This is a genomic window from Deltaproteobacteria bacterium (genome assembly GCA_016178705.1).
GTDB lineage: Bacteria > Desulfobacterota > Binatia > HRBIN30 > JACQVA1 > JACOST01.
Window position 1 is genome coordinate 1 of sequence record JACOST010000027.1, and the last position, 57,671, is coordinate 57,671.

The following is a 57,671-nucleotide window of genomic DNA, read 5'->3' on the forward strand; positions in this document are numbered from 1 at the left end:
ACCTGAGCAACGGCGGCCCAGAACAATTCTCGCAACCGGGCATCGTGAACACCAAGCAACGACCTGTCACACTGCGCCCGCAGACGTCGCTGCTCATTGTGCCCGCGCGTTCATTGGCCCACCAGAGCAGCGCCGCGCTGCGCGGCTTCTCGCAATGACAACTTCCGTTGCGCTCAAACTGAGACACTACCCCGCCGCAGGGCGGCTTGAACGCGGCGCCGAGCTGTGAGAAGTGAGAGCGCCTTGGCGACACGCTCGCCGCGATGCGTGCCCATTGAACGCGTTTGCGGGTGGCTGACGACGAGGAGTATCTATGGCGAATGCTGACATCGAATCCGTCTTGACCGAGCGCCGCGTGTTCCCGCCGGCCGCGGAGTTCAGCGCCAAGGCGCACGTGAGCGGGCTGGCTGAGTACGAACGGCTCGCGCGCGAGGCCGAGGCCGATCCGCAGGCGTTCTGGGCCGGCATCGCCGGCGAACTCGATTGGTTCTCGCCGTGGCGAACCATATTGGAATGGAAGCCGCCGTTCGCCAAGTGGTTCGTCGGCGGCACCACCAATCTCGCGCACAACTGCATCGACCGTCATCTCACCACCTGGCGCCGCAACAAGGCGGCCATCATCTGGGAAGGCGAGCCCGGCGACAGCCGCACGCTGACGTACCAAGATCTCCATCGTGAGGTGTGCACGTTCGCCAACGTGCTCAAGGGTCTTGGTGTGAAGAAGGGCGATCGCGTCGGTCTCTACCTGCCGCTCATTCCGGAGTTGGCGATCGCCATGCTCGCCTGCGCGCGCATCGGCGCAACCCACAGTGTGGTGTTCGGCGGCTTCAGCGCCGAAGCGCTGCGCGATCGTATGAACGACGCGCAAGCGAAGGTCGTCGTCACCTCTGACGGTGGCTATCGCCGTGGACAGGTGGTGCCGTTGAAGGCCAACGTCGACGACGCGCTCCGCGATGCCCCGTGCGTTGAGCACGTGGTGGTCGTTCGCCGCACCGGCGAGACCGTGCCGATGAAAGGCGGACGCGATCATTGGTGGCACGAGTTGATGGCGAAGGCGTCGGATGTATGTCCGGCCGAGCCGCTCGATGCCGAGCATCCGCTGTTCATCCTTTACACGAGCGGTACCACGGGCAAGCCGAAGGGGATCGTCCACACCACCGGCGGCTACATGGTGCAGACGTACATCTCTAGCAAGTGGGTCTTCGATCTCAAGGACGAAGACACGTACTGGTGCACCGCCGACATCGGCTGGGTGACCGGCCACAGCTACGTGGTCTACGGCATCCTCGCGAACGGCGCGACATCGGTGATGTTCGAGGGCGCGCCGAACTATCCCGAGCCCGACCGCCTCTGGCAGATCATCGACAAGTACGGCGTGACGATCTTCTACACCGCGCCCACTGCCATCCGCACCTTTGCCAAGTGGGGTCGCGAATGGCCGCGCAAGCATCGGCTCGACACGCTGCGACTACTCGGCACTGTTGGTGAGCCAATCAATCCGGAAGCCTGGATCTGGTACCACGAAGAGATCGGCAAGCAGCGTTGCCCGATCGTTGACACGTGGTGGCAGACTGAAACCGGCGCGATCATGATCACGCCGCTGGCGGGCGCGATTGCGACGAAACCCGGTTCGGCGACACGCCCGTTCCCAGGTATCCAGGTTGCGGTGGTGACGCGCGAGGGTGATCCGGTCGGTCCCAATCAAGGCGGCTACCTGGTCATCAAGCATCCGTGGCCGAGCATGCTCCGCACGATCTACGGCGATCCGGATCGCTACGTGCAAACGTATTGGAGCCAAGTCGCGGGCTGCTACTTCACCGGCGACGGCGCACGTTACGACGAGGACGGCTACTTCTGGATCATGGGGCGCGTTGACGACGTGGTAAACGTTGCCGGTCATCGTCTCGGTACGATGGAAGTGGAAAGCGCGTTGGTGAGTCACGAGGCGGTCGCCGAGGCCGCCGTCGTCGGGCGTCCCGATGCGATGAAGGGGCAAGCAATCGCGGCGTTCGTCACGTTGGCCGCTGGCCACAAGGCGACCGACCAGATGAAGCTGGCGTTGCGCGACCATGTCGCCAAAGAGATCGGCGCTTTCGCCAAGCCCGACGACATTCGCTTCACCGATTCCCTGCCAAAAACTCGCAGCGGCAAGATCATGCGCCGCCTGCTGCGCGACATCGCCGCCGGCAAAGATACCATCGGCGACACCAGTACGATCGAAGATCTCTCCGTGCTGGCCAAACTGCGCGAGGATGAGGAGTGAGCTGCGCGAATCGCCGATGGTGTATTGTGTATTGCCAGAGGGGCGAGTTTGTCCCATCCGGCGATCAGCCATAAGCGATCGGCCATCAGCCATATGCCATTCAGAATTCACAACACTCTCGCCGGCCGTTTGGAAGAATTCGTTCCGCTGGTGCCGGGCAAGGTCGGCATGTACGTCTGCGGCGTCACGGTCTACGACCGCTCGCACATCGGCCATGCGCGCGCGATGGTCGTCTTCGACGTTCTCTACCGCTACCTGCGCTTTGCCGGCTACGACGTGACCTTCATTCGCAACTTCACCGACGTCGACGACAAGATCATTGCCCGCGCCAATCACGCCGGCATCTCGACCGACAGTTTGGTCGACACCAACATCCGGGCGTTTGCCGAGGACATCGCCGTGCTCGGCTGCTTGCCGCCGACGCTCGAGCCCCGGGCGACTCAGCACATCCCCGAGATGATCGCGCTGATCGAGAAGCTGATCGCCAAAGGACTGGCGTATCCCGCCGACGGTGACGTCTACTTCGCGGTCGACAAGTTGCCCGGCTACGGCAAGCTATCCAAGCGCAACCTCGACGACATGCAAGCGGGGGCACGCATCGAAGTCGACGAGCGCAAGCATCACCCGATGGACTTCGCGCTGTGGAAGGCGAGTAAGCCGGGTGAGCCGTGGTGGGACAGTCCGTGGGGCAGGGGGCGGCCCGGCTGGCACATCGAGTGTTCGGTGATGGCGAGCAAGTACCTCGATCAGCCGTTCGACATTCACGGCGGCGGCAACGATCTGATTTTTCCGCACCACGAGAACGAGATCGCTCAGTCCGAGGGTGCGCATGAGCGCACCTTTGCGCGTTACTGGGTACACAACGGCATGGTGACCATCGACCGCGAGAAGATGTCGAAGTCGCTCGGCAACTTCATGACCGTGCAAGCGGCGTCGCAGCGCGTTGGCGGCGAAGCTGTGCGGCTGTTCGTGATCGGCACGCACTACCGCAGCCCGCTCGATTTCGCCGTCGAGCGGCTCGACGACGCTGCGGGCAACGTGACTCGGATCTACGAGACTCTCGCGCGCGCCGATGCCGCGCTCGGGAGCGAGGTGGTGCCGGCCGACGCGGCCGTCGTGGCCGAGTTTCGTGCGGCGATGGACAACGACCTCAACACCGCCGGTGCGCTCGGCGTCATCTTCGACACCCTGCGCGCTTTGAATCGCGCACTCGACCAGGACGATCTGCCGAAGGCGGCGCCGTTGCGCGTCGCGCTGCGCGAGATGTGTGGTGTCCTCGGTTTCGCGCAAGCCGACGCGAGCGCATGGCTGGAGCGCGCGCGCCGCGCCCATCTCGATGCGACCGACGTGAACAGCGCCGCCGTCGAGCGCCTCATCGCCGAGCGCAACGACGCCCGCAAAGCCCGCAACTTCAAACGCGCCGATGAAATTCGCGCGCAACTCAAAGAACAGGGCATCGTGCTCGAAGACACGCCGTCGGGAACGAAGTGGAAGGTTGAGAAGAGTTGAAAGCGAAAAGGTGAAAGTGGAAAGCCAGAGAGGCTGAGAAGAGTTGAAAGTGGAAAGCTGAAAGTGAAGAGCCAGACATCCATGCTGAGGTCGAGTCGCCAACGTGTCCTCTGGCTTTCCACTTTTCACTTTCAGCTTTCAGCTTCCCTTCCGCGTCCCCTCTGGCTTTCCACTTTTCGCTTTCAACTTTCCACCGCTTGTTCCGTAGCAGTTGAACGGAGGCGCGATATGTCGAAGCGTTTCGAGGAGTTGATTGTCTGGCAGAAGGCGCGGGAGCTGACCGGTGTGATTTACGAGCTGACCCGGGGTCGGGAGTTTGAGCGCGATTTCGGTCTGAGGGATCAGATTCGGCGGGCAGCGGTGTCCGTGATGTCCAACATCGCCGAGGGCTTTGAGCGCGGCAGCAACGCTGAGTTCGGTCGTTTTCTGGTGATCGCGAAAGGTTCGTGCGGAGAAGTGCGCTGCCAACTGTACGTGGCCGTCGATCAAGGCTATATCGATGCTGCGACGTTCAAGCGCACGTGCGAGCGCGCCGAGGAAGTATCGCGAATGTTGCAGGGGCTGAATCGGAAAGTGAGGATGAAGGCGAAGGTTGCAGGATGAGGGTTGAAAGCTGAAAGTTGAAAGCCAAAAGCTAGAAGGTGAAAGCCGCCCGGCCAAGACTGAAGGAAGAAAGCTGAAAGCCAAGAGCAGCCCGTCCCGGCTTTTCGCTTTCGGCTTTGAACTTTGAACTTCAGCCCGGTCCGGCTTTCCACTTTCGGCTTTGGACTTCGAACTTGGGCTCAGCCCGTTTTGCTTTCCACTTTCAGCTTTAGACTTTGAACTGCCGGACGGCTATCGTCCGGCATCCGCGCCCGTAGCTCAGGTGGACTAGAGCGGCTGGCTTCGAACCAGTAGGTCGGGAGTTCGAATCTCTCCGGGCGCGCTTTTTTTCTTCGGAATGTCTTGGGCGCGACCCCTGCGAGGGGTGTCGCTCCTTGCCACTCGCAATCAAGCGCGCCGCGGGCGGATTGGAGCTGCGCCCAACGTCGAAATTCTGTGACGAGTGTGGCGCGGCGATAGCAGGCAGACGGCAATAGGCAGTTCCCCTCCGCCCCTAACAACCAACAACCTAACAACGAACAACCTTCCCTCTCGCCATCCATTCTGTCGCTTTACTCTGGTCGGCTTGGTAGAAGCGCGGGCGACGACCGCGAGGGAGGGAATGCGATGGTACGCTATCTATGGCTGGGGCTTCTGCTGCTGATCGTGAGGGTCGGCGCCGTGAACGGGCAGACGACGGCGTTCACCTATCAAGGGCAACTGACGGACGGTGCTGCGCCCGCGAACGCGACCTACGACTTGCAGTTCAAGTTGTTCGACGCCGCGAGCAACGGAACACAAAAGGGCGGCACCAACACCAAGGACAACGTCAGCGTCGCCAACGGCTTGTTCACTGTGCAGCTCGACTTCGGCGCCGTGTTCGACGGCAACGCACGCTATCTCGAGCTCGGCGTACGCCCTGGGGCCAGCACGGGCGGGTATCAGATGTTGCTGCCGCGCCAGGCGCTCGCCCCGGCGCCGTATGCGCTGTTTTCTGCCGCGCCGTGGGTGACCAACGGCGGCAACGTCTCCTTCACCAACGGCAACGTCGGCATTGGGACAGCGAGCCCGCTAACGAGATTGCATGTTGCTTCGGGCGCCAGCGACATCCTCCCGCCGCGCATCGAGTCTTCGGGTACAACTGGCTTCGCAGCCGGCTGGGATTTCTATCAGGGGGCCGTGGGCAAAGGCTATGTGGGGGTGCCAGATTCCGCGGCGGATATAGGTGCTGGGGAGCTGGTGGTATTTGGAGGGGCGGGGACCAAGACGTCGCTTTGGGCCGGAAGAACTCGAAGCGTCACACTCGACATCGGCGGCAGGGTCGGCATTGGGACAGCATCCCCCACCGGAACGTTGACCGTCCGGGCACCCTCCCTAGCTGACAATATTTTTGAAGTCTACGACGCGACTGGTTTCTTTAAGTTTGTTGTAACTAGCGAGGGTTACGTGGCTCTCGCGACGCTTCGTCCTGAGGCTTCCACCAAACACATTTGCTTCAACAGCGGCTTCTTGTCTCAGTGCTCTTCCGCCGCCGAATACGTCCCCACCGTGGCAAGCGATTTGGGTGATCCAGAACCGGGAGACTTGGTCAGCATCGTCGGCGTCAATCCCTACGGCGATGAGCATGCCCCCTTTGCCGTGGGCAAATCCACCCAGGCATGTGACCAGAATCTCGTCGGCTTCCTGCTCAAACCCGAGCTCAGTGCCGACGGCAACAAACTCAACGACCATTATCTGCCACTCGCCATCTACGGCTACTTTCCTGCGAAGGTCACACTCGAGAACGGGCTGATCAAGCGCGGTGACCCGATCACGTCGAGCTCGAAGCCGGGCTATGGGATGAAAGCCATCAGCGCGTGCAAGATCATCGGCTATGCGTTGGAAGATGCGGACCGCGAAGGAACAATTCAGGTTTTCGCACAGCAGTCCGAAAGCGCCGCCCCAGAGGTCGCCGCGTTGCGGAGCCAGGTGCGCGCGCTGCGCCAGGAGAACGCGGTGCTCGCCGCGCGCCTCGAAGCGATGGCGGAGCCGAATCGCGCGCTCGAGGCGCGTCTCAGCGCGCTGGAGCAGGCGCTGGAGCGACACACTGAGGTTCGCCAAGCAGGCTTGTCCTCGTCGCTCGGTAACGGATTTTGAACGGATGAACGCAACCGCTACGAGCTCGATGCCGGGGTGATCGAGCGTGAACCGGACCGCGCGCGCCGCGCTAGCCTCTGGTGCCCTTCTCGCGTGTGCCGCCATGGTGGTTGCGCAAAGCGGCGGCGCGTACACGTTGTCATGGTTCACCGTGGACGCGGGGGGTGGCACGAGCAACGGAGGCAGTTATGCGGTCGGCGGCACCGTCGGGCAACATGATGCGGGACTACTGAGCGGCGGCACGTATGCCGTTGGCGGCGGCTTCTGGTTTGGCATCCCGACGGGTGCTGTCCCGACGCCAACCAATACCTTCACACACACCGCAACGGTTACGCGGACGCGCACGCGCACCGGTACGCCGACGGCGACATCGACGTACACACCGATATTCACGCCGACGCGCACTCACAGCGCGACGCGGACAGCGACGCGGACCAGGACGGCCACGGCAACCCTCGTTTCAACCAACACACCGACGAGCGCCGCGACCGCGACGTCAACTCGCACGCCGACCCATACGCAGACCCGAACCGTGAGGGAGACACAAACGGCTACGCTCACGCCAACCCGAACCAATGTGCCCACAGCACCACCAACCGTCGCGCCCAACACCCCGACACCGACGGCCACCGCGACCGCAACGGCGACCACGGTCCCCACCCATACGCCGACTGACACCGCACCCATCACGCCAACCGCAACGGCATCGGGTACCGCCACGCTGGTCGCCAGCGCTTCGCCCACCGCGGCGACACCGACCACACCCGCCACTCACACACCGATGCGAACCGCGACGGCGTCTCCCTCCGCGACCACCGAACCAACGCCATCGCCTACGCCGAGCGCCACGGCCACCATCGCGACTGTCCGCGGCGATGCCAACTGCGATGGTCGCGTCGGCGCGGCGGATCACACCGCGCTCCGCCTCCAGATCGTGAGCGGACAACGGGCCGTGTGCGGAGGCGATGACGTCAACGCTGACGGCGTCGTCGACAGCGCGGACATTGCGCCGCTCACCCAAGCGATATTCGCGGAGCGCTAGGAGTGCTACAGGGACTTCGCGAAGGAATGGCGGAAGCGGTCAGCTTGGGGCGCGCGCACGAGCGGCCCGTTTTCCGCCTCGGAGTCGCGGTTGCAAGGAAGTGGGCTGATGGCGTGCGCAGCCGGCTCGATATCTCGGCGGGGTGTCCCGCATCTCCGCGCGTGCGTTTGACAGGCGGGCAAAGGTCAAGATACTTCGCCGCGACGATGAATGAGTTCCTCCGATCCACGTTCCGTGACGTGCCCATCGCGGTTGCGCTTCTGGTCGTCATCGTCGCACCGCCAGCCGTGAACGCCGACGGCGCGCCAGAGTGCCCGCAGACGATCGACTGTGTTGCCGGAAACCCCTTCACCGAGTTGGGTGATTCCGATTGCAACTGGGTGCTGGACCTGCGGGACCTCACCCTGCTGTTGCGAGCGCCATTCTGCGACACGTGCAAGACCTGTATGTCGAAGGACGCCAATGCCGACGGGCGCGTATCGGTCGCCGACGTTACGGCGTTGATTCAGATCTTGGCGCGTCCGCGGACGTCCACGCCTACGCGGACCTTCATTCCTACGCCGACAACGACATCGACGCCAACCAGCGCGCCGGCCACGGCTACCCGCACGCCGACGGCGAATACTGCAAGGGATTACTCTTTCGCTTATGCCTTCGGCGGGCCCGGGTTCGTGATTACCCCATTGAGCCGACCGATTGGAACGGCGATCGATGCGAACGGTCATGTGTGGATCGCGGACGGCCACAATTACATACTCGAGTTCGATTCGACCGGCAGGTACGTGGACTACATCGGTGCGGGCGGCAGCAACCCAGGATATTTCGACACGCCGCGGGGGATTGCCTTTGATACCAACGGCAGTATCTACGTTGCCGACGCGGGGAACAACCGCATCCAGAAATTTACGTCGAGCGGACAGTTCCTCTTGCAGTGGGGGGCGACTGGGACCGCGCCGGAGAATCTCAGCCTGCCGTTCTGTGTCACCGTGCGAACCGGCGTCGTCTTCGTTTGCGATACCAATCGCAACAAAATGAAGCGATTCAGCACGAGCGGAGTATTCCAAGGGGAGTGGGGCGCCAGCGGCGATGGACCCGGAAAGTTCGATCAGCCGGTCGACATCGCCTTCGATTCTGACGGCTATGCCTACGTTGCCGACCTCGGCAACAACCGCGTGCAAAAGTTCGATGCGTCGTTCGAACACGTCCTCGATATCGGCACGACGGGCGCACCCAGCACGCAGCTCGATGGCCCAACGGGTGTCGCGTTTGGGCCCGACGGTCGCCTGTACGTCAGCGACTTCGGCGACACGATCAAGGTCTACGATACGGATGGCAGCTTCGTCGGTGCGGCCGGTGAACAAGGGAGTGGCCCGGGGCAGTTCAACGACCCGCGTGACGTGGCCCTCGATTCCGACGGCAACGTCTACGTCGCCGACACCAATAATAATCGCGTGCAGAAGCTCGATGCGGATCTGCGGCCGGTGTGGCAGCTCATCGATGCGTTGGTGGCGCGTTTCGCTTCTCCGGTCGCCATCGCGTATTCGGCGACGCAGGGGATACTCATCAGCGATACCGTCGGCGATCAGGCTCGCGTCGCATTCTTCCGCCCCAACGGCGAGTTCGATGGAGACATACGCATCGCAACGGGCGGTAGTGCCGGCTTGGCGCATGCCGGCGCGGGCATCGCCATCGCACCCAATGGCGACTTCTACCTTGCGGATTCGGCCAATCACAGCGTCGCGAAATTCAGTGCCGGACGGACGCTGCTCAAGTTTTTCGGCACGCCCGGTACCGGGCCTGGGCAATTCATGACCCCACGCGGCGTCGCGGTCGACGACATCGGCAATGTCTTCGTCGTCGATAGCGGCAACAATCGTGTGCAGAAATTCGATTCCAACGGAGTATTCCTGGACATCTGGGGAGGCTTCGGAACGGCCCCTGGTCAGTTCAATGCGCCACAATTCATCACCGTGTTCGGCGATCGAGTGTACGTCACCGACTCGGGCAACAATCGCGTCGAAGCGTTCAACCGCTCGGGCGACTTCCTGACGCAGTGGGGAGAAACGGGTGACGCGCCGCTGCAGTTCATGTCGCCGCGAGGTATCGCAGTCGATCGCGATGGCTATGTCTACGTGGTCGACTCGGGCAATGATCGAGCGCAGAAGTTCACGCCCAACGGCGGGTTCATCGTCAGCTTCGGCCATACCGCGCCCGGCCGTTATATCAATACGACCGGCGTCGCGGTTGCCGGCAACGGCGATGTGTTCGTGGTCAACAGCACAGAGAAGCGCGTTGTCGTGTGGCACGCGCCGCAGTGACGTGACGCGAGTGGATAGACTCTGGCCGCGACGCAGGTGACCGACCAGGCGAAGGCTAATCGCCTATGCACGGCTGGCGCCGCGCGTCAGAGGCCGAGAGCGCACCCCGCGGGCACGCAAGATCTGCTGCAGCGCTGACTTGTCGACCTTGCCCGTTAGTAGGTCGGGAGTTCGAATCTCTCCGGGCGCGCTTTCTTCTCTGGAAGGTCGATCACTTTGGCGGTAGTGCCAGCCGCAGCGTTTTTCGCGGCTAGCAAGCCCGGCGCCCGCCCGCGCTACACGAACCGGCGGCTTGCGCAGTAGGGCAGGGCGCGCGTAGAATCTCGACCGTGACAAACAGCCAACAAATCGGTGTCGAGTTTCGGTTGCCCGCCACGGTTCGGAAAAAGGGCAAGTGGTACGTGTCGTCATGCCAACCGCTCGACGTTCACTCGCAGGGACGCACGCGTGAAGAAGCTAGGAAGAACCTGGTCGACGCGCTGGTGTTCTTCCTAGAGAGCTGCTTCGAGCGTGGCACTCTCGCCGACGTGCTGCGCGACGCTGGCTTTGTGCGCGATGCTCGCAAGCCAGCACCGAGGGCGCGAGAGCCCAAGGCGACCGATGCGGTGACGGTTCCGTTGCGGCTCCGGATTCGTGGCCGGATATCATCTGCGTCTGCGAGTACCGGGGCAGCCGCGTGAGTCGGCTTCGGCCGGTCACGTGGAAGCAACTCCGCTGTGTCTTCGAAGGTGACGGTTTCAAGTTCAGCAAGCGCAGCCGCGGCGGCACAAGCCACTGGATTGGTGAGAAGCCAGGTGTGGCGCGTCCCATCGTCATCCCTGAGTATGACGAAGTAGGGCTCGACATCATCAAAGCAAACATGCGTACCGCCAGCATCTCGCGCGAGCGATTCTTGGACCTGCTCCGCCATTGTTGAATCATTGTTGTGATCCAGAGACCGCAGGGCCGGCCGCTCCGAGTCCGCAAGGAGCTTTTCAATCGTGATGAGCCGAAAGCGTAGCGCCCGGCTGAACAGCTGGATGGCCCCCAAGAAGCCAAGCCATGATATGGCGAAGAACCGTTCTCGTTTTGGGGGCCGGAGCGAGTGCAGAGTTTGGTTTCCCGTCCGGCTTCGAACTCCTTAGGCAACTCACATATCCATCACCCGACACCCGCAGCAATCCGGTCCTAACCCGATTGGCGGACTGCGGGTATGATCCTTCCACAATCACGCAATTTTCGATGGCGCTGGCGCATTCGGGCAAGACATCCGTTGATGCGTTTCTTGAGCATCGTCCCGACTTTCTCGAAGTTGGAAAGGCTGCAATCGCGTGTGCGCTCATCCCATGCGAGAGCGATGACCGTCTCTTCGATCGTTCGAAAGCTGCGCCGAGTTGGTATGACTACCTATACGACAAACTGAACGCCCCCCCGCAGAAGTTCGAAGGTAACCAACTCTCAGTGATCACCTTCAACTATTACAGGTCGCTCGAACACTACCTCACGACTGCCCTCGTGAATTCATATCGGATCTCTCGCGATGAGGCAGCAGATTTGGTGAGACGCTTTACACCAATTCTTCACGTTCACGGTGAACTTGCTCCTTACGCCCGACTGGACTCACCTGGCCGACCATACGACCCTTCCGCGAACGGTGCCACCGTCCGGTTGGCGGCCGAATCGATTCGCATCATTCACGAGACAGAGGCTGGGGACGCCTTTCGCGTAGCCATTGAGCGCCTCGGCGCTGCGGAACGAATCCTCTTTCTGGGCTTTGGGTACCACCCTACGAACCTGGCGCGGTTGAGAGTACGTGACCTTCCCCGGGTACCAGTCTGGGGCACGAGCCGTGGGCTGAGGAAGGCGGAATGGACTAGCGTCAAGGAGATGTTTGAGAACCACATCGAACTGGATCCCGGCGGTTGCGAGATTCTACCCTATCTCCCCGATACCGTGATGCTCGACAAATGACTCTCTACGCGGCCGATGCGCGGCCGAGCTTGACTCCGCGATTGGTGTCAGTACTGGTGTCAGCCGGTAACTGAGGACCGTGCGCAACGGTTAAAACGCCACGGATCGCCGTGTGCCATCAGTTCCAGGAGAGAACAAGAGTAGCGATGGCAGATCGTGACTTCACAGAGCAAGATCTCGTTCAGCTGGCGCGGCGTGGCGTGAAGATTGACGAAGCGCGACGGCAGCTCGAACTGTTGCGGCACCCTCCACCGTTCATACGTCTCGATCGGCCGTGTACCGCTGGCGACGGGATTCATGTGCTATCCGCTGCTGATGAGCAGGCTGCCGTGCGGCAGTACGCCGATGCCTGCGGCAGCGGGCGGGTCCTGAAATTCGTACCCGCATCGGGTGCGGCCAGCCGCATGTTCAGAACGCTGCTGTCGGCGCGCGATCGCGGCGGCGAGGTTCGCCGCGCTGAGACCGCGGCGCGGGCTGCGACGGGTGACGCTGCCGCGCAGGAGATGCTGGCCTTCATGGACGGCCTGACGCGTTTCGCATTTTGCGAGGACCTGCGCCGAGCGATGACGCGCGATGGGTTGGACCTCGACGCGCTCGATCGGGCCGGGTGGTTCGACGGGATTCTCGAGTATCTGCTGACACCAAAGGGCCTCGACTACGCGGCGCGACCGAAGGGCCTGCTGCAGTTCCACCGTTACGGGTCTGATAGTCGCACGCCGTTCGAAGAGCATCTGGTCGAGGCCGCGGCCTATGCTCGCGACCGTGACGGCCGTTGCCGGCTGCACTTTACCGTGTCACCTCAGCACCGCTCGGGATTCGTGCAACTGCTTGAACGCATCGCGCCGGTCTACGAGCGCGTCCATAACGCCCACTTCGAGGTCGACTTCTCAGCGCAGAAGGATTCCACCGATACGATCGCGGCGGAGATCGACGGCCGCCCATTTCGCACGATCGATGGTCAGCTCCTGTTTCGCCCGGGCGGTCATGGTGCACTGATCCAGAATCTCAACGACCTGCACGGCGATGTGATCTTCATCAAGAACATCGACAATGTCGTGCCCGATCACCTCAAGGCTGACACGATTCACTGGAAGCAAGTGCTCGGTGGCTACCTGGTGATGATGCAGCAGCGCATCTTCGCGCAGCGTGCCGCCTTGGCGGCCGACGCGAGGAAACCCGATGCGTTCGACGCCGCGATGCGTTTACTGAAGGAGCTGCACGTCTCGGTGCCGCCGACGCTCGCGGCTAGCGGTGGTGCGGCGTTGCGCGCCTTCCTGATTGAGCAACTCGACCGCCCGCTGCGGGTGTGCGGCATGGTGCGCAACACCGGCGAACCTGGCGGCGGCCCTTTTTGGGTGCGCGACCGGCGCGGGCAAGTCAGCGTGCAGATCGTCGAGAGCGCGCAGGTTGATCCCGACTCACTCGAACAACAGGCGATCTTCAGCGAGTCGACCTACTTCAACCCCGTCGACCTGGTGTGCGGCGTGCGCGACTGGCAGGGCCGGCCGTTCGACCTCACGCGTTGCGTCGACGCTGACGCGGTGTTCATCGCGCGCAAGTCGCAAGATGGCCGCGAGCTCAAGGCGTTGGAGCTGCCAGGATTGTGGAACGGGGCGATGGCCCAGTGGACGGCGATCTTCGTCGAGGTTCCGATCACTACCTTCAACCCGGTCAAAACAGTGAATGACCTTTTGCGCTCCGAGCATCAGCCGGTCTAAGCAGCCCGTTGGAAACAACACACTCGGCATCTCACGCACGGAACCCCTCTCCCGCATTGCCAGCGGGAGAGAGCCTGCCCTGAGCTTGTCGAAGGGGCGAGGGTGAGGGTTTCCTACGCCGGGTCAACAGGCCCGCTCGGCCTTGTGCCACAAGGCCGTCCGATGATGCGGTTCCCTCACCTCTCTCCTCTCGCGCTAGTATTGCGGGAGAGGAGGCCTTGGTGGTTCGGTGTTTCTCATGATGGTTTCGCGAGTTTCAAGGGGCTGCTAAGAAAGAACGCCACGCCTGGTTGACGAGGAGTTCAGTATGAAGGGCATTGTTCTCGCCGGAGGATCCGGCACTCGGCTGTACCCGCTGACCAAGGCGGTGAGCAAGCAACTCATTCCGATCTACGACAAGCCGATGGTGTACTACCCGCTCTCGACGCTGATGCTGGCGGGGATTCGCGAAATCTTGGTGATCACGACGCCGCACGAGCAAGAGGGATTCCGCCGACTGCTCGGCAACGGCGCTGAGTGGGGACTACGGATCGAATATGCCGCACAGGCGCGACCCGACGGCATCGCGCAGGCGTTTGTGATCGGCCGCGAGTTTATCGGGAGTTCGTCCGTAGCCCTCGCACTCGGCGACAACATTTTCTATGGCCACGGCTTTCCGGAGTTCCTGCGGCGCGCGGCCGAGCGCACCGACGGTGCGACCGTCTTCGGCTACTGGGTGCGCGACCCGGAACGCTACGGCGTGGTCGAGTTCGACGCTCAAGGCCGCGCCGTCGGCTTGGAAGAGAAGCCGAAGGCGCCACGTTCCGCGTATGCGGTGACGGGGCTGTACTTTTACGACAACCACGTCGTCGAGATCGCCAGCTCGTTGGCGCCATCAGCGCGCGGCGAGCTGGAGATCACCGACGTGAACATTGCTTACCTCAAGGCCGGCACACTGCACGTCGAAAAGCTCGGCCGCGGCATCGCCTGGCTCGACACGGGCACGCATGAAGCGTTGCTGCAGGCGTCGAACTTCATTCAAGCAATCGAGGAACGCCAAGGGCTGAAGGTCGCGTGCGTCGAGGAGATCGCGTACCGCATGGGCTACATCAGCGCCGCCGACGTCGCGCGCATCGCTAAGACCATGGAGCGCACGGCCTATGGTCAATACTTGCAGCTCATTCTCGAGCAGGAGAGCTGACGATGCGATTCGTGCGCAGCGAGCTGCCAGAGGTCGTCATCGTCGAGCCGGATGTCTTTCGCGACGATCGCGGATTCTTTCTCGAAACCTATCACGAGGGGAAGTATCGCGAGGGCGGCATCCCCGGTCCGTTCGTGCAAGACAATCACTCGCGCTCGACCCGCGGCATCTTGCGCGGGATGCATGCGCAGGAGCGGCATCCGCAAGGCAAGCTGGTGCGAGTGCTACAAGGCGAGATCTTCGATGTCGCGGTGGACATCCGTCGCGGGTCGCCGCGCTTCCGCCGCTGGGTCGGCATCGCTCTCTCGGCTGACAACTTCCGCCAGGTCTACGTCCCGCCAGGATTCGCTCACGGCTTCTGTGTGCTCAGCGAGATCGCCGAGGTCGAGTACAAATGCACCGACCTCTACGATCCATCCGATGAACTCCGCCTGCTGTGGAACGATCCAGACATTGCGATCGAGTGGCCCATCGCCGAACCGCTCGTATCACCGAAGGACGCGGCGGGTCAGCGGCTGGCTGATCTGATGGATCGGTTGCCGGTTTACTCGGAACGCGGGTAACGGGTCGGCGAGTGGCTAGCTATTGATGCGTGATCGGCGATTGCTGTTCGCGGCGACCTTCTTGCGCGCGTTGGTGACCGGCATGCTGGGCGTGCTGCTGGGCATCTATCTGGCGCAACGCGGTTTCAATCCTGCTGAAGTTGGCCTCGTGGTCGGTGTCGGGCTCAGTGGCGCGGCGGCCGCGACGTTTGTGGCGACCTGGTGGGGCGATCGGGTTGGGCGGCGGCGGATGCTGATCGGCGTCGCGACGCTTGGCGCGTGTGGCGCCGTCGGGGTGACGCTCGCATCGGAGATCGCCGTGGTGCTGGCGGCGGCGTTTCTCGGCATGCTGAACGGGATGGGACGCGACCGTGGTGCGGCGGTCATGATCGAGCAGGCGATACTGCCGGCAACCACGACCGACGCGCAGCGCACGCGCGCGTTTGCCTGGTACAACGTGCTGCAAGACATCGGACATGCGCTGGGCGGCATCCTCGCCGGGCTGCCGACGTGGCTGCAGAGCGGTTGGTTGGTGGCGCCGCTGCCCTCGATGCAAACGGTGTTGGCGATCTATGCCGCGGTCATGGTGGCGGTCGCGTTGCTGTATGTGGGGCTGTCGCCGGCAGTCGAAGCGGCGCAGGGGCAAGGCGCGACGCGCATCGCGCCTGCCACGCGTCGCGTGCTGTGGCGGCTCTCTCTGCTGTTCGCGCTCGATGCCGTAGCCGGTGGGTTTCTGACCTCGGCGCTGTTGGCGTTTTTCTTCTACGAACGATTCGGCGTGAGTGCAGGCGCACTCGGGCTGTTGTTCTTCGGGGCGCGAGTCGCCAACGCGTTCTCGCACTTCGGTGCGGCGTGGTTGGCGCGCCGCATCGGGTTGGTGAACACGATGGTCTTCACGCACGTGCCGTCGAGTCTGTTGCTGGTCACCGTGCCGTTCGCGCCGACTTTCACCGTGGCGGCGCTGCTGTTTCTGCTGCGCGAGGGTTTGGTCGAAATGGACGTACCGACGCGACAGTCGTACGTGATGGCGGTGGTGCGCGCGAACGAGCGCACGCTGGCGTCCGGGGTGACGAACCTGGTGCGTGTCGCGGGCTGGGCCGTGGCGCCGGCCTTCGCGGGGGTGTTGATGCACGGCGGATCACTGGCGGTGCCGCTGTACATCGCTGCGGGGATGAAGATCGCATACGACGCGCTGCTCTATGGCGCCTTCCGCTACGTGAAGCCGCCGGAAGAGGTCGAGGCAGGGATGAGTGCATGAGCGCGATCGTGTATTGATTGGCGCGTGCACAACGCCGCGAGTCCGAGCCCAACGCCCACCGCTGCAGTGACGATCCGCGCAGCGCCGCGGCTGTTTACACTGCCGCTGCTACTGTGCGCGCTCGGCAACTTCCTGCAAGGCCTGGCGTTCAACCTCTACCTGCACCTGCCGGGTTTCTTGAAGCAACTCGGCGCCGGTGAAGTGCGGATCGGCGTGATCTTCGGTGTGACGGCGGCGATGGCGATCGTGGTTCGACCGTGGCTCGGGCGCGCGATGGATGAACGCGGGCGGCGCACGATGATCCTGGCGGGCGGCGTGCTCAATGTCGCGGTCTGTTTGCTCTACCTCACGGTGCACAGCTTGGGTGTGTGGGTCTACGTGGTTCGGCTTGGCCACGGGATTGCCGAAGCCACGTTGTTCGCGGCGTTCTTCACGCTGGCGGCGGATCTTGTGCCGGCGGCGCGGCGCACTGAAGGCATCGCTCTGTTCGGCGTATCGGGGATGCTGCCGATTTCGCTGGGCGGTCTGCTCGGTGACGTGATCCTGGCGCATGCGGACTACTCGGCGTTGTTCGCGGCGGCCGCGGTACTCGCGGCCGCATCGTTGCTGGTCTCGCTGCCGTTGCGCGATCAGACTCTGCCGCCGGATGAATTGCCCAGTCGCGGCTTCTTCGCCGCGGTGGTGCAGGGCAACCTGTTGCCGGTGTGGTTTCTCGGTACGGTCTTCGCGACGGCAATCTCGTCGTACTTCACCTTCGTGAAGACCTTCGTGATGACGGCGGGCATCGGCACGGTCGGGGGGTTCTTTACCGCGTACGCGTTGAGCGCCACCGTGCTGCGGCTATTCTTCGCGTGGCTGCCGGAGCGCATCGGTGCGAAGCGCGCGTTGCTCGCAGCCCTGGGCGCGCTCACGCTTGGGTTGGTATTGCTCGCGCACGCGCAGCACGCCGGCGAGATTCTCGTTGCTGGCAGCCTGTGCGGGCTTGGACATGGCTTCGTGTTCCCGATCTTGTCGTCGTTGGCGGTGGCGCGCGCGCGCCCGGCCGAGCGCGGCGCGGCGCTGTCGGTGTTTACCGCGTTGTTTGATGCGGGCGCGCTGATCGGTGCCCCGGCAATGGGCGCGATCATCAACCTGAGCAGCTACGCGACGATGTTCGCATCCGCCGCCGCGCTGGTGGTGCTCGGAACGCTGGCGTTCGTTGTGTGGGATCGCGGAAGCGGGTGAGTCGGCGTCCGTTGACTGGGCAATTCTGCTGCGCGTCGGCAAGAGCCTGCTTCGACGCCATCGTCTAGCGACCACGCAGATCGCTGTGTTCAGTTAACACAAAGCGTGTGGTATCATCCGCGCCGTGGATGCGGGCGAGCAAACCGGCCTAGGCGTCGGCCCTGGTGCCGGCGATGTGATGGTGGCGGGCACAACACGCCAAGCGGCGCTGCGTGAACTCATTGATCGTGCGGCTATTCACGATATCCTCCTGCGCTATGCGCGTGGTGTCGATGCGCGGGAGTTGGAGAGCGTCGCTGCGTTGTTCGTTGCCGGCGCTGCATACAGCGGTCGGCTAGGCATCGGCACAATCGAGACCGCGCTAGCTCGTTTGCGGATTAGCCTCGGTCGTTTTCAGCGTACGATGCACGTTGTCGATCATCAACTCATCGAGATCAATGGTGACCGAGCCGACAGCGAGACCTACGCGACTGCCTACCATCGCCCTATTGGCAGTGCCCCGACCGATTTCACGGTTGGCGTGCGCTACCTCGACGCGTTGGCCCGGCGCGGCGGCGCGTGGTTGATCACGCGGCGCGTCGTAGAGATGGAGTGGCAGCGCCATGCGCCGGTCAACACGGTCAGCGAGCAACACAGTGAAACATTTTCTTGAATGAGGTGCGCGGCTATGGGCGGATGGCAGGCGGGTGCGCGGGGACACGGATGGTGGTGCTTGAGTCGGTCGTTGTCTATAAGAGAGTCCGCAACACGACCGCAACAAGCGGGAGGGCATGACGTGCTGAGCAAGGGCTGGCAGAACCGAGCGGTGGTTCGGACTATTGCGATCGTAGCAGCCCTGAGTGTGACGGCCGCGTGTTCGCCGTCGGGAAAGAATGCGGCGAGTGCGGAGAAGGAGCGCGCGGGTGTCGCCTACCTCACGCGGTTCGTACCGTTGACCCAGGCATTGCAGACGCATCGGAGTATGGCGATGGGTTTCGTCGCCGGCGATACTTTGGTGGAATTTGGCCCGATCGAGGAGCGCATCGCCTCGGGGCTCACGACCTTTAGCCGCTTCGATCAACAGCACAACGAGCTGGAAGGGGTGCGCGAGCGCTGGACGCCGCTGCACAAACAGATTCGTGATTTGATGGAATCGTGGCGTGAGCGGCCGCGCGAATGCTTTCAGGAACACACCGAAGTGATCGCTGCGGCGTTGGCGTTTGCGACCTACATCGGGGACACTTCGACGCTGCACCTAGACACGAACGCGGATGTGCATGCGCTTGCCGATGCGGCGATCACCGTGATTCCGGACCTCAGCGAGGCCGTGGGGCAAGTCCGGGACATGGTCGCGGCAATGACTGGGGGGATGGGAGCCGTGGTGCGCGAGGAAGAGAAGACGCTGTTGGAGCGTCAGCTCAAGAACATCCGCAAACAGCTCGATGCCATCAAAGCCGACTACGAACAGGTGTACTCCGTCGATGAGAAGATGCGCTCGCTACTCGAGCCGCAGCGGGAAGTCGTGGATCAGGTCATGGCTCCGGTGCTCGACCGGATTGAGCATCAGGTGATCGGCATGGAGTACGTGACGATGCCGACGGACGACTGGACCCCCAAGGCCACTGTAGCCGTCGAAGCCATCCAAGCGCTCCACGATAAATCGCTGGCGGTGTTGCAAGCGCGACTGAGCGCGCACAAGTAGCATTCGCGAAATTCGAGGCGGTGTGGGAGTCGCTGTGGACACCTCCACCGCCTCGATTGATCTGTTGGGTCACTTGCCCATGCGCGTTAGTTGTCCCGCGTCGAATAAGGCGGTGTCGACCGGGACGCGGCGATCGAACGGCGACTTCGGAGTCAACTTCGCTCCAGCGAGCGTGGCGCGGTGCATCTTGAAGTTCTCCGCCAACGCCCAGGCCTGTGTCGAAGCCGGAACGGTTTCGTCGTCCGGTCTGGGGCCGGTCGCCTGGTTGATGCGTGCGATGACGTGATACGTCAACACGTGCTCGCCCGACCACGCGAACTTCTGGTGATATGACCCGTCCCAGGTTTCGGCGTCGATCCACAACACGACACGGCCATACAGATAGTACTTGTCGCGCGGCTTACCCTCGATGATCCAGATCGGTCGGCGTGCGAGCCCGGCTTCAGTTGGTGCCCAGGGCAAGCCCTGCCACCCGTCGGTCTGGTAGCCGTAGTACCCTTGGCGGTTAGTGAGAACCTCCCAGCCGCCACTCGCAACCTGGCGCGGCTTGACCTGATGCGCGGCTGAATCGGGGTCGACGATGCGCAGCCCTTCGCGCTGTTCGACCACGCGCCATTCGAAGTCCTCCGGCTTGCCATCAAAAAAATAGCCGTCGTCGGCGGAGATGTCCGACCCGAGATAACCATCCGAGCGGTTGGCCGGGCTGACCGCGCGCACGCGGCGCAACGCCGGAATAAACGCCCACTGCGAGTCGCGCTTGTTGGGGTCGCGGTAACGCCACCCCAACGCGGCGGTGCCCTGCAGGTCACTCGGACTCAATGCCAAGGCGAGAGTCTGGGACTGCAGATCCTGCGGGTTGTCAGTGCGGTACTTGGTGGGTTCGCCATCGTAGAACTTGAACCATCCTTCCGCGCCGAGTTCACGCTCAACACCCTTGCGATTAAACATGATCAGCTTCGTGTTTGTGTGAGCGCTGCCGCCGTACCAAACGGCGAGGAACTGGTTCCAGACAATCTTGACTCCCGCCTGCGGATCCTTGGGGTCGATGTCGGGAAACGGGATACCGTAAATGTAGGCCGGTTGCTGCCCGGTAGTGCGGTCGACGATCGTTCCGCGGTCGTTGACGGTCAGCGTCTGCGCGTTGTGCTTCGTAGCGTCAACAAAGCTCTGTTCCCAGATCTGGCCTCCGAGTGGATACGATACGATTCGGTTAACGTATTCACCCTGCTCGTAGTGACGCAGGAGTTCCTCCGGTAGCATGCCCTTGGCGAGATCCGCGCTCGATTTGTCGAGGACGTCGCCGACCTGCAAGCCGCCGCTTGCGCCGCTTCGGGCGCGTGGGGCGGCGGCGGGCGCGACGGGAGCGGGAGCGCTGACTTCGGGCTCCGTCGTGGGAGTGGCTGGCGCTGGCTGCGCCGTTGCCGTCGCCACGGCGGGCGCGGCCGCCGGAGCGGCGGCCGGTGCTGGCTCGATTGGTTCGGCCGCAACTGGCGCTGTTGGTGCCGCGGTCGGCGGAGCGGGTCGTGCGGTCGGGGGTGCAGGCTTAGGCGGCTCCGGCGCACGTGGTGCCGGCGGCGGTTCACTCGCCGGCGCGGCGGCCGCTACTTGTGCCGCGGGTGCCGGCGCCGCCGGTGCGGGTGCAACAGGTGCGGGTGCTGCGAGTACAGGCGCGGCGGGTACAGGCGCCACAGGTGCGGCCGTTGCGGTACTCGGGCCGACGAGCACTGCGCTGCGAGCCCAGATCCAGCCCTGCTGACCGTTTGCGGTTTGCACGTGATAGTAGCCGCCCTGCGGCGCGGGTTCGAGCAGCTTGAGTGGCTCGGACGCTTGCACCAAGCGCACCGGCGCCTCTTGCGTCGACGGGCTCGATCGTAGGTTCGTGCTCGACAGTAGCTTGAGCGTCTTCCCCACACCGGCGGTGCCGCCGGTAGCGAGATTGAGGTTGCGAGCCCATGCCCAGCCTTCCTCGCCGCGCGCCGTGCGCACTTTGTAGTAGCCGCTCTCAAATTCGAGCCCGACGAGTTCGACATGCTCACCGCGCGCGAGCACACGCAACGGTGCGCGTGCCATCGATGGCTCCGGACGCAAGTTCGATCCGCGCTCTACCGTGGCGGATTGCGCCGTTGCCGATCCGGTTGAGAGGAGGAGACACAAGAGCGCTTGCATCAAGATCGCGGATATCGAGCCCAGTAACTTCATGGAATTTTCCCCTTTCGCTGGTCCGACCATTTTCGGCCGCCCCTACGCCGAGTCGGCCCCGACACGGCGCAGCACTAGTCAGACAGCAAGGCACGCGCCAAGGCTTCTTGCCCTGACGTATCTGCTCCGCACTGTGACGAAACGGTTGCCACCAGTGACAACCACGTGCCTGGAGGGAGAGTTCGTGACGATGACGCGGATAGATGACTGACTGGGTGCCCAAGTAGCATTTGCGAGGCTCGGGGCAGTGGGGAGGACCGCCACCACCCCGAGCGAACTATCGGTTCACTTGCCCATACGCGTCAGCTGTCCCGCATCGAACAGGGCCGTGTCGACGGGGATGCGTCGATCGTACGGGGCCTTCGAATTCAATCGGGCTCCGGCCATCGAGGCGCGATGCATCTTGAAGTTCTCTGCCACCACCCAGGCCTGGGTGGCGGTTGCGATGATCTCGTCGTTGGGCGCGGTGCCGGTCGTCTGGTTGACGTGCCCGAGGACCTGGTAGGTCAGCACGTGCTCGCCGTTCCAGCTAAACTTCTGGTGGTACGAGCCGTCCCAGGTTTCGGCGTCGATCCACAGCACCACGCGACCGTAGAGGTAGTACTTGTCATGTGGCTTGCCTTCGATGACCCAAAGCGGCCGGCGCGCCAGGCCACCTTCGGGCAGCGCCCACGGTAGGCCGGTCCAACCATCGGTCTGGTAGCCGTAGTATCCGTCGCGATTTGTAAGCACCTCCCAACCGCCGCCGGCAATTGGCCGCGGCTTGATTTGATGTGCCGCAGCCGCCGGATCGACCACGCGCAACCCTTCACGCCGGTCGACGACGCGCCATTCGAACTCTTCCGGTTTGCCGTCGAAGAAGTTGCCGTCGTCGGCGTCGATGTCCGACCCGAGGTAACCGTCCGAACGATTCGCTGGGCTGACAGCTCGTACGCGCCGCAGCGCGGGAACGAACGCCCACTGCGAGTCCCGCTTGTTGGGGTCGCGATACCGCCATGACAGCGCCGCGGTTCCCTGCATGTCGCTCGGACTCAACGCGAACGCAAGGAACTGTGACTGCAGATCTTGCGGGTTGTCCGTGCGATACTTCGCTGACTCGCCGTCGTAAAACTTGAACCACGCCTCTGCGGCAAGCTCTCGCTCGACGCGATTGGCGCTCAGCATGATCATCTTCGTTCTCTGGTGAACGCTGCCGTTGTACCAGACGCCGAAGAACTGATTCCACACGACCTTGACGCCAGCGTGCGGGTCATTGGCGTCGATGTCGGGGAAGGGGATCCCGTAGACGTATGGGGGTTGCTGACCGGTGGTGCGGTCGATGATCGTTCCGCGGTCGTTGACCGTCAGCGTCTGTGCGTTGTGCTTGGTGGCGTCGACGAAACTCTGTTCCCAGATCTGACCCCCCAACGGATACGGAACAATTCGATTCTCGTACTCGCCCTGCTCGTAGTGACGCAGGAGTTCCTCCGGCAACATTCCTTTGGCGAGTTGTGCGGTCGACTTGTTCAAGACGTCGCCGACTTGCAGACTCCCTGTGGTCTCCTTTTGGGCGCGTGGGGCGGGGACGGGTGCCGCGGGGGCGCTGACGGCCGGTTGCGTTGTCGGCGTGGCGGGCGCCGTGGTTGGCGCAGCGAGGCGTGCAGTCGGTGGTGCAGGCATAGGCGGCTCCGCTACGCGTGGTGCCGGCGGCGGTTCACTTGCCGGTGCGGCGGCCGCGACTTGTGCGGCGGGTGCCGGCGCGACCGGCGCCGCAGGTAGCGCGGCCACGGCGGTACTTGCGCCGACGAGCACCGCGCTCCGGGCCCAGATCCAGCCCCGCTCACCGTCTGCAGTTTGAACATGGTAGTAGCCGCTCTGCGGCGCGGGTTCGAGCAGTTTCACCGGCTCGGACGCTTGCACCAAACGCACCGGGGCCTCCTGGGTCGATGGACTCGACCGCAGGTTCGTGCTCGACAGCAGCTTGAGCGTCTTCCCCGCACTGGCCGTGCCGCCGGTGGCGATGGTGAGGTTGCGAGCCCACGCCCAGCCTTGCTCGCCGCGTGCCGTGCGCACTTTGTAGTAGCCGCTTTCAAATTCGAGTCCGACGAGTTCAACGCTCTCGCCGCGCGCGAGCACCCGCAGCGGTGCCCGCGTCATCGATGGCTCCGGGCGTAAATTCGATCCACGCTCGACCGTAGCGGATTGCGCAAAGGCTGACCCCGTTGATAGGATCACGCACAGAGACGCTTGTATGACTATCGTAGATATCGAGCTGGAGAACTTCATTGAGCTTACCCCTTTCCCTGGACTGCCCGTTCAAGCTCGTGCCTGCGCGGAGTCGGTCCCGACACGGCGCAACACTCGTCAAACAGCAAGGCACGCGCCAAGGCCGCGTGGGCTCACACCGCCGCTCTCGAGGTGGCGCACTGTGACGAAACGGTCGCTGGCAGTGACAAACTTGTGCATTGGGGCGATCGTCTGCGCGCTCCTCGGCTACGCGGAAGTGGCGGGTGCGGGCGATCTGGCTGCCTTGGACAAGGAGTACGGCTTTCGCGGTGCTCACTTCGGCGATGGCCTGGAAGTCCTGAAGGGCGCCAAGAGTGTCGGCGAACGGGGTGCCTGCGAGAGAGCCTACGTGCGGCCGTCTGACAAATTGGAATTTGATGGCGTGCACCTTTCGGGCATCGAGTATTCGCTCCAGAACGGCCGCCTCACGGTGGTATCGCTGCTTGCCGCCCCGGAAGCGTGTCCGAAGCTCTATGCCGCTCTGACGCGCGCATACGGTGAGGACGGCTCGAAGCAAGCGGCAGCAGTGGCGGCACAAGCATTCTGGACGGCGACGTGGACGGGTGAGCGCGTGCGGATGGATGTCGTCGGTCCCACCGGCTGCACAGTGACGATCACCGCGCCGGAAGAGGCCATTCTGGAAGAACGTCAGTGCCGCGAAGATGACCGGCTCGATGCCGGCAAGGGACCGTAAATCATTGCCGTAACGCAGACCGTGCGCTGGAACGACTCCGGTGGCTGACAACAAGGTCGCCTTCATTACGGGCGCTAGCCGCGGCATCGGACGCGGCTGCGCACTCGAACTGGCGAAGCGTGGATTCGATCTGGTACTAACGGCTCGCACTGTGAGTGGTCGCGAGCGCTACGATCACTCGTCGACAGTGAAGAAGACGGTTACCACACCGCTACCCGGCAGCTTGGAGCAAACGGCGAGCGAGGTGCGCGCGATCGGCGTTGCGGCCGCGGTCGTCAAGCTCGATCTTTCGCTGCGCACTGACTGGGCCGCCGCAGTACAGGCGGCGCTCGAGCGCTTCGGCCGCATCGATGTTCTGGTAAACAACGGCCGCTACGTTGGACCCGGACACATGGACGCGTTCGAAGACACGCCGGTCGAATTGATCGAGCAGATGTTCTTGTGCAACGTGTTTGCGCCGCTGCACTTGATCAAGCTGTGTCTGCCGGCGATGAAGCAGCAAGGTGGCGGCACCGTGATCAACATCACCTCGACGGCGGGCGAGCGTGAGACGCCGGCCGCGATCGGCGCGGGTGGTTGGGGCCTTGGCTATTCGGTCACCAAGGCCGCGTTCAATCGCATGGTGCCAGGACTGGCAAAAGAGCTGCGCAAGGAAAACATCGCGGTGATCGGCCTCATGCCGGGCTTCGTCGCCACCGAGCGGATGACGATCGACCTGGCGGAGCACGGCTTCGATGCTTCCAAGGCGTTGCCGGTCGACAACCCCGGCCGCGTCTGCGCGATGCTGGCGACGGCGAAGGACCCGATGTTCTTCTCGGGCCGCGACATCTACGGGCCGACCTTCTTCGCCGAGCACGCGTTGACGACCTTCTGAAGCCGGCCTCCTGGGAAGCGACAGCGACATTGACAGCCCCCGCCACGGCGGATACGAACAAGCGTTAGTTTCGTGAGGACGGGGGACAGGCCGATGCCACAGAACGTTCCGGAGTTTCAATTCAGCGACGATGCGCTGAAGCTGCGCCAATGCGTGTACGAGCATTGGTGCGCGCGTGGCCATGGGCCGAATCTGCGTAGCGCGCACGAGGCCACTGGATTGTCGCGCGCGCAAATCCTCGAAGCGTACAAGCAACTCGATCTCGGCATCATGTGCATCGTCGATCAGGAGACGCAGAATTTCAATCTACTCAAGGCGCCACCGTTTTCCAGCTATCCGAGCCAGGCGCAGATTTTCCTCGACGGCAAGTTTCACTGTTACGCCGGCTGCGCGATGGAGTCGCTGGCCATGTGCATGATGCCGCCGCTCGCCGGCAAGGAACTGCGTATCGAAGGCTATTGCGCCTGTTGCCTGCAAGCGATCACCGCGATCACCAAGGACGGTGAAACGCTTTCGCACTCGCCCGCCACACTGATGATCCATGTGAGCCTGAGCCCACGCGAGTGGAACAAGACCAACATCGTGCCGATGTGCGACGCGATGAACTTTGTGCTGAACCCGGAGCACGCGATTGCGTACGAGAAGCAGATGGGCCGTCGCGGTGTCCTGTTCAGCATGGAGCAGGCGCGCAAGTTCATCACCGGCACCGGCAAGGCGCGGATGTGGCAGTACGACCGCATCCCCGACTACATGCGTCCGCAACGCATCATCGACGGCATCCGTGCCTTGGGTGTGGACGTGAGCGGTTGGGGCGAGTGAAGAGAGGGCGAGAGACGCAATGGAATTTGGACTGTTCGTTCAAGCGCACGTACCCAAGCACGAAATGGAAGCCGATCCCGTCGGTGCGGAACACACGCGCCTGATGCGCGAACTGGAACTCGCCGAGCACTGCGACCGCCACGGTTTCAAGTACGTGTGGTCGGTCGAGCATCACTTCCTGGAAGAGTACTCGCACATCTCGGCGTCGGAGATTTTTCTGCCCTACGTCGCGGCGCGCACCAAGCGCATCCACGTCGGCTCGGCGATCTACAACATCACGCCGCCGGTGAATCATCCGGCGCGCATAGCAGAGCGCGTCGCCATGCTCGATCACCTCAGCGAAGGGCGCTTCGAGTTCGGCACCGGACGCGGTTCGTCGAGCACCGAGTTCAAGGGCTTCCGGATTCCCGATGGCGACACCACCCGAGCGATGTTCGACGAATCGTTGGGCGAAATTCTGCGTATGTGGCGCGAGACCAAGTACGCCTACGATGGCAAATACTTTTCGATGCCTGAACGCAACGTGCTTCCCAAACCGTACAGCAAGCCGCATCCGCCGATCTGGGTCGCCTGCGGCAGCCCGTCGACGTTCGAGAAGGCGGCGCGACTCGGCTTGGGCGCGCTCTGCTTCAGCCTGGGCTCACCCAAGGATTTCGAGCCGCTGATCAAGGTCTACAAAGACAACATCAAGCATGCCGAGCCGGTCGGCGAATATGTGAACGACAACGTGGCGTGTGTCACGCAGCTCGTCTGTTTGGAGGATCCCAAGCGGGCGCGCGAGGTCGCGTTGACGATGGGCAGCGGCTACCACACCAGCCTGGTGTTCCGTTACCTCGATACCTTTCCACGTCCGGCCGGCGTACCGCAGTGGCCGCAGTTGATTCCCGATCCCACGCCCGCGCAGCTCGAAGAACGCATCGCGTCGGGTCAGCGCATTGTCGGCGACCCCGACGACTGCGCCAAGGCGGTGCAGAAGTACGTCGATATCGGTTGCGATCAGATCATCTTCGGGATTCTCGCGTCCACCATCTCTCAAGAAGCGGCACTGCAGTCGGTCGAACTGTTCGGCAAAGAAGTCTTGCCGCGTTTCGACAAGGACCCCGTGCACAGCACGACGCGTTACCGCGAGGCGGCGCGAAAGAAATAGTCCCGAGTCCGTGGTCCAACGTTCATGGTTGCAGTGCAGATCATCCCACCCGGCCAACTGGTCTACGGCCTTCAGCTTCCGGTGACGGCGCAGAGCACCGTCTTCGCCGCGCCGTGGGAGGCCACTGCCGGCACGGCGGAAATCCTCCGCGTGGCGCAGGCGTGCGACCGCAGCGGTTTTTTCTACGTGGCGGTGTGCGATCACATCGGTGTGCCACGCGATGCGGCGAAGGCGATGTCCACCGTGTGGTACGACACCATCGCCACGCTCGGCTTCCTCGCTGCATCGACGCAGCGCGTGCGACTGTTGTCGTACGTGTACATCGCCCCGTATCGCCATCCGCTAGCGACAGCGAAGGCGTTCGCGACGCTCGATGCTCTCTCGGGCGGGCGTGTGATCCTCGGCGTCGGAGCCGGTCACCTGCAAGGCGAGTTCGAAACCCTCGGCGTCGACTTCAGCCGTCGCGGCAAGTTGCTCGACGAAGCGATCGATCTCATCGCCGCCGCGTTTACCGACGAGTATCCGGACCACGACGGATCGATCTGGAAGGTACACGGCATCGGCCAACGCCCGCGACCGGTGCAGCCGCCGCGTCCGCCGATCTGGGTTGGTGGCTCGACGAAGGGCGCGCTCAAGCGCGCGGCCGAACGCGCCGATGGCTGGCTGCCGCAAGGTGTCCCCGAGATGGGCATGGAGCAAGCGATTGCGTACGTCCGTACGCAGCGCGCGAAGGTGCGTGGTGACGCGCCGATCGAGATCGGCATGAACAGCCCGTGGCTTTATATCGGCACGCCGTCGTTCGATGTCGGGGCCAACGCACTCACGGGTTCAGGAGAAGCGATCGGCGTCGAGCTGCGCAAACGCAAAGCGCTCGGCGTCAGTCACATGGGCGTGCGCTTCCGCAGCCGTTCGTGCGACGAGTTGGTGGAGCAAATCGAGAAATTTGGTGAGGAGGTCGCCCCGCATCTGAACGCCGGATGAGGTCGCCGGGGGCTGCCAATCGCAGTCATTTCTTCTGAAGCGGTGGGGACAGGCCTCCGTGCCTGTCCGGCGGGCCGCATGGTTCGCCGCATCCTGTGAGCAGATCGCATCGGGAAGCGAAGCGTCGGCGATCTCCACACACGCGAGGTGAACGCCCGGCGATCAGCCGCGCGCGTCTTTCCGCGCGGCGGCCTGGATCGCTCTGTTCGGCCCCGGTCTACGAGGACCGAACGACACGATCTACCTCATACATGATCAGCAGCGTGTGAAAAACCGAAAGACGAGCGTGATCCCAGGTCAACGGCTCAGTCTCCTTCCCTCCGTGCTCCTGACGCTGCACAACTTCATTTGTCGCACGCCAATACCCGATCAGCGACTCAAGAAGAACTCGGTCTGTCTTGCTGCTTGCGGTCGCATCGAAGACCGCAAGAACGCGGTTGATCGTCTTCGTTCGTTCAGGGTGAGCGCTTTCGAGTCCCATCTGACGTACGAGAACACCCGCAAACTCCTGCATCGCCTCTCTGCAAAGATGTCCGATGGTTGTGAGGTTCCGCTCCGAATCGTCGCCCCACAGCTTCATCTCTGCGCACTGCCACTTCTCATAGGCGTCAGGGTAGGTCGATCGAAACTGCTCTGTGTTGAGGTAACTCCGCACCAGATTTTCCGTACGCTGGATGGGTTCGCCTTGTGCCAACTTGATCTCTTCGTAGAAACGCAGTCCCGCCGGGCAGAGAACAAACATCTCCCTCTCACAGAACCTAATCAACCCTTCCCCAGCGAGAACCTCAAGGTCGGCGGGTAGCGCAGCCATATCGTGTCCGCCCGTTTCATGTCCTTCATTCCATACCCAGAGGTTGAATGCGTTGACATCCGTACGCACTACAAAACGGCCCCGACGTGACGGCGCAAGCGATCGGTGCGCCTCCACAAGTTGAGCTAGCAGTTCGAATTGCGTTGGTTCCAGAGAAGAGTTCATTTGAGCACTAGAGTCACGCGGCTTTCCCCGCCCAACCCGCCCGTTCTGCTGCGGCGCATTCCAAGTTGCCGCCAGCGAGCGCAGCGAGCGCGGCGGCTTCCGAATTGCGCCGTCTGCAGCAACGCGAGGTTGGAGACATCACAGCGCACCAAGCGCCCGAAGACGTCGCAGATACTTTGCAAACCCTCGCAAGAACTCCATGTCCGACGGCTCCAATCCATCGGGAGTGAAGTGCATGACGTCGTTCCGGAGCTCACGTACACGATCGAGGCTCGAACAAAACTCTGCTCGGTCGATCGCCAAGGATAGTTTCTTCCACCGGGTGTCGTCTTGAACGAGGCGGACGTACTCGCCCAAGGTCAGATCGGCTATGCCGTTGATCGCCCGTTCGTCGCCTGGCGCCCGTGCCTGCTCGAGTTCCTTCGCGGAAAACTTCCCGTGAAGAACGTGCCGGACGCCTCGCTCAATCTCCCCAACAAGTAGGAACGGTTCAGCGAGCAAGCGGAATTGATCGCCCAGATCCGCAGCCGTGACGATTCCACAAATGCTCTTGTCCAGTGCTTGAACTAGAACACAGTCTTCGGCGGCGACAACTTCGATTGCCTCAAATAGTGAAGTGTTGAAGGGAAGTAGGCGTGCCATGTCCATGCAGTCCTTAACGAGCACGCATTGACGTCCGAGAGCCAAGCGACTTCCAATGGACTTCCAACTGATCAGTCCCTTTACGTCCCGGGTGCCCGTCATCACTGGAAGTTGCGAAAAATCATGCGCCAACATTTGCGATACCGCCTTCTGCAGCGTTACGTCGGGCGCAACGACCACTGGCGCTCGATTTGCGGCTTCCAGTTGAAAGAGACGAACGGTGGGATCTGCCACATCATCACCGGCATCGTTCGGCGCCTTGATGAAGTTGACTTGACCATAGTAGTACGCGTACTCAAAGTCCGGTTGTGTCGCAACCTTGTGCCGCGCTAGGACGGATCGAATCCAGCTGACATGTCTCCACCCGCGTCGCTCAACCCCAAACCAACGCAGGAAGGCGCGGACAGATTCGCCCTGAGGGTTGACTCCATTCTTGAGCTGATCCGAGATCGCGGACAGTCTCTCGTCATATTCGGCCATAGTCTCCTTGGTGATGTTTAGCGTCGTGGCGATCAGCCGCACCTTCCTTCGGCGTCGGTCTCGATAGGCGTGTTAGGGAGCCTTGCTCACACGAATCCATTGGCCTGAGTCTTCCAGCCGCTGGCGCGATTCGACACCTGACCCGGCGGAGACTACTGTCTCGATGCTTTTCGAAACCTGTTCAATAAGGACATCCTGATCCGTTTGGCCATCGATCGTAACTTGCGAAAAACGACCAGACGCGTCTTTGAACTGCACGACGAGTCGCTGGCAGCCTTCAGGCTCCTCGGGTGATCTTGCGAAGCGCTGATAAACCTTCCGGAGGGCCTCAGCGATCGTGACTGCCGATGCGACCGACGAAAGCACCAACAGCCAGGTGCCTGCGTCGGCGTAAATGCCGGGCGCCGCTCGCCTGACGTACCCGAGCGAACCCGCAATCTCGGCTTCGAGGAGCTGGACAAGCTGTCGGCTGTCTTCGCCCGAAGTTTTTCGCGTGATGGCTCCGGTCAGTGTCAGTTCGGAGTTCATTGGCCTCCCTAACAACAATTGGCCCGCGAGCCCGGGGGGTGACTGATCACGCGAGCTTCGCGGGTCATCCAATTCACCTTCCGGGCGTCTGTTACTCGATATCGTTTGCGCCGTCCAGTTCTCTCGGCCCAATGTGGGGGCGCGTCGGACCGTAACACCCCGCCAGGCTCGCGGCGGAACAGTGCGGGATGCCCAGAACGACACCCACAAGATTCAAACTGCCCGACTACCTGTCTGTGTGCCTCGTGGCTTGCAGTTCGCCGCGCGGAGTGGTGAAAGCCGTCGCTCAGGAGTGCTCGCATGCTACTCGAAGATCGTGTTGCTATCGTCTCTGGTATCGGCCCTGGTATGGGGCGTGACATTTCGCTCGCCTTCGCGCGCGAAGGTGCGCACGTTGTGCTCGCAGCGCGCTCGAAAGACGCGCTCGACTCTGTGGCAGCAGATGTGCGCGCGCTCGGCCGGCGTGCGCTCGGCGTCGCGACCGACATCGCGAAGGCTGACGACTGCAAGCGCTTGGTCGATGCCGCGCATGCTGAGTTCGGTCGCATCGACGTTCTCGTGAACAACGCGTTCAAGGGCGGCGTCGAGCCGGAAATCGAGAACGTCGGTATGGACCACTGGCGTCAGATCTTCGATGTGAACGTGTTCGGATCGATGCAGCTATCGCAGCTCGTGATCCCGCACATGAAGGCGCAAGGCGGCGGCTCGATCGTGTTCATCAACTCGATGTCGACGCGGATCATCGAGCCACGCATGGGCGGATACACGGCGTCAAAGGGCGCGCTCATGGCCGCGGCACAAACGCTCGCCAAGGAAATCGGCAAGTACAAGATTCGCGTGAACTCGGTCGTGCCGGGCTACATCTGGAGCGACAAGCTCGCGGGGTATTTTCGCATGCTGGCCGAGCAGCAGAACACCACGTACGAAGCCGTGCATGCCGACATCTCCAGTCGCTCGGCGTTGCATCACATCCCGACGTCCGAAGAAATCGCCGACGCCGTCGTCTTCTTCGCCTCCGATCTCTCGCGGGCGATCACCGGCCAGGCGCTCGATGTTAACGGCGGCCACTTTTTTCACTAGCCGGCGACTGGAACCCCCCACCCAGTGCTTCGAGAGCCTCAGCATGAGCGGTACCCCTTCCTTGAATCCATTGCATTGTTCCGCTCACCCTGAGGCTCTCGAAGGGTGCCCTTCGAGTTTCGCAGCAACCCGCTAGGTCGTTCGATGCGATCGCTGCCACCGGTCATTCTGCTCGACCTCGACGATACGATCCTGCGCTACTCGGCGGTAGCCGATGAGTGCTGGGAGCACGTGTGCGCGCGCTTCGCCGCGCGTCTCGGCGACGTGAGCAAGGACGACTTGATGGCGGCGATCGCGCGCTACGCGAGCTGGTACTGGTCCGATCGGGAGCGCCACCGAACCGGGCGCTTGGATATGCAGCGCGCGCGGCGCGACATCGTCCGTGCCGCGTTCGCACAGCTTCGCCTCGAAGGCCTGTCGGTCGCCGACGAGCTGGCAGACCGGTTCACGACGCTGCGCGAAGATTGGGTGCGGCCGTTCGACGGCGCGCGAGAAGCGCTGGCGGCGTTTCGCGATCGTGGGGCGCGCCTCGGCCTGCTCACCAACGGCAGCGCCCAGTTTCAGCGCCGCAAGATCGAGCGCTTCGATCTCGCCCGCTTCTTCGACGTGATCCTCATCGAGGGTGAGCTGGGATTCGGGAAGCCGGATCACCGCGTGTTTCATCGTGCCCTGACCGCGCTCCAGGCAACGCCAAGCGAGACATGGATGATCGGTGACAACCTCGAGTGGGACATCGCGCCGGCGCAGCACCTCGGGATTGTCGATGTCTGGGTCGATCACGCGGGCACGGGCCTGCCACCCGATAGTTCGATCACGCCCACACACACTGTCGCCGCACTGGCGGCTCTCATCGACGCATTCCCGTGAAGGTTGGTTGAATTGTCCGACGATGTCCCATAATTGAACCTGGTGGGCATCGATGGGGGCAAATGCAACTGAATGTCCGTGACGTGTCGGATCTCTTCAAGGTTTCGGAGAAGACCGTCTATCGCTGGATCAATCAAGGGATCTTGCCCGCCTACCGCGTGAACGATCAGTACCGCTTCAACCGTGCCGAGTTGTTGGAGTGGGCGACGTCCCGCAAGATGAATGTCTCAGCCGAGCTGTTCGATGAGCCGGAGAGCGATGCGACGCCCGTTCCTGGACTCGTCGAAGCACTGCAGGCAGGCGGGATTTTCTACCGCGTCGGCGGCATCGACAAGGAGTCGGCGCTGCGCGGCCTGGTCGAGCACATGCGGTTGCCCGACGAGGTGGATCGCGAGTTCGTCTGGCGCGTGTTGCTGGCGCGGGAGCGCCTGCAGTCGACCGGTCTCGGCGAGGGCATCGCCATTCCCCATGTGCGCAACCCGATCGTGTTGCACGTATCCCGCCCGACAATCACGCTGTGCTTCTTGGAGCGTCCGGTCGAGTTCGAGGCTTTGGACGGCAAGCCTGTTTTCGCGCTGTTCTCATTGGTCTGTCCAACCGTGCGCGCGCATCTGCGCCTACTGTCGCGCTTGGCCTTTGCGCTCAACGACTCCGGATTCAAAACGGCCGTCCTTCGCCAGGGCTCGCGGGACGAGATCCTTAACGAGGCTCGTCGGGTCGAGGCGACGGTTTCATCCAGCGCAGCGAACGGCGGCAAGTCTACCAAGCGGGAATAGATGCTCCTCCTGCTTGGCGCGACAGTTGTCCTAGTCGCCAGTGGCGCTGTTGCGCTCCTGACCCAGCGGTCGCCGTGGCGATGCAACGTCATCGGCGCGAGTGGTGCTGTCGCCGGATGTCTGCTTGGTTTGCTACCGGCCTCGCGCGTATTGCTCGGCGCTTCTAGCTCTTCGCTGCGGCTATCCTGGGAAGTTCCCGGTGGGGCGTTCTTCGTCCAGTTGGACGCGCTGTCGGCGTTCTTTCTCATCCCGATCCTTGGGTTGTCGGCTCTCGCCGCCGTGTACGGCAGTGAGTATCTGTGGGCCTACCAGCAAAAGAAGTGGCTGGGGCCGCCGTGGTTTTTTTTCAATCTTCTGGTGGCCAGCATGGTGCTGGTTGTCATCGCTCACAACGGAGTGCTCTTTCTGGTGGCTTGGGAGGTGATGGCACTCGCCTCGTTCTTTCTGGTGACTTTCGACGACGAAGCCGAAGAAGTCCGCGCTGCGGGCTGGACCTATCTGGTCGCGACGCATCAGGGCACCGCCTTCTTGCTCGCCTTCTTCGTGTTGGCGGGGCGGGCAAGCGGCTCGCTTGATTTTGATCGCTTGAGCGCCACGCCCGCCGAGGCGAGTATTCTGTTTCTTCTAGCGGTAGTCGGCTTCGGTACCAAGGCGGGCTTCGTGCCGTTCCACGTCTGGCTACCGGAGGCGCATCCGGCTGCGCCGAGTCACGTGTCCGCGGTGATGTCCGGCGTGATGATCAAGACCGGCATCTACGGCTTGATGCGCATGCTCACGATCCTCGGTCCGCCACCGGTGTGGTGGGGATGGGTGCTCTGCGGGATCGGATTGTCGTCGGGGATCTTCGGAGTGCTCTTCGCGCTGGCACAGAACGACCTCAAGCGTCTGCTCGCGTACTCGAGTGTGGAGAACGTCGGCGTCATCGCACTCGGTCTCGGTGTTGGTGTCTTGGGACTCAGCAGCGGCGATCCGACGCTGACCGTGCTGGGATTCGCCGGCGCTCTTTTGCACGTCGCGAACCACGCCGCCTTCAAAGGGTTGCTGTTCCTCGGTGCGGGGGCCGTCGCGCATGCGACCGGTACGCGCGAGATCAACCGCCTCGGTGGCCTGCTGAAGCGGATGCCGTGGAGCGGCGCCGCGTTCTTAACTGGCGCAGTGGCTATCTGCGGTTTGCCACCGCTCAACGGTTTCGTGAGCGAGTGGTTGATCTACCTGGGAGCCTTTCACGGGGCGATCTCACCGGGTCGGACGCCCGCCCTTCCCGTTCTCGCTGTCATTGGCGGACTGGCGCTGATTGGGGGACTGGCTGCCGCGTGCTTCACCAAGGCGTTTGGGATCGTCTTCTTGGGCACGGCACGAACTGATCTGCCAGCGCGTGCGCACGAGCCGGGGCTTGCGATGCGAGTGCCGATGATGACGTTGGCGGCAGGCTGCGCGCTGGGCGGGTGCTTGGCGCCGTGGGTCGTTGGTGCGCTGGCGCCCGTGATCCAGAGCGCGACGGGTTTGTCCGCCGCGAGTGTGCGGGGTCCGCTGGTGGCGGCTACGACCCCGCTTCAATCCGTCGTAGTGGTCAGCCTCGGGCTGGTCGCCCTAGTCGCGCTGCTCACCGGCGTGCGGCGCTGGCTACTCTCGGATCGCCGCGTGGATGAAGGTCCGACGTGGGATTGCGGATACGCGCAGCCGTCAGCGCGCATGCAGTACACCGCTTCGTCCTTCGCCCAACCGTTGACGGATCTGTTTGATCTGTTGCTGCAGACACAGCGACGCGTTGAGACCCCCGCAGGCCTCTTCCCACGCGACGCGTCGCTGATCACAGAGACGCCCGACGTCTGCACCGAGCGTCTGTACCAACCTGTCTTCGCGGGCATTGGTCGCGGTCTTTCGTCGCTGCGCTGGCTGCAACACGGGCGAGTGCATCTGTACGTGCTCTATATCGCGCTGACCTTATTGGTTCTGCTGATCTGGAAGCTTGGATAGTCGATGATGATCACGGCGCTGAGCCACTCGTTCCTGCACATGCTCCTGCCGTTGGCCTTGGCGCCGCTGTTGCTCAGCGTCATCAACCGCACGAAGGCGATCGTCGCCGGGCGCAACGGACAAGTCTTGCTGCAACCGTACTACGACTTGGCGAAGTTGTTGCGGAAGGGCGCGGTGTACAGCCACACAACGACGTGGGTGTTTCGAGCTGGGCCGGTGGTCGGTCTCGCGGCAGTGATTGTCGCCACTACTCTTGTCCCGTTCGGTGGAGCATCTGCGGCCGTCTCCTTCGCGGGTGATCTGATCTTGTTCGCCTATCTGTTGGGCTTGCTGCGATTCGTTACTGTCATCGCCGCGCTCGACACCGGTTCGAGCTTCGAGGGCATGGGCGCGAGCCGTGAGGTGACTTTCTCTGCCCTAGCTGAGCCGGCGCTGCTCCTTGCGCTTGCCGCAGTGGCCCGACAGACGGGGAGTCTCTCTCTCACGACGATGTACGCGGGAGTCACCGGTGCGACTTGGACGCATGCTGCTCCGGTGTTCGCTTTGGTGGCGGGCGCGTTGATGGTGGTGTTTCTGACCGAGAATGCGCGCATGCCGGTAGACGATCCCACCACTCACTTAGAGTTGACGATGATCCACGAGGTGATGGTGCTCGATCATAGCGGGCCCGACCTGGCGTTCATTGTGTACGGTAGTGCGTTGAAGCTGTGGGTACTCGGAGTGCTGCTGGTCGGCTTGGTGGTGCCTATTCACAGCGGCAACGCATGGGCTGACAGCATCGTCGGGTTTGCCGGCTTGCTCGGTCTTGCGGTCGTGACCGGAATCATCGAATCCTCGATGGCTCGTTGGCGACTGACGCGCGTGCCGCAATTGCTGGTGGGAGCGTGTGTGCTGTCCACGCTTGCGCTGGTCCTCATGCTGAGATGATCGCATGACCGGTTGGGTTGACACGGCGCTGGTGCTCCTGACGCTGACGAGTCTGTTGCTGCTCGGTTCGAGCCGACTGACGCGGTGCATTCGCATCGTTGCGTTCCAAGGGGTGGTCCTCGGTGTGCTGACAGTGACGGCGCGTCCAACCGAGCTCTCGCTACGCATCCTGATGCTGGCGGCGGCGATCGTCGGCTTGAAGGGTGTGACGTTCCCGTGGCTGTTGTCGCGCGTGCTGCGTGACGCCGCGGTGCGTCGGGAGGTTGACCCCGTGGTCGGCTACATCGGCTCGCTGCTGCTCGGTACGTTGATGCTGGCGGTTTCCTTCTGGTTGAGCGCGCGGCTGCCGCTCCCCATGCCCGCGATCTCCGGCTTGCTCGTTCCGGTGGCACTGTTTACGACGCTAGCGGGGCTCTTCCTGATCGTGACGCGGCGCACGGCGCTCACGCAGGTACTGGCGTATCTGGTGCTTGAGAACGGCATCTATGTATTCGGTGTCGGCGTGGTGCAGGGGACGCCGATGCTCGTCGAGCTCGGTGTTCTCCTCGATGTCTTCGTTGTGGTGTTCGTCATGGGCATCGCCATCTTTCACATCAACCGGGAATTCGATCACATCGATACGGACCAACTCACAGCGCTCAAGGACTGGACGGCATGATGCTCTTGGCGCTGCTGCTGATTCCAACGCTGGGCGCGGTCGCGGCGTATTTCATCACCCATCACACGGTGCGTCGGACGTTGTTGGTGGCAACGGCGGTGGCCCACGCGGCAACCGTCACGGCGACCTGGGTGGCGCCGCCGGCGGCAATCTGGGGCGGTTGGTTGCAGTTGGATGCGCTCGGAGGCTTGTTCTTGAGCATCACCAGCGGGTTGTTCCTAGCGGCGGCGCTGTACAGCGTTGGTTACCTGGGTCGCGAGAATTCGGAGGCCCGACGAGACTTCGAGGAAGGCCTCTTGTTCGCCAATGCGCCTGAAGCCACGTTTACGAGTTGTCTGTTGCTCTTTCTCGCTGCGATGACACTGGTGGCCGTCAGCCACCGGTTTGGTTTGCTGTGGGTGGCGATCGAGATGACCACGCTGGCGAGCGCGCCGCTGATCTATTTTCATCGTCATCACCGCTCCCTCGAAGCGACGTGGAAGTACTTGCTCATCTGCTCCGTCGGCATCGCGCTGGCTTTGCTTGGTAATTTTTTTCTCGCCGTGGCGGCGTCCGATCACGGGGGTCAACCGATCCCGTTGGTGCTAAGCGAGTTGATCGGACGCGCGAGTGAACTGCACGTTGCGTGGCTCAAGGCAGCGTTCCTGCTCCTGCTCGTGGGTTACGGCACGAAGATGGGATTGGCGCCAATGCACACGTGGCTTCCCGATGCCCACAGCGAAGCGCCATCGGTGGTCTCGGCGTTACTGTCCGGAGCGCTGCTGAACTGTGCGTTCCTCGGTATCTTGCGAGTGCAACAAGTGTGCGTTGCGGCGGGGCAGGGCGCCTTCGGTCAGGACCTGCTCGTCGGCTTCGGCCTGCTCTCCATGGCGGTCGCCGCAGCCTTCATTGTCGGCCAGTCGGACTACAAGCGCATGCTCGCGTACTCGAGTGTCGAACACATGGGGCTGCTGGCGTTGGGCGTTGGGCTTGGTGGAGTCGCGACGTTCGGGGCGCTGTTGCACGCCGTCAATCACTCGCTGACCAAAGCCATGCTGTTTCTAGTTGCGGGCAACATCTTGGCCGCCTATCAATCGAAGTCGACGGCTGATGTTCGCGGTGTGCTGCGCGTGTTGCCGGCATCCGGAGTGTTGTGGGTGATCGGTTTTCTGGCGATCACTGGCACGCCGCCCTTCGGTCTCTTCGTCAGTGAGTTCACGATCCTGAGGGGTGCCTTCGATCAAGGCCGGAACGCAGTCGCTGTTGCGTACCTGGCGCTCTTAGCGGTTGTCTTTGTGGGCATGGCGAGCACGGTACTGCGGATGGCGCAGGGTGCGCCGGGCGGCCGCGAGCAAAACCCGCTGCCGGCCCGCGAGCCGGCGTTGGCTATCGTGTCGCCGGCGATTCTCGCGCTGCTGGTCCTTGTCCTGGGGCTCTACATTCCCCCGCTTGTGCGTCACGCGATCTTGGAAGCCGCTCGCGCACTGGGATGATCCCCATGTCTAGCCGTGAACTGAGCCTCTCGATTCGCAACGGTGTGGCCATCGGCGTGTCGGACATCCCCAAACTAACTATCGGAGAATTTAGAGACTCGGTGATTGATGGGGTTGCAGATGGTGGTCGCATCGCAGCGTTGTTCGGCCGTCCCGTTGGTGAACGGGTCGGACTTGTCGCCGTCCTGGCTCACCACGGTAGCGGAACTCTGTCGCTGTGCAGCGCCGAAGTCGGCGATCCCTATCCATCCCTGACACCGGATTGCCCCCAGGCGCACTGGTTTGAGCGCGAACTCGCCGAGCAGTGGAACGTGCAGCCGCAGGGTCACCCGTGGCTGAAGCCGATTCGCTTTCACCGGTCCTACCGGAACGATCAAGCGGCCCGAGTGGGCTCGAACGCGAACGGGATCCTACCGAGCGTCACCGATTTCTTCCAGGTACGGGGCGAGGAGGTGCATGAAGTGGCCGTCGGGCCGGTGCATGCGGGTATCATCGAGCCGGGACATTTCCGATTCCAGTGCCACGGCGAGCAGGTGCTCCATCTTAAAGTTTCGTTGGGCTATCAACACCGCGGTGTCGAGCATGCGCTGATAAACGGGCCGACCAAACGGACGATTCATTATATGGAGACCCTCGCCGGCGACACCTCCGTCGGCCATGCAACGGCCTACTGCGAGGCGGTGGAGGCACTGGCCGGCAGTCGCGTTCCTGCGCGGGCACAGGTGCTGCGCGGAGTGGCGCTCGAACTCGAACGCCTCGCCAATCACACCGGCGACCTGGGCGCGCTCGCCGGGGACATCGGCTATCTACCGACGGCCGCCTATTGCGGGCGCATTCGGGGCGACTTTCTGAACCTGACTGCGCTGATCTGTGGCAATCGTTTTGGTCGTGGACTCATCCGCCCTGGCGGCGTGGCGTTCGATGTCGACGACGATCGCGTCGCTCAGCTGTTGCAACGTTTGGAGGCGGCATTGACGGACGTAACGACTGCGGTCCGTCTGCTTTGGGAGACGCCATCGGTTCCGGCGCGCTTCGAAGCGACCGGCCTCGTCTCGCGCGCGGATTGCGAGGCGCTGGGTTTGGTCGGTCCGGTGGCGCGTGCGTGCGGCGTCGAGCGCGACGTGCGCCAGGAATTCCCCTCCGGCATCTTCCGCTTTGCGCAGATTCCCGTTTCGACGTGGCAGAGCGGCGACGTGTTCGCGCGCGCCTACGTGCGGTGGCTCGAGATTCAGCGGTCAGTGGCGTTCATCCGTGAGCAACTTGCCATGCTGCACGGCGCGCCGACGCGTGTAGAGGTGGGGCCACTCGCTGCGAACCGACTCGTGGTTTCGCTCGTCGAAGGTTGGCGCGGTGAGATCTGTCACGTCGCGGTGACCAATGTGAGTGGCCGCTTCGCACACTACAAGGTGGTCGATCCGTCGTTCCACAACTGGATGGGCTTGGCGATCGCGTTGCGCGGCCAGCAGATCTCGGACTTTCCGCTGTGCAACAAGAGTTTCAATCTCTCGTACTGTGGGCATGATCTGTAAGGAACAACCGTGTTGAGAGCTCTGCTCGCGCGCCTGCAACAAGGCCATCGCACCATTTCGTTCCCGCATGGTGAACCTTCACTGCCAGACCGGTTTCGCGGCCTGCCCGTGGTCGATCAGGCGAAGTGCCGCGATGGCTGCCGTGCCTGTGCCGAAGTGTGCCCGACGGATGCAATCGCGGCAGACGAGCACGGCGTGCGAATCGATCTCGGCCGTTGCCTGTTCTGCACGGAGTGCCGTGACGCGTGCCCCGACGGTGCGATGCAGTACACGGCAGAGTATCGACTCGCGCAACGGACGCGCGACGATCTGGTGCTCACGGGTGAGACGCTGAAGCGCGCGCAAGCGCTCGGCGCCGAGAGCCGGCGGCTGTTCGGTCGCTCGCTCAAGCTGCGCCAGGTCAGCGCCGGCGGCTGCAACGGCTGCGAGTCTGATGTCAACGTGCTCAACACCGTGGTCTTCGATCTCGGCCGCTTCGGCATCCAGTTCGTTGCCTCGCCGCGCCACGCGGATGGGTTGCTGATCACGGGGCCGGTCACGGAGAACATGCAACTGGCGCTGCACAAGACCTACGATGCCGTCCCGTCACCGAAGCTCGTGATTGCGGTCGGCGCCTGCGCCATCTCCGGAGGCCCCTATCGCGATCACGTTGAGGTGCACAATGGCGCCGACAGCGTGGTGCCGGTTGATCTCTACGTGCCGGGCTGTCCGCCGCACCCGCTCACGATTCTGGACGGACTGCTGCGGCTGCTCGGGCGGATCACGTAGGTGCGTGCGATGCGTGCACGCGGCGTAACGGCACTAACGAGAGCAGCGTCATGAGCGCCGCGATGAAGAACAGCGTGCGATAGGCGAGCAGGGATGGGACGCCGGCGGTGACGGCGGCATCGAGTCCGAGCCCCGCGACGAACGGCGCGATGCCATAGACGAGGCTGGTCGCGACGTCGGCGACCACCAGGTAGCGTGTGGGCGCGTGTATCGGCGTGAGTCCGAAGAGCACATGCGTGTCCGCGACCCCGAAACCCGCCACGAGTATGTTGAGCGAGAAGAAGAACACCGCCATCAGCGCGACCGCGTGAGTGGCGAACGTGAGGGCGAGCAACGACAGATATAGCGAGGCGAGTCCAACGGCGTTCAGCGTGAATATTGGCAGCGGACCGAACCGGTCAACCGCGCGACCCCATAGGTAGAGCGAGATGAAGCCACCGGCGAAGAACGCGAGTGTGGTGATCAAGACATCCGCGTCGCTGAAGCCGAGGGTGCGACGCATGAGCACGATAACGAACGGGAGCACGGCTCGTCGCGCGCCGCCACACAGTCCGACGCCGAGCAGGTAACGGCGCAGGGGCGCCTCGTGCCGCAGCAAGGCGAGCGCCTCGCGGATGCGAGTGTACTCGCGCTGTTCCGTCGGCGGCTCCGGCAGTGGGGCAATGAGCACGATGCGCAGCACGCCGCAGGCGGTCGCGACCGCGAACAGTGCCCCGAACGAGCCGGGATGCAGCGTCAGCCAGTGTTGCGCGCCGATGAAGTAAGCAATGAGCGTGAAGTGCCAGACCGAGCGTAGAATGCCGAAGAAGTGCCCCGTGCGTTCCGGCTCGATGTAGGCGCGCAGCAACGGAAACCACGCGGTGTCGGAAACGGTGATGCCGGCAGCGGTGACCAGCAGGCTCGCCAGCGTGAGCGTCAGGCCCCACGGCGCCGGCAGGGTCGTGAGCAGTCCGAACGCGAGCAATGGCAAGCCGGCGAGCACGGCGATGATCTGTCCGGCGATGAGGATCGACCGCTTCGAGAAGCGTCCCACCAATCGCAGCGTCGGCAACTGCAACAATTGCAAGAACGGCTCGAACGCGTTTTGCAAGCCGACGATCGCTTCGCTGGCGCCGAGCGCAACGAGCGTGAGCGTGGGAAGCTGATCGGTGTAGACGAGTCGGTGCGTCATCCCCGCCGGATGACTCGCGATCGCCAGCCGGCGCCCGCGCGCCCGCGCGTCTGGCGGCAGTTCAATCACAGACGCTCCTTCGGCAGTGGTCGGAGGGCGACGCGTGCGTCGCCCCTACGCAGAAGGTGACGGCCGTAGCGCACGCGTTTGTTATCAAGGCATCTCGCGATGAAGGCGGTGCTCAGATGGCTCGCTCGCGCCCTTGCCAGTACGGATCGCGCAGCTTGCGCTTGTAGAGTTTGCCGTTGGGATCGCGCGGCATGGTGGCGATGAAGTCGATGGTCTTGGGGCACTTGTACTTCGCGGTTTTCTGCAAGCAGTAGTCGAGAACCTCCTGCGCGAGGGCCGGTGACGCGTCCACGCCCGGCGCCGGCTCTATCACGGCCTTGACCTCTTCGCCCCAGTCTTCGTTGGGAATGCCGAACACCGCCGCGTCGGCGATCTTCGGATGCGTGAGCAACACCGACTCGACTTCGCTCGGGTAGATGTTCACGCCGCCAGAGATGATCATGTCGATCTTGCGATCGCAGAGGAAGAGGTAGCCGTCTGCGTTGAGGTAGCCGATGTCGCCGACGGTGAAGAAGCCGTCGCGGCGATTCTTGTCGGTCTTCTCCTTGTCCTTGTGATACTCGAAGTCGGCCGCGGCGAGCGACATGTACACGGTGCCGGGCGTGCCGGTGGGACATGGATTGCCGTCGTCATCGAGAATGCGAATCTCCGAGCTGGGCCACGCGCGGCCGACCGTGCCGGGATAGCGGAGCCATTCTTCCGGCGTGACCAACGTACCGCCGCCTTCGCTGGCGGCGTAGTACTCGAAAATCGTATTGCCCCACCACTGCAGCATGCGGCGCTTCACGTCGACCGGACACGGAGCGGCGGCGTGGATCATGTGGCGCAGCGACGACACGTCGTAGCGCGCTTTCACGCTGTCAGGCAGCGCGAGTAGGCGATGAAACTGCGTCGGCACCATGTGGCTGGTGGTGACGCGAGATTGCTGGATCGCGTCGAGGCAGCTCTCCGGCGTCCACCGATCCATCAGCACCACCGTGTGGCCGAAGTGCAGCGACGAGCCGGCGAACATGAGCACCGCCGTGTGGTAGAGCGGCGAGCCGACGAGATGAACGTTGGCCTCACCACCTTGGATGCCGAACATCCCCAGAAACATGCCGAACATCGAGGCGACGATGTCAGGATCGTACGGGGCCAGAGCGCGACGCACGCCCTTCGGCCGCCCGGTCGTGCCCGACGTGTAGTTCATTACCTGGCCGGCGCAGCGATCGGTCGGTAGCGTCGTGGGTTGGCCCGCTTTGAGTTCTTCGTACGAGCGGAACCCGTCGACCTTCCCGAGAGCGAAGCGATGCGTCGCCGGAAAGTCGATCTCGTCAACCGCGCCGCGACACGCCGCGCCGAATCGCTCGGCGCCGATGAACGCCTTGGCTTCGGAATTCTCCAAGATGTAGGCGATCTCGGCTGCGGTGAGGTGATGATTGATCGGGACGAGGTACCACCCGGCTTGCCCCGCGGCGAGATACAGCTCGATCATCGGCGCGCCGTTGGGCAGCGCCGTCGCAACGACATCGCCGCGTTGTAGACCGAGCGCGCGCAGCGCGTGCACGAGCTGATTCGCGGTAGCGAGCAGCTCGCCGGCGTTCACCCGCCGCCCGTCGGGTTCGACCAGCGCGAGATGCGCCGGGTCCTGCTGCGCCAAATTCCAGAAACCAAATTCCGCCATTGATGAGACCCTCCCGTTGAATGCGTCGGGCACGGTTAACAAATGTTCACCGGCGGGTCTAGCCAGACCGAGCCGGTCGCTGGCGCGAGGGCCCCCTCCTTTGGGACATGATCTGGGCGGAGGAGAGCCAAGAAGGAGGCGCGTCTGCAATCACGCAACGGTAATTGGGATGACGCCGAAGGCCACGATCATGGGGTCCCTCCTCTGCGGCATCACCCGCCGCGGAGGAGGGTTAGGGTGGAGGCTCCGAGTCAGGAGCCGCTAATTTCGAGCCACGAAGACGCGTGATCCGGCAAGACGAGGTGCTCTTGTCAGCTCCGCGACACGTGCGCAAATGCGATGCGGTGCGGGCCTGGGCAGTAGATTCTCGTGCGGTCGGCGAGGCGGCAGCCGCTTGGCGCCAGTACGTCGGGGCGAGCCTATTGTCAGGGACGTGCAACTCGAACTCGATTGACTCGTCCTGACGCTGCCACGCGACGTAGGTCTTTGGAGTTGCATGTGCAGACCGAAAGAGCGTAGGAGCCATGTTGACGACGATGCGACACGCCGCAAGTGCTTTGAAGGTAGGCTCCAACGCGCGAGCGCTATCTTTCATGGGGGCGATCCTGGTCGTTGCGTCGCTACCCGGTTGCGGAGGCAGTGATGAAGCTGGTGTCGCGCGTACTCCAACGCGCATGCTCTCGTCCATCACCGCGACGGCGACGCCGTCGCCCATCCCGCAGCCGATCGACGTCGCACTTTTTGCACAGGAGGTGCTTGAGGAGATCGGGCCAGGCATATGCGCCCGCTGCGGTTGTCAGATGAGGATCGAGCCCCTCTCAAAGGGAGCGGCACTCTACTGCGACAATTTCATCGGCCACTACGGGAGCGTCACGCTTGAGGGGTTTGTGACAGCCGAGCAAGCCGCCACTGCCTTTGGTTCGATCAAGCCAGCCGACGTGGAGGTTGGTGGTGGGTTGCTACGGGTGGGCAGCTCGGTTCCGGCCTGCTGCGCCAATCTGGGAGGCTTGCAGCAGTACTGGGACTGGCTGAGAGGCTGTTGGCTCGCTGGTGGATCTGCCTTTGACGACACGAGTTACCGACTCGCACCGCAGCCGCGCGATGTCGTGGATCAGCTTCTCCGTTCATCGCACGCCGCGGATCTGTTCGCCCGCTGTGCGCCCGGCTGATCGGAGCCCGCGATACGTCAATCGATGGCGATCATGGCGAAGTGATCTTGGCTTAGTCGGGTTGCTCTGCCAGGCTGTCGTTCACCGAGGCTGGCCAGAGGCATTGCGGATCGCGGTCGGGATGGACGAAGGTGCGGCACAGAACCGCCTGGCGCGTCCGGCATTGGAATTCCATCAGGAAGATGTGGCGGCGCTGCTTCAGTGCAACATCAGTGGGCTCGATGCGCTGGGTGACCGCGCCGACCACGATGCTGTCATCGGCGGGCCGTGCGCGGCAATAGCGCCCGGCCGCGTGAGCCAAGATGCTCTGCTTCAACAATGGACGATGCTCCTCGGGTACTTTCATCCACCGCACGTCGTGCAAATAGGCTTGCAGCAATACGCCGCGCAGCGAGCGCGGAAAGAGTGAATCGGCGGGGAGACGCGATCCGCTCGGGGTGGTCGTCACGGACCAGGCGCGAGTCTCCCCGCGCCAGTTCTTCTTGTCGATCCAGTTGAACAATTGGTAGTCCTGCGCAATGCCGATCGACCACAGCACTGCATAGGCGGGATGAGAGAGAAGACTGACCACGGGCAGTCGCCGTGTCATCGCGACCGCCAGCAGCGCCAGAAACGCTAGCGCGAGTTTGCCCGAGCGGTCGAGTGCGCGCGTTCCGCCACGCTCGACCGCAACGCCGGCGCGTCGCGTGAGCGCGTGCATGATCTCCTCGCGGAAGAACAGCACGGCGGCAGCGAGACAAGCGAGGTTGGCGAACGGGATGCGCAGTGTCGCGATGATGCCCCCGTGAAACGCAACCAGACACACCAGTCCGACCCACTTGAGCGGGTGTCCCGCGCGCAAGAGCAACAGCAACGGCAGCAGGGGTTCGATCGCCAGTGCGGCGTAAGTGGCAACCTGCAGCAGCGGCAGATGCTGCGGTCCCCAGAAATCCGGCGCGTACGCGATTGGCAGCCGAACCGTCGCGTAGAGGGCGAAACCCTGCTGCCACATCGGACTCTCCAGCTTCCACAAACCGGAGACGAGGTAGAGCAGACAGAGATTGCCGAGCAGGCACCACAGCGCCGTACCGGGAACTGTGATCCGTAGCCACGCGCGCCAAGACGCCCGGCCGTCGCGCCACCACTGCGCCAACACCAGCGTTCGTCCGATCGGCAGCAGCAACAACCAGAACAACATCAGGTGCATGATGGCGTCGTCGACGTACATGACGATGAAGTTCCAGCGGTAGGTCGAGACGGCGATGAGATAGAGAACCGCCGCGCATCGCTTCGGGTGATGGCCGACGATGATGCCGATACTGAAGCCGCACGCGAGGGTGAAGACTGCGTAGAAGAACGCGTCCCCAAGTTCGGAGTGAAACAAGCTGAGGCGTGTGAACCAGAAAATGTGCTGAAGCACGCCGTGATCGAGCAAACCATCGGGGCTGCTAAAGTCGGGTACTTCGATCAGCAGACTGGAGAAGTACGCCAGTGCGACAACGCCGACAAGCACGCGAAAGATGTCGATGGGTAGGGCGTACGTGTCGTGCAGCAGCCAGGCAGGCCAGCGGCGAGGTAACGGTTCACGCGATGACTCGGGGCCTTCCATCACACCGGCCTGCACGTGGTCGTCGGCTAGTCTGTCTCGAATCGCACGCGATGCGTTCCCGGTTGGAGTACGAACGCCTCACCTGCCGCGCGATAGCCGCTCGGGGCGACGACCTCAGCACACGAACCGGCGGGAACGGCAACGTCGAGGTCGATGCCGGCACCGTAACGCTGCCAGCCGACGCGGATGTCGCCGCGGATGGTCGGAAAGACCCCGCGCGCCTGCGCGAGGTCGGCGAACTGGGGCGCGACGCGAAAGCGGGCGAAGCCCGGCTCGATCGGCGACACGCCGAGCACTTCAGTTGAGAGTTGATAGACGGGTGTGGCGGAGAAACCGTGGCACAGGCTCGCGGTGGGATCGAAGCTCTCCCACAAGGTGGTCGCGCCGCGCGCGAGCATGTCGCCGTAACGCGTGCGCATCAGTACGAGGGCGCGATCGAAGCGGCCGGCGCGGCAGAGCGCGCGGTAGACGAAGTGGCTGTAGAACGTGTTGGCGAGCACCACGTCGGTCTCGGGATCGAACGGTTCGCCCGTCGGCGCGATCGGCGGCGCGGCGGTGAACTTCAGCCGCGCGGGATCGGTGATGTAGTCGACCATCGACGGCCACCGCTCAGGGGGTGCGACGCCCCACAGAATCGCCGCGCCGTTGGCGTGCTGCGACACGCGGCGGTCCTGAGCTCCGGTGGCGGGATCGACGCTGTCGACGTAGACACCGCGCGCGGTGTCCCAGTGACGGGCGTTGAGTGCCGCGCCGACGCGCGCGGCCAGCGCATCGTAGTTGCGCGCCGCGCGCGGCGATTCGAGTGCGCGCGCGAGTTGCGCCGCGGCGCGTAGCGCGCCGGTCAATTGCGCGTTGAGCGCGGCCGCTTCGCCATGCCGGCCGAGCGCCGCCCAATCCATGAAGTGCCAGTACGGCGACTCGGCAACGAGATCGTGCGGGCCGATCTGGCGCGTGAACCACGCGAGTGCACGCTGAATCGCCGGGAAGATCTGCTCGATGGTGTCGAGATCGCCGGTGAAGAGCCAGTGATGCTCGGCGTTGAGAATCCATTGCAGCGTCCAATCGGGAATCAGCACCGCGTTGGTGTGATGATCGCCGGGCGCGAACATCTGCGTCAGGCCGTCGGGACGCTGACTCTCGGCGGCGTGCAGGAGGAACTGACGATTGAGCGCGTTGGCGCTCGGGCCGAACGCCGCTTGGCTGACGAGAAACTCGACCGTCGCGTCGCCGAGCCACTGCCGTTGCTCGCGGCTCGGGCAGTCTTCCCAACCGTCGTGCATACAGAGTTGCAGTGTGTAGCGGCCGATGTCCCACAGGCGCGTCAGCATCGCGTCGGAACATTCGAACGAGCCGCGGTGCTCCGCGGGATAGCGAGTGAAGGTTGAACCAACGTGGGCGATGCGCAGCCCGGCGGGTGCGTTGCGCACAGTGATTTGCATGTAGCGTACCGCAGTCCACTCGAAGCGCTCGAAGTGCTGCCGGCCCGGTCGCGCGATGTAGCGGAACAGGTGCATCCCGTGGCCGCGGTCGACATCGAGGCGCGGACGCTTGGGCGGCGTCGCACTCCATTCTTCCGGAATGCCCTCGGCGACCGCGAGGTCGATGATCTCGCCGCCGTGTGCATCGATCTCGATGAACGGATGACCCGAATGAATGCGGCCGAAATCGAGCATCAATGACACGTCCAGTTCCGGCGTCGTGCGGACTGTCGTGGCCTCATCGTTCGCGGTGAGCAACGCGTCGGGTTGCTCGACGAGATGCGGCGGCAGATCGATGAGATCGTCATCGTAGAGCTGGCGCTCGACAGGTCGGTCGAGAGCGGGGCGCGCGCCGTACCAGCGCAGAATACGTTGCGGCGCGAGCGGCGAGTCGATGAGAAAGGGAATCTCGCGCGGCAGCAGGGTAGGGAAGGGCTCGATCTTCATGCCGCCCATCATTGAATCGGGCGACCCGCCACCGGCAGTGAGGATGTGAACGCGGTCCCACTGCGAGTCGTCGAAGTCGGCGTCGGCCCATCCGGTCGGCATCTGATTCGCGTCGTGAACCTCGATAAAGCCGAGTCCCCATGCGGAGCGTGGAGTGTCACGCTGCCAGGCGGTGCACTCACAACACCACCAGTGTTCGTCGGACAACAGATCGATGATGGATTCGCCGCAGCGCACCTGCGCGTCGCAGTAGAGCCCGCCGTCGCCGAACACCGGTTGCCAATGTCCTTCGACGCGTTGGTACCACGAAGTGTCGACGCCGTAGACCCGCACCAGCACCGCGATGACATTGGTGCCCGTGTGCAGATGCGCCGCGATGTCGTAGGTGTCGGTGCGCTGATGCATCGGATCGCATCGAACGGGACCGCGACCGACCCGCGTGCCGTTGATGAAGATCTGATAGCGTCCATCGACCGTGATCGTCAGCCGCGCATCGTCTGCTCGTGCGGGCAACTCGAACACGCGCCGAAACAGAAACCAGCGATTGGTTCCGTCGTCGCGGCGCATCGGTCCACCGAAGAACACGCGCCACAGCGCGAGCGGGTCGATAACCTGTTTGCTGGTCCAGATGAACGGAGTACGACGGTACATGGTCGGTCCTCTATGTCGACGGCGAGTCCTACTCGGTCTGCGCGCCGAGTGAAAGCGCGTGGCGTGTCTCGACTTCCACGATGCACGCGCCGTCCGGGAATAGGCGCTCCTCTCCGGCGTAGGGGCGATGCATGCATCGCCCTCAGTGCTCTGCGCACAGCGCACGACTTGCGAGATTTCGGACCTCCCAGGCCGTCGTTGGTTCGCGCGGCCGCTCCGTCTTTCTTCACGGTCCATCTCTCTTCTTGACGGGTAAACACGGAGTAGCGTAGGACAGCCAAGTCTGCGCATCGGCGCCCGAGGTGCAAAGGGGGACCGAAGTGGAATCCAAAACTCGCTCGTTGCTGTGGGGGATTGTCTGCTCGATCTCGCTCTTGGCCGGCTTGTCAGCGCGCGTCAGCGCGGTGAGCGTTCCGTGCTCGGCGACCGACCTGGTCAATGCGGTGCAAGCTGCAGTGAACACCACTGGCGTTCCGACAGTTGAAGGCGTAGCAGCACAAACGCTCGATCTGGCTGCCGGCTGCACCTACACGCTCACCACCGTCAATACCGGCGCCGGTAGTTTCGAAGGCCCGAGCGGCCTGCCCGTCATCAAAGGTTTGCCGAACGCAGTGTCGTTGACGATCAACGGCAACGGCGCCACCATCACACGCCTTGCCGGAGCGCCACAGTTCCGCTTCTTTACCGTCATAAGCAACAACACACTCAACCTGAACAACCTCAGCCTCACCAACGGCAGGGCTGCGGACGACGCCGGCACTGGCGGGAACGGCGGCCTAGGTGGTGCCATCAGCAACTTCGGCACTCTCTCCCTGGTTTCCACAACGCTCGCGAACAATCGCGCCGGTGATGCACTGCCGGGTGGGGCGGGATTTTTCGGAGGCCACGGCGGTGCAATCTACACGCAGGGCGTAACATCGGTGGTCAGCAGCTCGTTTACATCGAACGCCGCTGGCAATGGCGTGCGAGGAGGTAGCGGCGGCGCCATCACTGGCACGTCTCCTTCCTTCGGCCTCTTCGGCGAGGGCATGGCGATTGTCCTCAGTTCCTTCACCGACAACCGCGCCGGAAACGGCGCCAGCGGGGTCGGCACAGAGATAGGTGGAGGGGGTGGCGCCATCTCCTACACCGGCGTGCTGAGCGTCGATCGCAGTGTGTTCAACGGCAACGGCGCCGGTATTGGCAGTTTTGGTGGAGCGCTCCTGGCAACCCAACTGCAGATGATCAACACGACGATCAGCGGTAATATCCGCGGCGGCGGACTCGACGTGGAAGGATTCCTCTCAACGGCGACGCTGACCAATGTCACCTTCACCGCGAACACCGGCGGCAACATCCTCAACCCACTCTCATCGGCCCCCATTTCTCTGCGCAACACGATCGTCGCCGACAGCGTCGACGGGCTCAACTGCGATGGCACAGTCACTAACCTTGGCAACAACCTCGATACTGGAACGAGCTGCGGCTTTGGATCGGCCAACGGCTCGGTCAGCACCGCAAACGCGAACCTCGGCCCATTGCAGGACAATGGCGGGTTTACCTTGACGCACGCACTGCTGGCGGGGAGCAACGCGATCGATGCGGGCGACGACGCCACGTGTGCGGCCGCGCCGGTGAATGGCATCGATCAGCGCGGAGTCAGCCGTCCGCAAGGCATGCACTGCGACATCGGTGCGTTCGAGTCAGGAGCGAGTCCACCGACGGTCACGGCGACGACCACGGCGACGCTCACAGGCACGCCGGGCGTCACACCGACCCCCACGCCCACGGCGACGCTCACGCCGACGCCCACTGTGCCTTCCACAAAGGAGATCTACGTCAACAATCGGGACAACAGTTCGGTGACGGTCTACAGCGGCACGGCCGACGGCAACGTTGCCCCGCTCCGCACGCTCATTGGCGGTGCGACTGGATTGAACCAGCCTCACGGCATCGCGCTCGACACGACGCACGCTGAGATGTTCGTTGCGAACTTCAACGCCAACACCCTCACGGTGTATGACCGCATGGCCAGCGGTAACACCGCTCCACTGCGCACCATCGGCGGGGGTTCAACGTTGTTCGATTCCCCGCAGGGGGTTGCCGTCGATCTTGTCAACAACGAGCTGGTGGTGGTCGATCGGTCTTCTCCAGGCACGTCGACGAACGCGAAGGTCACGGTTTTCAGCCGCACCGCCAACGGCAACGTCGCTCCGATGCGGACCATCGCCGGTGCGACCACGGGGTTGAACTACACCCACGGCGTCGCCGTGGACACCGTGCACAACGAGATTGTGGTCGCCAACCCGACCCTTGGCTCGACGCCTTCCGTTCTAGTTTTCAGCCGTACGGCGGATGGCAACGTTGCCCCGCTGCGCACCATCAGCGGCGCTGCAACGATGTTGAACGCGCCCATCGGCGTCGCGCTGGACGACGTACACAACGAAATCCTGGTGGGCGACAGCGGCGGTGGCGGGGCCATCCTCGTCTTCGACCGCACCGCCACCGGCAACATCGCCCCGCTTCGCAAGATTGCGGGCGTCACGACGCACATTGCCAATGCCGGGGGTGTGGCGGTGGACCCGGTGACCAATGAAATCGTACTGTCGGGTTTCACCGGGCAGTCTGTCCTCACCTTCGATCGTACGGCCGACGGCAATGTCGCCCCGCTGCGCAACATCGTCGGCGGTGCGACCGGGTTGAGCGCCCCCACATATCTGGCGATTGCGAGTACCTCGCCGCCCGCATCGGGCCCATGCGGCGGGCCAGCAAGCGGACTGGTGAGCTGTTGGAAGGCGGACGGCAACGCCAGCGACTCGGCCGACGGCAACAACGGCACGCTGCAAAACGGGGCGACCTTTGCTGGCGGCAGAGTCAATCAGGCGTTTCACTTCAATGGCGCAAGTCAGTTTGTCCAAACCACCAACGCGTCCAACTTGAGTTTCGAGCGCACGGCTCCGTTTAGTATCGATGCTTGGATTCGCACGTCCGAGACCGCGCACAACATCTTCATCGCGAGCAAACAATTCAACGGCGGATCGTACAAAGGGTACGGTATCGTCATTACCAATGGAGAAGCGCCAGCCTGCGACGCGATGAACCCGACGGCTGCCGGAGCGGGCCAGATCTCTGCCTTCCTCGACGGCGCGGTGTCCGGTGTGTGCCCGCCCGACCACTACATTGCCGTTCGTGGCACTACGCACCTCAATGACGGCCAGTGGCATCACGTGGCGATGACCTACGATGGCAGCTCATCCGCCGCAGGCGTGAAACTGTATGTCGACGGCGCCGCAGAGAGTGCCGTTGTGCAATCCGACACGCTTGGCAGTAATTCAATTCTGAACACTGTCCCCTTTACGATCGGATCGCGCGAGAACGGCGCGGGGCCGTTCAACGGCGACATCGACGAGGTCGAGATATTCAACCGGGCGCTAGCCGCCGCTGAGGTCCAGGCGATCTACAATGCTGCGCCGCCGCTGCCGACCGCGATCCCAACGATCACCCCCACGGGATTACCGACGCCGTCTTCTACCGTGACGCTGACGGCGACGGTGCCACCGCCCACGCCATCGCCGACGGTGCCGACGACAGCAACCGCGACACCCACGCAATCAACAACCGCGACCAGCTCACTGACGGCAACGAACACCGCCACCGTGACCAATTCTGCGACGCCGAGCCGGACGACCACCGCGACGAGCACCGCCACCACAACCGTGACGCCCTCGCGCACCGTCTCACCAACAGTGAGCGCAACCACTACGCTGCCGCCAACTCCGACGGTGACCGCGTCGCCGACTCGCAGCGGCACCGCATCACTGACGCCGAGTCGCACGCCGACCGGAACCGTCACGCCGACTCCGAGCCGCACCGGAACTCAGCCTCACACGCCGACGCCGACTCGCACGCCGACTCCCACGCGTACACCGCGCACCACCTTGCTCACGCAGATCATCACGGCGCTGGAGAACATCCTTCACGTTACCAACATCCGCATCTTCCCCGATCGCGGCACGATCCGGATCGACGGCGAGCTGTTGACCTACAACGGCAAGCAAGCATCGCAAGCGGCGGGCGCGGCCGACATCGAAGAACCGGGCGAACTCCTCAATCTGCAACGCGGCGTCAACAATACCACCGCCGCCGAGCATCAAGCCGGCGCGGTGGTGACGCTGATCGAGCCGATGTGCACGGGCGATTGTGATGGCAGCAATGCCGTCACCGTCGAGGAGCTGATCATCGGCGTCAACATCGCGCTCGACGTCGACACGTTGGACCAATGCCCGTCGTTCGACACCGACATGAGCAGCAGCGTGACGGTCGAGGAGCTCATCATCGCAGTGAACATTGCGCTCGGCGAGTGCCCCGCGGGCTAGCTTGTCTGTTCGAAGGTCGGAAGCGCACCCTGCACGTCAACGCGTCTTCATCGTCCTGGTAGGGCGGGCGGCTCGCCCGCCTTCCTGCGTTCCGTCGCTACGCGAACGCGGGCGGGCCGCCCGCGCTACCTCTTCCGTGTTCTCTGCGCGGGGAGTTGTCACACTCACGGCCTCTCTTCGTCTCCGACTTTCGTGGTCTTCATGTCTTCGTGGTAGTACATCTTCGGTGCTCTTGGCTCATGCCATCTACCACATCGTGCCCGCCGCCGAGCTGCGTGCCGGAGTCGCAGGCGATACATACACGCCGGCACGCTTCGGGGCGGACGGCTTCGTGCATTGCGCGGCAACCTCGGCAAGTGTGCTCGCGGTCGCGCGGGACTACTTCGCAAACATCGAGGGGCAGTTGCTGGTTCTTCGCATCGATCCCGTTTGCCTCACCGCGAAGCTCATCTTCGAAGCACCCGCGCCCATCGAAGGCGGCGGCACCAGTCACCTGCAGGCCGGAGATCTCTTCCCGCATGTCTACGGGCCGATCGCCCTCGCCGCCATCACCGGTATCGCTCAGTTGGTGCGCCATGGCGGCGAGTTTGGTTGGCCAGAGAGGTTTGTGCCGTTCGGCGCGTTCGATCGGCTGGGGGAAGGATCAACCCTGACGCGACAGAAAATTCTCACCGCAGAGACGCAGAGCCGCAGAGAGGTCCAAGAGACAGCTCTTTGGGCGCTCAGAAGCAGAGTTCATCGGCAATCATCTTTGGATTTGGTTCATCATCTTCGCTTGAGCGGCCGTCTCTGCGACTCCCCGTCTCTGCGGTGAACTCCCTTCTGTCTCATTGGGGTTGAAGTCGCGGGCTCTTTACGTTTCACGCGTCCCGTTTTACGAGTACGCATGGTCGTCCGCTCCGAATCGCGCGCATCCGCATCCAACACCGCCGCCAGCACCGTCGACAGCCGCTACGGCCGCTACGTGCTCGCGGTGTTGGTTGTGGTCTACGTTTTCAACTTCATCGATCGACAGATCTTGTCCATCCTCGCCGAGCGCATCAAGAAGGACCTCGACCTCACCGACGCGCAGATCGGATTTCTCTACGGTACTGCCTTCGCCGTTTTCTACTCGATCTTCGGCATTCCGCTCGGACGCCTGGCCGACGTATGGGATCGCCGGCGGTTAATCGCGATTGGGCTCGGGTTCTGGAGTGTGATGACGGCACTGTCGGGGCTGGCGCGCACCTTCACGCAGCTCGGACTCGCGCGTATCGGCGTCGGCGTCGGCGAGGCCAGCATGTCGCCGGCAGCGTCCTCGTTGCTGGCGGATTATTTTACGGTGAAACGACGCGCGACGGTGATGGCGGTGCATCAGAGTGCCATCTTCATCGGCTCGGGACTCGGTCTCGGCATTGGCGGCTTGATCGTCGAGCGCTGGGACGCGGCGTGGGCCGGCGCGATGCCGCCGTTTGGTTTGCGTGGCTGGCAAGTCGCGTTCTTCGTTGTCGGCATTCCGGGCGTCCTGCTGTCGCTGTGGGCGCGGACGCTGCGCGAACCCCCACGTGGGCAAGCCGACGGAATCTTCTCCCCGCTTGAAGCGAATCCATTGCAGCAGTTCGGCCGTGAGCTGCGGGCCGTCGTGCCGCCGTTTACGGTGCTGCATCTGCTGCTGGTTCGTGCCGGCACTCGCGCGCTTGCGCTCAACCTGGCTGCGGCACTCGGTGTCGCGGGGTTGGCCACGCTGCTGACGAACTGGCTCGGCAACCCGGTGCAATGGGTCGCCCTCGGCATCGGTCTGTATGCGGCGATCTCGTGGGCGCAAGCGTTGGTGCGACGCGACCCCGTCTGCTTCGAGTTGATGTTCGGCACGCCGTCTCTGCGCTACGCCGCGGCGTGCTTTTCGTTCCTCGCCGCCGCCGGCTACGGCCTCAACTTCTGGACCGCACCGTTCTTCATCCGGGTCCACGGCATGACCGAGTCGCAAGCCGGGTTGATGATCGGCGGCACCCACGCGCTGGCGGGATTGATCGGCGTGAATCTCGGCGGCGTGCTGGCCGACCGCTGGCGCCAACGCACGCTGAACGGACGCTTGTACGTGACGATCATGACGGCGTTGCTGCCGGTTCCGTTTGCGATAGTGGTGCTCACGACGCAGAGCACAATGCTGGCGACCGTCTTCTACTTCCCGCAGTCGCTGTTTGGTGCGTTGTGGTCGGGCGCAGCGGTCTCGACGATTCAGGATCTGGTGTTGCCGCGCATGCGGGCGACCGCGGCCGCGGCGTATCTCCTGATGGTAACTTTCGTCGGACTAGCACTCGGCCCTTACATGGTTGGCCGCCTCAGCGTCGGGCTCGGCAGTTTGCGCGGCGCGATGTTGTGTGGCTTGGGCGCGAACGCGCTGGCGCTACTGTTCGGCTGGCTCGCGACGAGACACTTGCCGCACGATGAGTCGAGCAAGCTCGACCGCGCCCGCGCGGCTGGGGAAGAAGGACTGGACGGTGTGACGGCGGTACGCGCCGCGAGCTGAGTGTCCGCGCGTTACCAGAACAGCGAGCCCGGTTTACCGGGCTTGATTATCTCAGCCGGGAGATTCATCTCCCGGCGTCTTGCCGGTGACGTTCCCGGGCACGGAAGCATCCTGAGTCCAGATCCGGGGAATGAATTCCCCGGCTGACGCGCCTGGAAGTCGGCTCAAGCCGACTCGGTGCTGAGGGGACCGATATCGGTTGAGCGTTCATACAATGGAATCACCGTTCCGGCTCGATGGTGCTCCGCTTGGTTGGTCGCATACGCGATGACCTTCGGCAGCGAGCGCTCGCCAATCGTCAATGCGCCGTACCCCTCTTGCCACTTGAACGCGGGATCTGGCGGCCTGCGGTTGGCGGCACGAGAACTCGCGCCTTTGAGGTGTCGTATGCATTCGGCGATGGGCATCGTCGGCGGAATCGATATCACGACGTGAACGTGGTCCTCGACGTGTCCGAGCGCGTGAAGGACGAGCCGTAGCTCCCGAGCCTTGGCGCGGATGACGTTGTCGATAACCTGCGCGCGATCGCCGTCGATCAACGGTAGCCGCCGGTATGTTGCCCAGATCAGATGATAGTGAAGCCGCCAATACGCCATGCTAAACATCGAGCCCGGTTTACCGGGCTTACTCTCCTTAGCCGGGAGATTCATCTCCCGGACGACGGAGCCTCGTCGCTCTCGACCGCATCCTCAACCTTCGCTGACCGCTCCTATCAACGGCGAAGCCTCTGGTCCCCGCAACATCTGGTACCACGCGCGCGACGCTTCGATCATGATCAAGCCGACCAAGGTCATGAACAACGCCGTCACCGCTGCGTCGAGCCGTAGGTTGAAAATCTGCGTGCGGGTTTCACCGATCTTTGCCACCACGACGCTGCCGGCGTCGAGTGCCGCGGAGAGCTTGTCGGCCTGCGCAAGAAAACCGATCGTGGGATCGGGTGACAGGATCTTCTGGTAGCCGGCGGTCATCGTCACCGCGAGGAGCCACGCGAGCGGCACGAGGGTTGTCCAAGCATAGCGAACCTTGCCGCCGCGAATCAGAAACGTCGTGGCGACCGCAAGCGCGATCGCGGCGAGCAACTGATTCGAGATGCCGAACAGCGGCCACAGGATGTTGATGCCGCCGAGCGGATCAATCACGCCTTGATAGAGGAAGTAACCCCACGAGCCGACGACGATGGTGCTGGTGAGCAGCACGCTCGGATACGAGCTGGTGCGGCCGAGCGGTTCCCACAGGTGCCCGAGCAAGTCTTGCAGCATGAAGCGGCCGACCCGCGTGCCGGCGTCGAGCGTGGTGAGAATGAACAGCGCCTCGAACATGATCGCGAAGTGGTACCACAACGCCAACGCGCCGCCGCCGAGTGTGCGCGCGAAGATGTGCGCCATCCCGACCGCGAGACTCGGCGCGCCGCCGGTGCGCGCGAACAACGAGTGCTCGCCGATCTCTGTCGCCAACGTCTCCATCTCGGGCGCCGTGACCGGAAATCCCCACGCGGAAATGGTCGCTGTG

44 protein-coding genes and 1 tRNA gene (1 of these 45 running past the window's edge) are annotated in these 57,671 nt (G+C 63.3%); 34 read left to right on the forward strand and 11 right to left on the reverse strand.

The genetic code is table 11. The annotated features are described in order from the left end of the window. The first annotated feature begins 313 nt into the window (after positions 1 to 313). From acs to HYR72_16780, 16 genes are all read left to right on the forward strand, one after another. The gene (gene acs, locus HYR72_16705) at positions 314 to 2,263 is read left to right on the forward strand and encodes an acetate--CoA ligase (protein ID MBI1816620.1); all 1,950 of its coding nucleotides are present in this window, start codon (positions 314 to 316) and stop codon (positions 2,261 to 2,263) included. Positions 2,264 to 2,356: 93 nt separating this feature from the next. Further along, entirely contained in the window at positions 2,357 to 3,772 is a 1,416-nt protein-coding gene (locus HYR72_16710) for a cysteine--tRNA ligase (protein ID MBI1816621.1), read from the forward strand. Between the two features lie 228 nt (positions 3,773 to 4,000). Continuing rightward, positions 4,001 to 4,375, forward strand: a complete 375-nt coding sequence (locus HYR72_16715) for a four helix bundle protein (protein ID MBI1816622.1) — start codon at positions 4,001 to 4,003, stop codon at positions 4,373 to 4,375. Positions 4,376 to 4,622: 247 nt separating this feature from the next. Continuing rightward, a tRNA-Arg gene (locus tag HYR72_16720) sits at positions 4,623 to 4,697 on the forward strand. A gap of 284 nt (positions 4,698 to 4,981) precedes the next feature. Continuing rightward, entirely contained in the window at positions 4,982 to 6,490 is a 1,509-nt protein-coding gene (locus tag HYR72_16725) for a hypothetical protein (protein MBI1816623.1), read from the forward strand. Positions 6,491 to 6,593: 103 nt separating this feature from the next. Next, complete coding sequence (locus HYR72_16730) at positions 6,594 to 7,532, forward strand: hypothetical protein (GenBank protein MBI1816624.1); 939 nt, start codon at positions 6,594 to 6,596, stop codon at positions 7,530 to 7,532. A 239-nt stretch (positions 7,533 to 7,771) separates the two neighbouring features. Further along, entirely contained in the window at positions 7,772 to 9,850 is a 2,079-nt protein-coding gene (locus HYR72_16735) for a hypothetical protein (GenBank protein ID MBI1816625.1), read from the forward strand. Between the two features lie 329 nt (positions 9,851 to 10,179). Further along, positions 10,180 to 10,530 (forward strand): type II toxin-antitoxin system HicB family antitoxin, encoded by a 351-nt coding sequence (locus tag HYR72_16740; GenBank protein MBI1816626.1) that lies wholly within the window; start codon positions 10,180 to 10,182, stop codon positions 10,528 to 10,530. A 361-nt stretch (positions 10,531 to 10,891) separates the two neighbouring features. After that, positions 10,892 to 11,800 carry a hypothetical protein gene (locus HYR72_16745; GenBank protein MBI1816627.1) on the forward strand — a complete coding sequence of 303 codons (909 nt, stop codon included), beginning with the start codon at positions 10,892 to 10,894 and terminating at the stop codon, positions 11,798 to 11,800. Positions 11,801 to 11,946: 146 nt separating this feature from the next. After that, positions 11,947 to 13,518, forward strand: a complete 1,572-nt coding sequence (locus HYR72_16750) for a DUF4301 family protein (protein MBI1816628.1) — start codon at positions 11,947 to 11,949, stop codon at positions 13,516 to 13,518. Between the two features lie 307 nt (positions 13,519 to 13,825). Continuing rightward, the gene (gene rfbA / locus HYR72_16755; protein ID MBI1816629.1) at positions 13,826 to 14,698 is read left to right on the forward strand and encodes a glucose-1-phosphate thymidylyltransferase RfbA; all 873 of its coding nucleotides are present in this window, start codon (positions 13,826 to 13,828) and stop codon (positions 14,696 to 14,698) included. 2 nt (positions 14,699 to 14,700) lie between these two features. Beyond that, a complete protein-coding gene (gene rfbC / locus HYR72_16760; GenBank protein ID MBI1816630.1) occupies positions 14,701 to 15,261 on the forward strand; it encodes a dTDP-4-dehydrorhamnose 3,5-epimerase in 561 nt (186 codons plus the stop codon). 25 nt (positions 15,262 to 15,286) lie between these two features. Next, on the forward strand, positions 15,287 to 16,498 hold the full coding sequence (locus HYR72_16765; protein MBI1816631.1) for an MFS transporter: 1,212 nt from the start codon (positions 15,287 to 15,289) through the stop codon (positions 16,496 to 16,498). A 24-nt stretch (positions 16,499 to 16,522) separates the two neighbouring features. After that, positions 16,523 to 17,722, forward strand: coding sequence for an MFS transporter (locus HYR72_16770; protein MBI1816632.1), 1,200 nt, complete (start codon positions 16,523 to 16,525; stop codon positions 17,720 to 17,722). Between the two features lie 124 nt (positions 17,723 to 17,846). Beyond that, the gene (locus HYR72_16775) at positions 17,847 to 18,374 is read left to right on the forward strand and encodes a nuclear transport factor 2 family protein (protein ID MBI1816633.1); all 528 of its coding nucleotides are present in this window, start codon (positions 17,847 to 17,849) and stop codon (positions 18,372 to 18,374) included. Between the two features lie 189 nt (positions 18,375 to 18,563). Then, positions 18,564 to 19,403, forward strand: a complete 840-nt coding sequence (locus HYR72_16780) for a nitrate- and nitrite sensing domain-containing protein (protein MBI1816634.1) — start codon at positions 18,564 to 18,566, stop codon at positions 19,401 to 19,403. Positions 19,404 to 19,472: 69 nt separating this feature from the next. On the opposite strand, the gene HYR72_16785 is transcribed toward HYR72_16780, so the two are convergent. Next, on the reverse strand, positions 19,473 to 21,473 hold the full coding sequence (locus HYR72_16785) for a DUF1329 domain-containing protein (protein ID MBI1816635.1): 2,001 nt from the start codon (positions 21,471 to 21,473) through the stop codon (positions 19,473 to 19,475). Positions 21,474 to 21,887: 414 nt separating this feature from the next. Continuing rightward, positions 21,888 to 23,738, reverse strand: coding sequence for a DUF1329 domain-containing protein (locus HYR72_16790; protein MBI1816636.1), 1,851 nt, complete (start codon positions 23,736 to 23,738; stop codon positions 21,888 to 21,890). 271 nt (positions 23,739 to 24,009) lie between these two features. On the opposite strand from HYR72_16790, the gene HYR72_16795 reads away from it, so the two are divergent. The 5 genes from HYR72_16795 to HYR72_16815 all read left to right on the forward strand — a co-directional run bounded on the left by HYR72_16795 (position 24,010) and on the right by HYR72_16815 (position 28,382). Beyond that, positions 24,010 to 24,561 carry a hypothetical protein gene (locus HYR72_16795; protein ID MBI1816637.1) on the forward strand — a complete coding sequence of 184 codons (552 nt, stop codon included), beginning with the start codon at positions 24,010 to 24,012 and terminating at the stop codon, positions 24,559 to 24,561. Positions 24,562 to 24,601: 40 nt separating this feature from the next. Continuing rightward, entirely contained in the window at positions 24,602 to 25,435 is an 834-nt protein-coding gene (locus HYR72_16800) for an SDR family oxidoreductase (GenBank protein MBI1816638.1), read from the forward strand. A gap of 93 nt (positions 25,436 to 25,528) precedes the next feature. Then, on the forward strand, positions 25,529 to 26,254 hold the full coding sequence (locus HYR72_16805) for a hypothetical protein (GenBank protein ID MBI1816639.1): 726 nt from the start codon (positions 25,529 to 25,531) through the stop codon (positions 26,252 to 26,254). A gap of 19 nt (positions 26,255 to 26,273) precedes the next feature. Further along, entirely contained in the window at positions 26,274 to 27,401 is a 1,128-nt protein-coding gene (locus HYR72_16810; protein ID MBI1816640.1) for an LLM class flavin-dependent oxidoreductase, read from the forward strand. Positions 27,402 to 27,425: 24 nt separating this feature from the next. Then, complete coding sequence (locus HYR72_16815; GenBank protein ID MBI1816641.1) at positions 27,426 to 28,382, forward strand: TIGR03619 family F420-dependent LLM class oxidoreductase; 957 nt, start codon at positions 27,426 to 27,428, stop codon at positions 28,380 to 28,382. A gap of 217 nt (positions 28,383 to 28,599) precedes the next feature. Here HYR72_16815 and HYR72_16820 read toward each other — a convergent pair whose 3' ends face one another. The 3 genes from HYR72_16820 to HYR72_16830 all read right to left on the reverse strand — a co-directional run bounded on the left by HYR72_16820 (position 28,600) and on the right by HYR72_16830 (position 31,008). Next, positions 28,600 to 29,124 carry a hypothetical protein gene (locus HYR72_16820; GenBank protein MBI1816642.1) on the reverse strand — a complete coding sequence of 175 codons (525 nt, stop codon included), beginning with the start codon at positions 29,122 to 29,124 and terminating at the stop codon, positions 28,600 to 28,602. Positions 29,125 to 29,496: 372 nt separating this feature from the next. Then, the gene (locus HYR72_16825) at positions 29,497 to 30,480 is read right to left on the reverse strand and encodes a CBS domain-containing protein (GenBank protein ID MBI1816643.1); all 984 of its coding nucleotides are present in this window, start codon (positions 30,478 to 30,480) and stop codon (positions 29,497 to 29,499) included. Between the two features lie 72 nt (positions 30,481 to 30,552). Then, the gene (locus HYR72_16830; protein MBI1816644.1) at positions 30,553 to 31,008 is read right to left on the reverse strand and encodes a hypothetical protein; all 456 of its coding nucleotides are present in this window, start codon (positions 31,006 to 31,008) and stop codon (positions 30,553 to 30,555) included. Positions 31,009 to 31,308: 300 nt separating this feature from the next. Between HYR72_16830 and HYR72_16835 the strand changes: the two genes are divergently transcribed. From HYR72_16835 to nuoB, 9 genes are all read left to right on the forward strand, one after another. Further along, a complete protein-coding gene (locus tag HYR72_16835) occupies positions 31,309 to 32,088 on the forward strand; it encodes an SDR family oxidoreductase (GenBank protein MBI1816645.1) in 780 nt (259 codons plus the stop codon). A gap of 144 nt (positions 32,089 to 32,232) precedes the next feature. Next, a complete protein-coding gene (locus HYR72_16840; GenBank protein ID MBI1816646.1) occupies positions 32,233 to 32,955 on the forward strand; it encodes an HAD family hydrolase in 723 nt (240 codons plus the stop codon). 62 nt (positions 32,956 to 33,017) lie between these two features. Next, a complete protein-coding gene (locus tag HYR72_16845) occupies positions 33,018 to 33,731 on the forward strand; it encodes a PTS sugar transporter subunit IIA (protein ID MBI1816647.1) in 714 nt (237 codons plus the stop codon). Further along, positions 33,732 to 35,708 carry a hypothetical protein gene (locus tag HYR72_16850; protein ID MBI1816648.1) on the forward strand — a complete coding sequence of 659 codons (1,977 nt, stop codon included), beginning with the start codon at positions 33,732 to 33,734 and terminating at the stop codon, positions 35,706 to 35,708. Positions 35,709 to 35,714: 6 nt separating this feature from the next. Beyond that, positions 35,715 to 36,635, forward strand: coding sequence for an NADH-quinone oxidoreductase subunit H (locus HYR72_16855; GenBank protein MBI1816649.1), 921 nt, complete (start codon positions 35,715 to 35,717; stop codon positions 36,633 to 36,635). Positions 36,636 to 36,639: 4 nt separating this feature from the next. Next, positions 36,640 to 37,293 (forward strand): hydrogenase, encoded by a 654-nt coding sequence (locus HYR72_16860; protein ID MBI1816650.1) that lies wholly within the window; start codon positions 36,640 to 36,642, stop codon positions 37,291 to 37,293. Next, the gene (locus tag HYR72_16865; GenBank protein ID MBI1816651.1) at positions 37,293 to 38,765 is read left to right on the forward strand and encodes an NADH dehydrogenase FAD-containing subunit; all 1,473 of its coding nucleotides are present in this window, start codon (positions 37,293 to 37,295) and stop codon (positions 38,763 to 38,765) included. Before HYR72_16860 ends, HYR72_16865 begins: the two co-directional genes overlap by 1 nt. Before the next feature lie 5 nt (positions 38,766 to 38,770). Continuing rightward, positions 38,771 to 40,294 (forward strand): NADH-quinone oxidoreductase subunit C, encoded by a 1,524-nt coding sequence (locus HYR72_16870; GenBank protein MBI1816652.1) that lies wholly within the window; start codon positions 38,771 to 38,773, stop codon positions 40,292 to 40,294. 9 nt (positions 40,295 to 40,303) lie between these two features. Then, positions 40,304 to 41,062 carry an NADH-quinone oxidoreductase subunit NuoB gene (nuoB, locus tag HYR72_16875; GenBank protein ID MBI1816653.1) on the forward strand — a complete coding sequence of 253 codons (759 nt, stop codon included), beginning with the start codon at positions 40,304 to 40,306 and terminating at the stop codon, positions 41,060 to 41,062. Here the strand turns inward: nuoB and HYR72_16880 are convergent. Together HYR72_16880 and HYR72_16885 are read right to left on the reverse strand one after the other, a co-directional pair. Next, positions 41,055 to 42,302 (reverse strand): MFS transporter, encoded by a 1,248-nt coding sequence (locus HYR72_16880; GenBank protein ID MBI1816654.1) that lies wholly within the window; start codon positions 42,300 to 42,302, stop codon positions 41,055 to 41,057. The two genes, nuoB and HYR72_16880, sit on opposite strands and share 8 nt — an antisense overlap. Positions 42,303 to 42,414: 112 nt before the next feature. After that, positions 42,415 to 43,965, reverse strand: coding sequence for an acyl-CoA synthetase (locus HYR72_16885; GenBank protein MBI1816655.1), 1,551 nt, complete (start codon positions 43,963 to 43,965; stop codon positions 42,415 to 42,417). A gap of 800 nt (positions 43,966 to 44,765) precedes the next feature. Here HYR72_16885 and HYR72_16890 point away from each other — a divergent pair. Continuing rightward, positions 44,766 to 45,134 (forward strand): hypothetical protein, encoded by a 369-nt coding sequence (locus HYR72_16890; protein MBI1816656.1) that lies wholly within the window; start codon positions 44,766 to 44,768, stop codon positions 45,132 to 45,134. Between the two features lie 52 nt (positions 45,135 to 45,186). Here the strand turns inward: HYR72_16890 and HYR72_16895 are convergent, their stop codons facing one another. Both HYR72_16895 and HYR72_16900 read right to left on the reverse strand, forming a co-directional pair. Continuing rightward, a complete protein-coding gene (locus HYR72_16895) occupies positions 45,187 to 46,737 on the reverse strand; it encodes a hypothetical protein (protein ID MBI1816657.1) in 1,551 nt (516 codons plus the stop codon). Between the two features lie 11 nt (positions 46,738 to 46,748). Continuing rightward, positions 46,749 to 49,298 carry an alpha-L-rhamnosidase N-terminal domain-containing protein gene (locus tag HYR72_16900; GenBank protein ID MBI1816658.1) on the reverse strand — a complete coding sequence of 850 codons (2,550 nt, stop codon included), beginning with the start codon at positions 49,296 to 49,298 and terminating at the stop codon, positions 46,749 to 46,751. A gap of 320 nt (positions 49,299 to 49,618) precedes the next feature. Here HYR72_16900 and HYR72_16905 point away from each other — a divergent pair, with 320 nt between their 5' ends. The 3 genes from HYR72_16905 (at position 49,619) to HYR72_16915 (ending at position 56,162) form a co-directional block, all read left to right on the forward strand. Then, complete coding sequence (locus HYR72_16905; protein ID MBI1816659.1) at positions 49,619 to 53,653, forward strand: hypothetical protein; 4,035 nt, start codon at positions 49,619 to 49,621, stop codon at positions 53,651 to 53,653. 226 nt (positions 53,654 to 53,879) lie between these two features. Then, on the forward strand, positions 53,880 to 54,467 hold the full coding sequence (locus HYR72_16910) for a DUF952 domain-containing protein (protein ID MBI1816660.1): 588 nt from the start codon (positions 53,880 to 53,882) through the stop codon (positions 54,465 to 54,467). 72 nt (positions 54,468 to 54,539) lie between these two features. Next, entirely contained in the window at positions 54,540 to 56,162 is a 1,623-nt protein-coding gene (locus HYR72_16915; protein ID MBI1816661.1) for an MFS transporter, read from the forward strand. A 164-nt stretch (positions 56,163 to 56,326) separates the two neighbouring features. On the opposite strand, the gene tnpA is transcribed toward HYR72_16915, so the two are convergent. Together tnpA and HYR72_16925 are read right to left on the reverse strand one after the other, a co-directional pair. Beyond that, a complete protein-coding gene (gene tnpA, locus HYR72_16920; protein MBI1816662.1) occupies positions 56,327 to 56,758 on the reverse strand; it encodes an IS200/IS605 family transposase in 432 nt (143 codons plus the stop codon). Positions 56,759 to 56,851: 93 nt separating this feature from the next. After that, positions 56,852 to 57,671, reverse strand: partial view of a carbon starvation protein A gene (locus HYR72_16925; protein MBI1816663.1) — the 3' portion only. 1,208 nt of this gene lie beyond the right edge of the window; the window shows 820 of its 2,028 coding nt (coding positions 1,209-2,028); its start codon lies beyond the right edge, outside the window; it ends in the stop codon at positions 56,852 to 56,854.

What these genes read in the sequence shown, in the direction of transcription:
- HYR72_16850 (MBI1816648.1), top strand. Translation starts at nt 33,732, where the DNA reads ATGCTCCTCCTGCTTGGCGCGACAGTTGTCCTAGTCGCCAGTGGCGCT.
- HYR72_16745 (MBI1816627.1), top strand. Translation starts at nt 10,892, where the DNA reads ATGATATGGCGAAGAACCGTTCTCGTTTTGGGGGCCGGAGCGAGTGCA.
- HYR72_16840 (MBI1816646.1), top strand. Translation starts at nt 32,233, where the DNA reads ATGCGATCGCTGCCACCGGTCATTCTGCTCGACCTCGACGATACGATC.
- HYR72_16855 (MBI1816649.1), top strand. Translation starts at nt 35,715, where the DNA reads ATGATCACGGCGCTGAGCCACTCGTTCCTGCACATGCTCCTGCCGTTG.
- acs (MBI1816620.1), top strand. Translation starts at nt 314, where the DNA reads ATGGCGAATGCTGACATCGAATCCGTCTTGACCGAGCGCCGCGTGTTC.
- HYR72_16900 (MBI1816658.1), bottom strand. Translation starts at nt 49,298, where the DNA reads ATGTACCGTCGTACTCCGTTCATCTGGACCAGCAAACAGGTTATCGAC.
- HYR72_16870 (MBI1816652.1), top strand. Translation starts at nt 38,771, where the DNA reads ATGTCTAGCCGTGAACTGAGCCTCTCGATTCGCAACGGTGTGGCCATC.
- HYR72_16825 (MBI1816643.1), bottom strand. Translation starts at nt 30,480, where the DNA reads ATGGCCGAATATGACGAGAGACTGTCCGCGATCTCGGATCAGCTCAAG.
- HYR72_16730 (MBI1816624.1), top strand. Translation starts at nt 6,594, where the DNA reads ATGGTGGTTGCGCAAAGCGGCGGCGCGTACACGTTGTCATGGTTCACC.
- tnpA (MBI1816662.1), bottom strand. Translation starts at nt 56,758, where the DNA reads ATGGCGTATTGGCGGCTTCACTATCATCTGATCTGGGCAACATACCGG.
- HYR72_16815 (MBI1816641.1), top strand. Translation starts at nt 27,426, where the DNA reads ATGGTTGCAGTGCAGATCATCCCACCCGGCCAACTGGTCTACGGCCTT.
- HYR72_16750 (MBI1816628.1), top strand. Translation starts at nt 11,947, where the DNA reads ATGGCAGATCGTGACTTCACAGAGCAAGATCTCGTTCAGCTGGCGCGG.
- HYR72_16725 (MBI1816623.1), top strand. Translation starts at nt 4,982, where the DNA reads ATGGTACGCTATCTATGGCTGGGGCTTCTGCTGCTGATCGTGAGGGTC.
- HYR72_16820 (MBI1816642.1), bottom strand. Translation starts at nt 29,124, where the DNA reads ATGTTTGTTCTCTGCCCGGCGGGACTGCGTTTCTACGAAGAGATCAAG.
- HYR72_16865 (MBI1816651.1), top strand. Translation starts at nt 37,293, where the DNA reads ATGCTCTTGGCGCTGCTGCTGATTCCAACGCTGGGCGCGGTCGCGGCG.
- HYR72_16785 (MBI1816635.1), bottom strand. Translation starts at nt 21,473, where the DNA reads ATGGCACGCGCACCGTTGCGTGTGCTCGCGCGCGGTGAGCATGTCGAA.
- HYR72_16715 (MBI1816622.1), top strand. Translation starts at nt 4,001, where the DNA reads ATGTCGAAGCGTTTCGAGGAGTTGATTGTCTGGCAGAAGGCGCGGGAG.
- HYR72_16885 (MBI1816655.1), bottom strand. Translation starts at nt 43,965, where the DNA reads ATGGCGGAATTTGGTTTCTGGAATTTGGCGCAGCAGGACCCGGCGCAT.
- HYR72_16915 (MBI1816661.1), top strand. Translation starts at nt 54,540, where the DNA reads ATGGTCGTCCGCTCCGAATCGCGCGCATCCGCATCCAACACCGCCGCC.
- HYR72_16860 (MBI1816650.1), top strand. Translation starts at nt 36,640, where the DNA reads ATGACCGGTTGGGTTGACACGGCGCTGGTGCTCCTGACGCTGACGAGT.
- HYR72_16810 (MBI1816640.1), top strand. Translation starts at nt 26,274, where the DNA reads ATGGAATTTGGACTGTTCGTTCAAGCGCACGTACCCAAGCACGAAATG.
- HYR72_16805 (MBI1816639.1), top strand. Translation starts at nt 25,529, where the DNA reads ATGCCACAGAACGTTCCGGAGTTTCAATTCAGCGACGATGCGCTGAAG.
- HYR72_16835 (MBI1816645.1), top strand. Translation starts at nt 31,309, where the DNA reads ATGCTACTCGAAGATCGTGTTGCTATCGTCTCTGGTATCGGCCCTGGT.
- HYR72_16890 (MBI1816656.1), top strand. Translation starts at nt 44,766, where the DNA reads ATGAGGATCGAGCCCCTCTCAAAGGGAGCGGCACTCTACTGCGACAAT.
- rfbC (MBI1816630.1), top strand. Translation starts at nt 14,701, where the DNA reads ATGCGATTCGTGCGCAGCGAGCTGCCAGAGGTCGTCATCGTCGAGCCG.
- HYR72_16710 (MBI1816621.1), top strand. Translation starts at nt 2,357, where the DNA reads ATGCCATTCAGAATTCACAACACTCTCGCCGGCCGTTTGGAAGAATTC.
- rfbA (MBI1816629.1), top strand. Translation starts at nt 13,826, where the DNA reads ATGAAGGGCATTGTTCTCGCCGGAGGATCCGGCACTCGGCTGTACCCG.
- HYR72_16765 (MBI1816631.1), top strand. Translation starts at nt 15,287, where the DNA reads ATGCGTGATCGGCGATTGCTGTTCGCGGCGACCTTCTTGCGCGCGTTG.
- HYR72_16830 (MBI1816644.1), bottom strand. Translation starts at nt 31,008, where the DNA reads ATGAACTCCGAACTGACACTGACCGGAGCCATCACGCGAAAAACTTCG.
- HYR72_16845 (MBI1816647.1), top strand. Translation starts at nt 33,018, where the DNA reads ATGCAACTGAATGTCCGTGACGTGTCGGATCTCTTCAAGGTTTCGGAG.
- HYR72_16790 (MBI1816636.1), bottom strand. Translation starts at nt 23,738, where the DNA reads ATGACGCGGGCACCGCTGCGGGTGCTCGCGCGCGGCGAGAGCGTTGAA.